Origin of the sequence: Tenacibaculum sp. TC6 (assembly GCF_050606265.1) — a bacterium.
Classification (GTDB): Bacteria; Bacteroidota; Bacteroidia; order Flavobacteriales; family Flavobacteriaceae; genus Polaribacter.
Genome location: NZ_JBOCUK010000013.1, coordinates 1 through 57671, shown reverse-complemented (window position 1 = coordinate 57671; position 57671 = coordinate 1). Strand labels below are relative to the sequence as shown.

General features: G+C 31.7%; 57 protein-coding genes (1 of these 57 running past the window's edge). 27 read left to right on the top strand and 30 right to left on the bottom strand.

The genetic code is table 11. From position 1 onward, the window contains the following. The 3 genes from ACQY1Q_RS09225 to ACQY1Q_RS09215 form a co-directional block, all read left to right on the top strand. Positions 1 to 233, top strand: partial view of a PhzF family phenazine biosynthesis protein gene (locus ACQY1Q_RS09225; RefSeq protein WP_431005020.1) — the 3' end only. It extends 655 nt beyond the left edge of the window; only the last 233 of its 888 coding nucleotides appear in the window; the start codon falls outside the window, past its left edge; it ends in the stop codon at positions 231 to 233. Positions 234 to 372: 139 nt separating this feature from the next. Further along, positions 373 to 1563 (top strand): enoyl-ACP reductase FabV, encoded by a 1191-nt coding sequence (fabV, locus tag ACQY1Q_RS09220; protein ID WP_431005019.1) that lies wholly within the window; start codon positions 373 to 375, stop codon positions 1561 to 1563. A gap of 72 nt (positions 1564 to 1635) precedes the next feature. Continuing rightward, the gene (locus ACQY1Q_RS09215; protein WP_431005018.1) at positions 1636 to 2187 is read left to right on the top strand and encodes an NADPH-dependent FMN reductase; all 552 of its coding nucleotides are present in this window, start codon (positions 1636 to 1638) and stop codon (positions 2185 to 2187) included. Between the two features lie 49 nt (positions 2188 to 2236). On the opposite strand, the gene ACQY1Q_RS09210 is transcribed toward ACQY1Q_RS09215, so the two are convergent. Continuing rightward, entirely contained in the window at positions 2237 to 3025 is a 789-nt protein-coding gene (locus ACQY1Q_RS09210; RefSeq protein WP_431005017.1) for a PhzF family phenazine biosynthesis protein, read from the bottom strand. A gap of 2 nt (positions 3026 to 3027) precedes the next feature. Beyond that, on the bottom strand, positions 3028 to 3513 hold the full coding sequence (locus ACQY1Q_RS09205) for a tetratricopeptide repeat protein (protein WP_431005016.1): 486 nt from the start codon (positions 3511 to 3513) through the stop codon (positions 3028 to 3030). 258 nt (positions 3514 to 3771) lie between these two features. On the opposite strand from ACQY1Q_RS09205, the gene ACQY1Q_RS09200 reads away from it, so the two are divergent. Further along, positions 3772 to 6960 carry a LodA/GoxA family CTQ-dependent oxidase gene (locus ACQY1Q_RS09200; RefSeq protein WP_431005015.1) on the top strand — a complete coding sequence of 1063 codons (3189 nt, stop codon included), beginning with the start codon at positions 3772 to 3774 and terminating at the stop codon, positions 6958 to 6960. 9 nt (positions 6961 to 6969) lie between these two features. Then, on the top strand, positions 6970 to 8124 hold the full coding sequence (locus ACQY1Q_RS09195; protein WP_431005014.1) for an NAD(P)/FAD-dependent oxidoreductase: 1155 nt from the start codon (positions 6970 to 6972) through the stop codon (positions 8122 to 8124). 122 nt (positions 8125 to 8246) lie between these two features. On the opposite strand, the gene ACQY1Q_RS09190 is transcribed toward ACQY1Q_RS09195, so the two are convergent. Then, a complete protein-coding gene (locus tag ACQY1Q_RS09190) occupies positions 8247 to 9743 on the bottom strand; it encodes a hypothetical protein (RefSeq protein WP_431005013.1) in 1497 nt (498 codons plus the stop codon). 226 nt (positions 9744 to 9969) lie between these two features. Here ACQY1Q_RS09190 and ACQY1Q_RS09185 point away from each other — a divergent pair, with 226 nt between their 5' ends. Genes ACQY1Q_RS09185 through ACQY1Q_RS09175 form a run of 3 tightly spaced genes read left to right on the top strand, consistent with a single transcriptional unit; the run spans position 9970 to position 11973 of the window. Continuing rightward, positions 9970 to 10443 (top strand): nucleoside deaminase, encoded by a 474-nt coding sequence (locus ACQY1Q_RS09185; protein WP_431005012.1) that lies wholly within the window; start codon positions 9970 to 9972, stop codon positions 10441 to 10443. A gap of 4 nt (positions 10444 to 10447) precedes the next feature. Then, positions 10448 to 11320, top strand: coding sequence for an aldose 1-epimerase family protein (locus ACQY1Q_RS09180; protein ID WP_431005011.1), 873 nt, complete (start codon positions 10448 to 10450; stop codon positions 11318 to 11320). 32 nt (positions 11321 to 11352) lie between these two features. Continuing rightward, a complete protein-coding gene (locus tag ACQY1Q_RS09175) occupies positions 11353 to 11973 on the top strand; it encodes a YdeI/OmpD-associated family protein (protein WP_431005010.1) in 621 nt (206 codons plus the stop codon). Between the two features lie 3 nt (positions 11974 to 11976). On the opposite strand, the gene ACQY1Q_RS09170 is transcribed toward ACQY1Q_RS09175, so the two are convergent. The 13 genes from ACQY1Q_RS09170 to ACQY1Q_RS09110 form a co-directional block, all read right to left on the bottom strand. Beyond that, complete coding sequence (locus ACQY1Q_RS09170) at positions 11977 to 13041, bottom strand: AMP-binding protein (protein WP_431005009.1); 1065 nt, start codon at positions 13039 to 13041, stop codon at positions 11977 to 11979. A 4-nt stretch (positions 13042 to 13045) separates the two neighbouring features. Then, positions 13046 to 14014: a lysostaphin resistance A-like protein gene (locus ACQY1Q_RS09165; RefSeq protein WP_431005008.1), complete on the bottom strand. Its 969-nt coding sequence runs from the start codon at positions 14012 to 14014 to the stop codon at positions 13046 to 13048. Positions 14015 to 14036: 22 nt separating this feature from the next. Beyond that, positions 14037 to 15071, bottom strand: a complete 1035-nt coding sequence (locus tag ACQY1Q_RS09160) for an o-succinylbenzoate synthase (RefSeq protein WP_431005007.1) — start codon at positions 15069 to 15071, stop codon at positions 14037 to 14039. After that, positions 15071 to 15586 (bottom strand): SRPBCC family protein, encoded by a 516-nt coding sequence (locus ACQY1Q_RS09155; protein WP_431005006.1) that lies wholly within the window; start codon positions 15584 to 15586, stop codon positions 15071 to 15073. Before ACQY1Q_RS09155 ends, ACQY1Q_RS09160 begins: the two co-directional genes overlap by 1 nt. 7 nt (positions 15587 to 15593) lie before the next feature. Then, complete coding sequence (locus tag ACQY1Q_RS09150; RefSeq protein ID WP_431005005.1) at positions 15594 to 16271, bottom strand: metal-dependent hydrolase; 678 nt, start codon at positions 16269 to 16271, stop codon at positions 15594 to 15596. 3 nt (positions 16272 to 16274) lie between these two features. Further along, complete coding sequence (locus ACQY1Q_RS09145; RefSeq protein ID WP_431005004.1) at positions 16275 to 17087, bottom strand: DUF4349 domain-containing protein; 813 nt, start codon at positions 17085 to 17087, stop codon at positions 16275 to 16277. A gap of 22 nt (positions 17088 to 17109) precedes the next feature. After that, on the bottom strand, positions 17110 to 18057 hold the full coding sequence (menA, locus tag ACQY1Q_RS09140) for a 1,4-dihydroxy-2-naphthoate octaprenyltransferase (protein WP_431005003.1): 948 nt from the start codon (positions 18055 to 18057) through the stop codon (positions 17110 to 17112). 87 nt (positions 18058 to 18144) lie between these two features. After that, positions 18145 to 18546: a hypothetical protein gene (locus ACQY1Q_RS09135; protein WP_431005002.1), complete on the bottom strand. Its 402-nt coding sequence runs from the start codon at positions 18544 to 18546 to the stop codon at positions 18145 to 18147. Between the two features lie 105 nt (positions 18547 to 18651). Next, complete coding sequence (locus ACQY1Q_RS09130) at positions 18652 to 19431, bottom strand: (Fe-S)-binding protein (RefSeq protein WP_431005001.1); 780 nt, start codon at positions 19429 to 19431, stop codon at positions 18652 to 18654. Between the two features lie 79 nt (positions 19432 to 19510). Beyond that, entirely contained in the window at positions 19511 to 20827 is a 1317-nt protein-coding gene (locus ACQY1Q_RS09125; protein WP_431005000.1) for a 4Fe-4S dicluster domain-containing protein, read from the bottom strand. Positions 20828 to 20843: 16 nt separating this feature from the next. Beyond that, positions 20844 to 21446, bottom strand: coding sequence for a carboxymuconolactone decarboxylase family protein (locus ACQY1Q_RS09120; protein WP_431004999.1), 603 nt, complete (start codon positions 21444 to 21446; stop codon positions 20844 to 20846). 1 nt (position 21447) lies between these two features. Then, entirely contained in the window at positions 21448 to 22404 is a 957-nt protein-coding gene (locus tag ACQY1Q_RS09115; RefSeq protein WP_431004998.1) for an MlaD family protein, read from the bottom strand. A 67-nt stretch (positions 22405 to 22471) separates the two neighbouring features. Next, positions 22472 to 23683 carry an N-acetylmuramoyl-L-alanine amidase family protein gene (locus ACQY1Q_RS09110; protein ID WP_431004997.1) on the bottom strand — a complete coding sequence of 404 codons (1212 nt, stop codon included), beginning with the start codon at positions 23681 to 23683 and terminating at the stop codon, positions 22472 to 22474. Between the two features lie 107 nt (positions 23684 to 23790). Between ACQY1Q_RS09110 and ACQY1Q_RS09105 the strand changes: the two genes are divergently transcribed. Further along, positions 23791 to 26496 carry a putative LPS assembly protein LptD gene (locus tag ACQY1Q_RS09105; protein WP_431004996.1) on the top strand — a complete coding sequence of 902 codons (2706 nt, stop codon included), beginning with the start codon at positions 23791 to 23793 and terminating at the stop codon, positions 26494 to 26496. Between the two features lie 30 nt (positions 26497 to 26526). After that, complete coding sequence (locus tag ACQY1Q_RS09100; protein ID WP_431004995.1) at positions 26527 to 26907, top strand: Rid family detoxifying hydrolase; 381 nt, start codon at positions 26527 to 26529, stop codon at positions 26905 to 26907. A 46-nt stretch (positions 26908 to 26953) separates the two neighbouring features. On the opposite strand, the gene ACQY1Q_RS09095 is transcribed toward ACQY1Q_RS09100, so the two are convergent. The 4 genes from ACQY1Q_RS09095 to pfkA form a co-directional block, all read right to left on the bottom strand. Continuing rightward, complete coding sequence (locus ACQY1Q_RS09095; protein ID WP_431004994.1) at positions 26954 to 27316, bottom strand: methylglyoxal synthase; 363 nt, start codon at positions 27314 to 27316, stop codon at positions 26954 to 26956. A 71-nt stretch (positions 27317 to 27387) separates the two neighbouring features. Continuing rightward, on the bottom strand, positions 27388 to 28380 hold the full coding sequence (gap, locus tag ACQY1Q_RS09090) for a type I glyceraldehyde-3-phosphate dehydrogenase (protein WP_431004993.1): 993 nt from the start codon (positions 28378 to 28380) through the stop codon (positions 27388 to 27390). A 151-nt stretch (positions 28381 to 28531) separates the two neighbouring features. Further along, the gene (gene gap / locus ACQY1Q_RS09085) at positions 28532 to 29566 is read right to left on the bottom strand and encodes a type I glyceraldehyde-3-phosphate dehydrogenase (RefSeq protein ID WP_431004992.1); all 1035 of its coding nucleotides are present in this window, start codon (positions 29564 to 29566) and stop codon (positions 28532 to 28534) included. 14 nt (positions 29567 to 29580) lie between these two features. Beyond that, on the bottom strand, positions 29581 to 30567 hold the full coding sequence (gene pfkA, locus ACQY1Q_RS09080) for a 6-phosphofructokinase (RefSeq protein WP_431004991.1): 987 nt from the start codon (positions 30565 to 30567) through the stop codon (positions 29581 to 29583). Between the two features lie 193 nt (positions 30568 to 30760). Between pfkA and ACQY1Q_RS09075 the strand changes: the two genes are divergently transcribed. Next, the gene (locus ACQY1Q_RS09075) at positions 30761 to 31453 is read left to right on the top strand and encodes a leucine-rich repeat domain-containing protein (protein ID WP_431004990.1); all 693 of its coding nucleotides are present in this window, start codon (positions 30761 to 30763) and stop codon (positions 31451 to 31453) included. Here ACQY1Q_RS09075 and ACQY1Q_RS09070 read toward each other — a convergent pair whose 3' ends face one another. Beyond that, complete coding sequence (locus ACQY1Q_RS09070; RefSeq protein WP_431004989.1) at positions 31454 to 32824, bottom strand: tetratricopeptide repeat protein; 1371 nt, start codon at positions 32822 to 32824, stop codon at positions 31454 to 31456. Between the two features lie 204 nt (positions 32825 to 33028). Here ACQY1Q_RS09070 and ACQY1Q_RS09065 point away from each other — a divergent pair, with 204 nt between their 5' ends. Both ACQY1Q_RS09065 and ACQY1Q_RS09060 read left to right on the top strand, forming a co-directional pair. Then, positions 33029 to 33370 carry a DUF2853 family protein gene (locus ACQY1Q_RS09065; RefSeq protein ID WP_431004988.1) on the top strand — a complete coding sequence of 114 codons (342 nt, stop codon included), beginning with the start codon at positions 33029 to 33031 and terminating at the stop codon, positions 33368 to 33370. An 87-nt stretch (positions 33371 to 33457) separates the two neighbouring features. Continuing rightward, positions 33458 to 34885, top strand: a complete 1428-nt coding sequence (locus ACQY1Q_RS09060; RefSeq protein ID WP_431004987.1) for an L-serine ammonia-lyase — start codon at positions 33458 to 33460, stop codon at positions 34883 to 34885. Between the two features lie 27 nt (positions 34886 to 34912). Here the strand turns inward: ACQY1Q_RS09060 and ACQY1Q_RS09055 are convergent, their stop codons facing one another. The 3 genes from ACQY1Q_RS09055 to ACQY1Q_RS09045 all read right to left on the bottom strand — a co-directional run bounded on the left by ACQY1Q_RS09055 (position 34913) and on the right by ACQY1Q_RS09045 (position 37213). Then, positions 34913 to 35545, bottom strand: a complete 633-nt coding sequence (locus ACQY1Q_RS09055; protein WP_431004986.1) for a SanA/YdcF family protein — start codon at positions 35543 to 35545, stop codon at positions 34913 to 34915. 13 nt (positions 35546 to 35558) lie between these two features. Further along, entirely contained in the window at positions 35559 to 36317 is a 759-nt protein-coding gene (yaaA, locus tag ACQY1Q_RS09050) for a peroxide stress protein YaaA (protein ID WP_431004985.1), read from the bottom strand. A gap of 110 nt (positions 36318 to 36427) precedes the next feature. Beyond that, the gene (locus ACQY1Q_RS09045) at positions 36428 to 37213 is read right to left on the bottom strand and encodes an MBL fold metallo-hydrolase (RefSeq protein WP_431004984.1); all 786 of its coding nucleotides are present in this window, start codon (positions 37211 to 37213) and stop codon (positions 36428 to 36430) included. Between the two features lie 81 nt (positions 37214 to 37294). On the opposite strand from ACQY1Q_RS09045, the gene ACQY1Q_RS09040 reads away from it, so the two are divergent. The 4 genes from ACQY1Q_RS09040 (at position 37295) to ACQY1Q_RS09025 (ending at position 40388) form a co-directional block, all read left to right on the top strand. After that, a complete protein-coding gene (locus ACQY1Q_RS09040; RefSeq protein WP_431004983.1) occupies positions 37295 to 38737 on the top strand; it encodes a TonB-dependent receptor in 1443 nt (480 codons plus the stop codon). A gap of 63 nt (positions 38738 to 38800) precedes the next feature. Beyond that, positions 38801 to 39346, top strand: coding sequence for an RNA polymerase sigma factor (locus tag ACQY1Q_RS09035; protein WP_431004982.1), 546 nt, complete (start codon positions 38801 to 38803; stop codon positions 39344 to 39346). 30 nt (positions 39347 to 39376) lie between these two features. Continuing rightward, on the top strand, positions 39377 to 39925 hold the full coding sequence (locus ACQY1Q_RS09030; protein WP_431004981.1) for a hypothetical protein: 549 nt from the start codon (positions 39377 to 39379) through the stop codon (positions 39923 to 39925). Between the two features lies 1 nt (position 39926). Beyond that, entirely contained in the window at positions 39927 to 40388 is a 462-nt protein-coding gene (locus ACQY1Q_RS09025) for a hypothetical protein (RefSeq protein WP_431004980.1), read from the top strand. Here the strand turns inward: ACQY1Q_RS09025 and ACQY1Q_RS09020 are convergent, their stop codons facing one another. Genes ACQY1Q_RS09020 through idi form a run of 3 tightly spaced genes read right to left on the bottom strand, consistent with a single transcriptional unit; the run spans position 40389 to position 42340 of the window. Continuing rightward, complete coding sequence (locus ACQY1Q_RS09020) at positions 40389 to 41375, bottom strand: type I phosphomannose isomerase catalytic subunit (protein ID WP_431004979.1); 987 nt, start codon at positions 41373 to 41375, stop codon at positions 40389 to 40391. It lies immediately after the preceding gene. 25 nt (positions 41376 to 41400) lie between these two features. Then, the gene (locus ACQY1Q_RS09015; RefSeq protein ID WP_431004978.1) at positions 41401 to 41814 is read right to left on the bottom strand and encodes a 6-pyruvoyl trahydropterin synthase family protein; all 414 of its coding nucleotides are present in this window, start codon (positions 41812 to 41814) and stop codon (positions 41401 to 41403) included. A gap of 4 nt (positions 41815 to 41818) precedes the next feature. Beyond that, positions 41819 to 42340 (bottom strand): isopentenyl-diphosphate Delta-isomerase, encoded by a 522-nt coding sequence (gene idi / locus ACQY1Q_RS09010; RefSeq protein WP_431004977.1) that lies wholly within the window; start codon positions 42338 to 42340, stop codon positions 41819 to 41821. Positions 42341 to 42529: 189 nt separating this feature from the next. Here idi and ACQY1Q_RS09005 point away from each other — a divergent pair, with 189 nt between their 5' ends. The 10 genes from ACQY1Q_RS09005 to ACQY1Q_RS08960 all read left to right on the top strand — a co-directional run bounded on the left by ACQY1Q_RS09005 (position 42530) and on the right by ACQY1Q_RS08960 (position 51932). Beyond that, a complete protein-coding gene (locus ACQY1Q_RS09005; RefSeq protein WP_431004976.1) occupies positions 42530 to 44116 on the top strand; it encodes a peptide chain release factor 3 in 1587 nt (528 codons plus the stop codon). Beyond that, positions 44106 to 45665, top strand: coding sequence for a hypothetical protein (locus ACQY1Q_RS09000; protein WP_431004975.1), 1560 nt, complete (start codon positions 44106 to 44108; stop codon positions 45663 to 45665). Before ACQY1Q_RS09005 ends, ACQY1Q_RS09000 begins: the two co-directional genes overlap by 11 nt. A 28-nt stretch (positions 45666 to 45693) precedes the next feature. Then, positions 45694 to 46623, top strand: coding sequence for a peptidylprolyl isomerase (locus tag ACQY1Q_RS08995; RefSeq protein ID WP_431004974.1), 930 nt, complete (start codon positions 45694 to 45696; stop codon positions 46621 to 46623). Positions 46624 to 46815: 192 nt separating this feature from the next. Then, positions 46816 to 47487, top strand: a complete 672-nt coding sequence (locus ACQY1Q_RS08990; RefSeq protein ID WP_431004973.1) for a TonB family protein — start codon at positions 46816 to 46818, stop codon at positions 47485 to 47487. A 61-nt stretch (positions 47488 to 47548) separates the two neighbouring features. Beyond that, positions 47549 to 48241, top strand: a complete 693-nt coding sequence (locus ACQY1Q_RS08985; RefSeq protein ID WP_431004972.1) for an energy transducer TonB — start codon at positions 47549 to 47551, stop codon at positions 48239 to 48241. Between the two features lie 328 nt (positions 48242 to 48569). Beyond that, complete coding sequence (locus tag ACQY1Q_RS08980; protein ID WP_431004971.1) at positions 48570 to 49694, top strand: energy transducer TonB; 1125 nt, start codon at positions 48570 to 48572, stop codon at positions 49692 to 49694. A gap of 140 nt (positions 49695 to 49834) precedes the next feature. Beyond that, the gene (gene kdsB / locus ACQY1Q_RS08975; protein WP_431004970.1) at positions 49835 to 50575 is read left to right on the top strand and encodes a 3-deoxy-manno-octulosonate cytidylyltransferase; all 741 of its coding nucleotides are present in this window, start codon (positions 49835 to 49837) and stop codon (positions 50573 to 50575) included. After that, positions 50568 to 51260 carry an HAD family hydrolase gene (locus tag ACQY1Q_RS08970; RefSeq protein ID WP_431004969.1) on the top strand — a complete coding sequence of 231 codons (693 nt, stop codon included), beginning with the start codon at positions 50568 to 50570 and terminating at the stop codon, positions 51258 to 51260. The genes kdsB and ACQY1Q_RS08970 overlap by 8 nt, the downstream gene beginning before the upstream one ends. A 93-nt stretch (positions 51261 to 51353) precedes the next feature. After that, the gene (locus ACQY1Q_RS08965; protein WP_431004968.1) at positions 51354 to 51620 is read left to right on the top strand and encodes a hypothetical protein; all 267 of its coding nucleotides are present in this window, start codon (positions 51354 to 51356) and stop codon (positions 51618 to 51620) included. 114 nt (positions 51621 to 51734) lie between these two features. Beyond that, entirely contained in the window at positions 51735 to 51932 is a 198-nt protein-coding gene (locus ACQY1Q_RS08960) for a hypothetical protein (RefSeq protein ID WP_431004967.1), read from the top strand. A gap of 78 nt (positions 51933 to 52010) precedes the next feature. Here the strand turns inward: ACQY1Q_RS08960 and ACQY1Q_RS08955 are convergent, their stop codons facing one another. The 3 genes from ACQY1Q_RS08955 to ACQY1Q_RS08945 all read right to left on the bottom strand — a co-directional run. Beyond that, entirely contained in the window at positions 52011 to 54155 is a 2145-nt protein-coding gene (locus ACQY1Q_RS08955; protein WP_431004966.1) for an OmpA family protein, read from the bottom strand. Between the two features lie 14 nt (positions 54156 to 54169). Then, positions 54170 to 55093, bottom strand: a complete 924-nt coding sequence (locus ACQY1Q_RS08950) for a PorP/SprF family type IX secretion system membrane protein (RefSeq protein WP_431004965.1) — start codon at positions 55091 to 55093, stop codon at positions 54170 to 54172. Positions 55094 to 55124: 31 nt separating this feature from the next. After that, the coding region (locus ACQY1Q_RS08945; protein WP_431004964.1) for a gliding motility-associated C-terminal domain-containing protein at positions 55125 to 57671 on the bottom strand (2547 nt) is incomplete at its 5' end.

Here is a 57671-nt window from a genome sequence, read left to right as displayed (position 1 = left end):
TTATAGAAGAGTCAGGAACCGGAATGGCTGCAGGACCACTCGCTTGTTATTTATACGATGTTTTAAATATAAAGAAAAGTAGGTTCAACATACAACAAGGTAAATTTATGAAACCACCTTCTAAAAGCCGTATTATAGTTGACTTACAAGTAGAAGATACTAAAATTACGAGTCTTATGGCCGGCGGTAAAGGAGTTTTAAAAGACCAATTATGTTTTGATATTACTCTTTAAAATCAATAGATTGTATTATATAATTCTTTACAAGTTTTCTATTCAATTTGTATTTACTAAATTGGGTGTTTAAACAAGACAATTCTAACTTAATAGTTATCATTGTTTTACATAAAAAAACTAAAAAAGATTATAAAAAATGATTATAGAACCACGAATGAGAGGGTTTATTTGTTTGACATCACACCCAACCGGATGTAAAAAAAACGTAATAAATCAAATTGAGTATACTAAAAATAAAGGAGCTATCACTGGTCCTAAAAATGTATTAGTTATCGGAGCCTCTACAGGGTTTGGACTTGCCTCAAGAATTGTGAGTGCTTTTGGAGCCAATGCTTCAACTATTGGCGTTTTCTTTGAAAAAGCGCCTTCTGAAGGAAAAACTGCCTCACCGGGATGGTATAACAGCGCAGCCTTTCAAAAAGAAGCGCTTAATGCCGGTTTGTATGCAAAAAGTATTAATGGAGATGCTTTTTCCGATGAAATTAAAACCAAAACCATTGAGGTAATAAAAAATGATTTAGGTAAAATTGACTTGGTTATTTATAGTTTGGCATCACCGGTTAGAACTGACCCTAAAACCGGAATAACTCACAGATCTGTATTAAAACCTATAGGGCAAACGTTTTCTAATAAAACCGTAGATTTTCATACAGGCAATGTTAGTACCATTACTATTGAGCCTTGTGCTGATTCAGAAATTGACAACACTGTAAAAGTAATGGGGGGCGAAGATTGGAAAATGTGGATGGAAGCTCTTTTAGAAGCCAATGTACTTTCTGAAAATGCCATGACTCTTGCTTATTCTTACATCGGTCCTCAAGTTACAGAAGCTGTTTATAGAAAAGGAACTATTGGTAAAGCTAAAGATCATCTTGAAGCTACAGCTTTTGACATAACTTCTCTACTTAAATCCATTAACGGAAAAGCTTATGTTTCTGTAAATAAAGCTTTAGTTACTCAGGCTAGCTCAGCAATTCCTGTTATTCCTTTATACATTTCTTTATTGTATAAAACCATGAAGGAAAAAGGAATACATGAAGGATGTATTGAACAAATAGATCGTTTATTCAGAGAACGTCTTTATACAAATGAGGCTATTTTGTTAGATGAAAAAGAGCGTATTAGAATAGATGATTGGGAAATGAGAGAAGATGTTCAAGATAAAATTACTCAATTATGGGCTCAGGCAGATACTGATACTCTTCCGAATATTGGTGATTTACCGGGATATAAATCTGACTTTTTAAACTTATTTGGTTTCGGTTTTGAAGGCATTAACTATTTAGAAGATGTAAATGAAAATATTCCTATTGAAGGATTAGTATAAATTACTTACTACGGATAAGTATTATAGTATTCTAGCTATATACTTATCCGTTATTTACCAATAAAAAAAGGAATGACCAAAATAAAAATAATCGGAATTTGCGGAAGTGCCAGCAAAAATTCCGGTAACCTTTCCATTTTACAATACATTGCCACATCTGAAAAATCAGAACTTGATATTGAAATTATTGAAGATTTAACTGAATTTCCTCATTTTAGAACTGAATTAACGGACGAAAACATTCCTGAAAAAATTATTGATTTTAGAAATAAAATTCTCAATGCAGACGGAGTCATCATCTCTACTCCGGAGTATGTATTTAGTATTCCTAGCGGGCTAAAAAACATGATTGAATGGTGTGTATCTACTACCGTATTTTCAGATAAACCAACCGGACTCATTACTGCTTCATCAAGTGGAAAAAAAGCTCATGAAGAGCTAAAATTAATTATGAATACGATACAGGCTCAATTTACAGAGAATACCACTCTATTAATTTCCGGAATTAAAGGTAAAGTTGCTAAAGACGGAGACATCATTGATGAAAAAACAAAAAAAGAACTAATTGAGTTTATTAGATCTTTTAAAGAAATAACCCAAAAAGACTGCCCCACATATGAATAACTAATCAATTGTGAAATTTGGTAATTACAAGTTATAATGCTAAAAGCAACTACTCTATCCATAAATTACCGACAGCATAGGTTTTAGCTTTTCCTCCAACAATTACTCTATCTTTTTTATTTTGACATTTTAACACCCCTGTTCTTTCAGAAACTTGTATGGCATCAAGATGGTTTTTATTTAATCTGGAACTCCAAAAAGGGATTAATGAACAATGAGAAGAACCGGTAACAGGATCTTCCAAAATAGAGGATTGAGGAGTAAAATATCTCGATACAAAATCACTGTTATTTCCTACAGAAGTAATAACTACGCCACCAGGATCAAGATTAATTTGATCAAAAGTTTGTCTATCTATTTTCACATTTCTTATTACCTCCTCAGAATCATAAACCAAAACATAATCTCTTGATTTAAATACTTCTTTAGGTTGTATATTTAATGATTGTTGAATTAGTAAAGGTAATTCTGAAGCAACGGGCATTCTGGATGGAAAATCCATAAAATAGAAATCATTTTGAATTGTGATAATTAAATCTCCACTCAATGTTTCAAATATTATCTCCTTACGAGGATCATTTAAAATTGAATGTAAACAATGAGCTGTTGCTAAGGTTGCATGGCCACATAAATCCATTTCTATTTCCGGAGTAAACCACCTTAAATGTATTTTCTCTCCTTTATCAACAAAAAAAGCGGTTTCTGCTACAGCATTTTCTTTAGCTATTTTTAAAAGAATTTCATCCGGCAACCAATTTTGTAACGGAACAACACAAGCCGGGTTACCTCCAAAAATTTTATCTGTAAAAGCATCTATCTGAAATAAGGGTAACTTCATAATTAATTAAATTTTTTATCTAGTTTATCTGCATAATATTCAATTGCTTTTCGATACTCTTGAACTCCTTTATCAGAACTCGTAGTCGCAACAACATGTAACAATAAATTCATTGCTTCTTTATGCTTATTTACATTGTACAATGCCATTGCTTTAAAAACTTTATACTCATTATTCAACGGAAATTCTTGAATAGCTTTGTCAAAAAGATGTATTGATTTTTCATATTCTCCTATACATCGATAAGTACTTCCCAATCCTAAGTAACAACCTATCAAATCTTCATCTTCTAAACCTAACTCAAGGGCTTTTTCATATTTCGGACGAGCTTCTGTTTCTCTTTCCATATTATCACAAAGCCAAGCATAATGATAATAAAGTTGCCCTTCATTCGGATATTCTTCTATCAATTCTTTTAATAACACTTCTGATTCTGCATAGCTTTTACTACTTCTTAATGCTATTGCTCTTGTTAATTTTTCTCTCATATTTCTTATTCGTTGGTTTTAAAATTCAAAATCATTTTTTAAATGATTCCACGTAACAGCTCACCAAAAAATATCTTTAATAGCTTTTCACAAAAATACACATAATAAAAGATCATAACATAATACACTTCTGTACTCAAAAACAAAACGTTTAAGGATACTGCTTTTAAAATCCTATTTTTTAAAGTATCTTTAAGCAACTGAGTATGAAATAGTACATACCTCTAAAAAATATCAACCAAAAACTAACCAAAAAAAATGACAAAACCTTTACACGAAAAGTCTGCCTCATGCTGGAACTGTGATGGAGACATTACCGTTGTTACACAACGTCTTAAAGAGATGTTTGTAGAAATGGGACAAAAAACCAGAATTGAAAACGGTCAACAACCAGCCGAAAGAGCTGTTTTTAGAAAACAACATGGTATTGCTTACGGAAAGTTTGTTATAAACAAAGACATTAACGAAAAGTTTAAAATCGGAATTTTTGCCGGTGACACTTACGAATGTGCCGTACGATTTTCAAGTGATACGACACCTACCTCCCCTGACTTACATTCAACTTTAGGTGTAGGCCTTAAGCTTTTTGGAGTTGAAGGACCTAAATTACTAGGAGAAGGTACTAATGCCGATTTTATTTTCCAAAATATCGATCGTTTTTTTGCTAGGGATGCTCAACAAATGTGCAGCTTTACAACTGCCGGAGTTATTGATAGAGATTACAATTCGTATATTGATAAACATCCGGAATTAGCCGCTATTTTACAAGCAATGACTAAAGAAGAAGCCAGCGTTTTAAGTGCTAGCTACTGGGCTATACTTCCATTTAAATTAGGGAATACCCAGATTGTAAAATATCGTTTGGTACCTGAAGATACTTATGAAGGAACTCCATTTGATGATAAAAATTACTTAGCTATTGACTTACAACAACGTTTATTAAAAAACGCAGCTACTTTCCGCTTTGAGATTCAGCTAAGAACTAATGATGCCACCATGCCTTTAGACAATGCTCAAGTGGTATGGAGTACAGAAGAAAGTCCATATATATGCATTGCCAAATTACATTTACCTCAACAAGATGTTTCTAGTATTGGTCAAGCAGGATTTGGAAGCAATTTAGCTTTCAATATATGGAGAACCCTTCCTGAACATGAGCCTTTAGGTTCTATTGCACAAGCTCGTAAAGTTGTGTATGCTGCTAGTGCAGAAGCCAGACACCAAGCAAACGGACAACAATTACAAGAGCCTAAAGAAATAAATCCCGGTTTTGTAGGGAATACAGACGAAAATAGCGACTGTATTGTTAAAGCGGGCATCTACCCTCCTATCGGGGTTATGAGAGTAGGTAATAGTAAAACAGACTATTTTATAGGTCCGTTAATAGACAATCCGGAACCTCAAGCTGATCCTTATGCCTACAGAGATAAAACAGGAGCTTTAAAAAGACAAGCAGCTCAATTCAGAATTTACGGCTTTAATGCTGCCGGTAAAGCTGTTAAAGAGTTAACTGCTGAAAATGCTTCTATTACCTGGCATTGTCATTTAGCAAATCAAAAATCGTCATGGTACCAGTTTAATATTGCTTTAGACATTCCGGAAGCTGCAGACACTCCGCCTTCTATGCTTCGTAATATTGATGTAAAAGACAGAAGTTCTTTATTAATAGACGGTGGTGCTAAGTCTGTTACAGGAGTTAATATTCATGAAGGACCATTTTTTGAAGGAGAATTTTTATCTAAAAAAGTGTATTTAGGTGAAATGCGTACCGATGAAAAAGGGCGTTTACTTATGTTAGGAGGTTTTGGTAAATCAGAAAATATTAATGGTGATATTGCTATTACTTTTGCTAATAATGAAGGTTGGCATGATGATATTTCCGACGGTCCGGTTACTGCCGAAGTTGAATACAACGGCACCAAACTGAAAGTAGATCCGGCTTGGGTAATTTGCGCTCCGCCTGATTATGCTCCTATGCAGAAGTCTGTACGTACTATGTGGGATTTAATGCGTGACGTAGCTGTAAAATCAGGAATGTTAGTGCGCCCAGCTCGCCCATCTTTTACGAAAGATATCTTACCAATTTTTCAAAGAATGACTGATTTACAATGGGTAAATGCCGGTTTTGCAGGAGCCTTTGGTTGGGGAGGTCAATTTAATTATACATCTGTAGAATGGATTAAAAGATTGGGAAATCCGTCACCTGCTTATATGGAAATGCGTAGAACGATTTCTAATAATTTTAGACGTTTTGATGTTTCCGGTGCCGAAGCTCCACAATTATGGCCTTGGTTGTATGGTGATGCTATTAGTATCCCTTCTACAGGATCTGTACGTCAACATGCTACCTTATCAGAACTTCAATTAGAGTTTTTAGATCAATGGGTAAAAGGTGATTTTGAAGCTGATTATGTGGATATGACAGGGTGCCCTCACACGCCAAAGACTCCAACCCTAGATGAGCTTCCCTTAGCAGAACAACCGGACATGCTTACTAAAGCTGCTATGGAATTTTGTTTGGCTGATGCTTTCCATCCGGGTTGCGAAATGACTTGGCCTATGCGTTCTTCAGGAATGTATATGGCTCCTTTCCGCATTAAACATGCTCCAAAAACTCCGCCTGCCAATACTGTATACTATGGTCCTATTATGAATAATGATGTATTACCATTAGCCAGAGGTCCCATTTTAGGAGGTCAGGTTGCCGGCGGAATTACTCGTTGGATGGCTATTCCTTGGCAAACAGATACTGCAAGTTGTAGAGATGGATACACCAGTGCATACGATCCGTATTTACCTACTTTCTGGCCGGCAAGAGTACCTAATAATGTGCTCAACGAAAAACGTTACCAACAAACTATGGATACTAACTTATCAGAAGAAACGAGAATTCAAGCTTTTAATTTCAGATCGGACTGGTTAGACAATTTACCTTTAGACGGTCAAGCACCTACCTATACCAATCAAATTAACAGTATGATTAAGTATTTTGATAAACTGGCGGTGGTTCAAAAACGTCCGGGGGTTCCTAATGATCCTAATTTCCCGAATGAAATGCAAGTAGGAATTACTCCTACTCCGGAACAAGAGGCTGCTTTATTAAAGGCTACCTTACATGATTTAGAACACGTTTTAAATAGAAATAAGAATGTACAGGAAAGTACACAAAAAGTACTGCATACTGCAGTTGAAAAATTATCACATGATAACTTATTAAATGAACAGTTTTTATTAGAAAGTGCTAAAGACGAATTGTTAACCTTAGTTGATAGTGAATTAATCAATGATTTTAAAGATACTAGTAATGTTACCAATACGATACATCTTATCGCTTCAAAATTACACACGATACAACAATCAAAATCTCACCAGGAAACTGCTCCTAAAAGAGTGGAAGTGGGTATTCCTGAAAAGATGACTCGTTTTTCAAGATACATGCCAAAATAATTTTTGGGTATGTTAAACAAACCAGTTCACATAACTGAGATACTTATTATAGGTGGCGGCATTGCAGGTTGCATTGCTGCCATTTCTTTAGCTGAACACTTTCAGGTAACGCTTATTGATAAATTAGAAGAACCTGTTGAGCGTGTTGGCGAGTCATTAGCTCCGGCTGCTCAACGTATCTTACGCCAATTACACCTTTTAGAAGATGAACCTGAATGGTTACAACAACAATTATTTCATCCTAATTTAGGTATGCAATCCTATTGGGGAAGTAATCAAGTTCATTTTGTAGATCATTTACGAAATCCTGACGGTTTTTCTCGTAGTTTAGACCGGCAAAAATTTGAGCGTTATTTAAGAAAAGTAGCAGAAAAAAGAGGGGTTTCTTGTATTTGGGGAGCAAAACTTCACAATAGCTCTTATACTAAAAATGGTTGGGAAGTTATTTTTAAATCTAACACCGTAAAAAACAGAAATACCTACTGCATCACAGCTTCTTTTGTTATCGATGCTACAGGAAGAAATAGCCATTTTACACGTACTTTAGGGATCACAAGAACGCATTATGATAAATTAGTGTCCTGCTGGATGAGCTTTCCTAATACAGAAGTTAATACCATGAGTACTATAGTTTCTGAGCAATTAGGTTGGTGGTATAGCGCCGTGGTTCCCGGTAACAAAAGAATACTTTCTTTTCAAACCGATGCAGATTTAGTTGCACGCAGTACATTTAAAACTACGGAAAACTTTTTAGAACTTATTAATACCAACACTATTATGCATCAATTAGTAAAAAAAACAGCTATTAATACCATTAATTTTCATGGTGCTGTAAGTGCTAATTCAACTCGTTTAAACCAAGTAGCTGGTAAACAATGGATTGCTTTAGGAGATGCTGCTATTAGTTTTGATCCTTTATCATCACAAGGAATGTTTAATGCTATGGCTTGTGCTGTGCAGGTAAAAGAGTTATTAATGAATTTTAATTTTATAAACACTCTTGATCCTTCTAAAATAGAAGATTTTAATCATGCCTATTCAGAGCAAATAGAAGCTGTTTGGAAACATTACCTAAAGCATAAAAATATTTTTTACAGCGTAGAAACTCGCTGGCAAGAGTCTCCTTTTTGGCTTAGAAGGCATCAATTCTCTAAAGTCATTTAACTACTATATAAATATAGCTAACCGCATATTTTTTTCATTAATAAACCTCCCTGCTTACTTGTTTTCAGCAGGGAGGTTTTTAGCTATATATCAATCTTATAACTATTTTCGTTTATGTCAACTTACTTTAATTTGTTTTTCATAAACTCTTCAACCTCTTGCTTAGCTTTTAAAAGCTCCACTTCATTAAATGTTTTTCCTTCCGATCTTTCTATATAAGCATTAAACGCATGACTTAAATATAACGGTGACGTAGGATTTCCTGTAGAAAAGTTTACGGTATTATGGCAACTAAAACAATTCGCTAAATTACCTGCATTAATTTCAGAAAGACTACTTTTAAATGTTTGTGTATATGTTTCCATAGTAACATTAGCACAGTTTACAGAACCTCTGGTATGTGCTCCCGGTTTTGAATCACTTAAAGAATCATTTAATTTAACCAACAATTCTGCTTGTTTTTTTGAATTTAATCCATCAGTATCTATCCAAAGAGATCCATTATAGAAATAATGATTCCAAACATCTTTTAAATTCTTTTTTACACAGTCGTTAATGTTTTGGATATTATCAAAATTTACAGATTCTTCCTGACTTGTTTTCATAAAATTTCCTGTACTGTCTCTTGGTACTCCAAACTTAAACAAGTCATATGCTCTGTATTTTTCCTTAGCACTTCCATTACTCCAAGTAATACCATCAATTCCTATAGTAGTTCCTTCAGCAAATAATAATTTATTGGTAGATGAACTTGCTTTATTTTCTTTCCAGTTATAATTAGGAGCTAATTCATCATGTTCAAAAGTAGCCCAAATAAATTCCGGGTGATTTTCTACCACTCCAACTACGTGCATTCCTAATAAGGCTACTTCTGTATTAGTATAATTTTTACCATCTCTACTAATTGCTGCAACCGTAGTATAATAATTAGCTATTTTATCTTCCGGTATGGCACTTTTAGCTACCCACGATACTTTTAGTTCTAATGAACCTACCGGGAAAGTAGCTAAGTTATTTTTTGCTAATGCACCGCTAGCTAAAGAATCTTTATATTTTTCTGCTGCTTTTTGCATTGTAGGGCTGATGTGTATTGAATAAAAAACAGTTTCTGACACATTGTTTTTATTATACGCAGGATTGGTTTTTAAAACCCCGCTTGATCCGGCTTGTAAAGTATCTGTTAATACTACCGCAGCACCTTCTTTTGGTTCAACTTTTTGTAAATGTGAAGTAACCTGATGCATTCTTTCAGGGTTTAAAAACAAAGGTAATTTTGTTTTAATTACAATAGGAGTTGGTTCTCCTTGAGTTATAATAGGAATTAATGTTACTTCTACTGTTGGCTTAGTTGCCCATAAAAATTTTTGCCATGACCATTGATGAAAAATAGCATTGGTGGTACTTATTGTGTCAAAAGGACTTCCTTTTCCTTCTGCCGGCGGTGGTGTTTTTGCATGAGGAAACCAATCACTCATACATAAACTGCTATCTACTTTAGCATTGTAAGCTACCGCTTCTTCTTTTTTTTCTGTTTCTTTTTCCTTCTTTTTACAAGAGTTTAAAGAAGCAACACCTATAATGAGTAAGGTGCTCATAATTAATCTAAAAGGTTTTTTCATGGTAAGTTAGTTTTGTTGATTCTTAAAAACAAAAATGAAAAATTTAACAATATAATTGTTAAAAAAATGTCATGAATATCAAAATTCAAGTTATAAAATCGTCCTTTTTCGTTTCAAGTGTAAACTCTAAATTTCACCTAGCTTAAAGTTGCTAGTATTTAAGGGATCCTTTTTAGAAAAAACAATTACTTTTGCAGGCTTTTTTTTATCTTTAAAAACAAAAAAAATGAATACACACGAAGAATTTATGAGTGAAGCTGTAAAGGCAGCTTTAAAAGGAATGCAAAACAATGAAGGAGGCCCGTTTGGGTGTATTGTTGTTAAAGACGGGATAATTGTTGGAAAAGGAAATAATAAAGTTACCTCTACCAATGATCCTACGGCTCATGCTGAAGTTACTGCCATTCGTGATGCTTGCAAAAATTTAGGTTCTTTTCAATTGGATGGTTGCATTGTCTATACTTCATGTGAACCTTGCCCTATGTGTTTAGGTGCAATTTACTGGGCTCGTCCTGATAAAGTGTACTACGGTAGTAACCAACAAGATGCTGCCAATATTGGTTTTGATGATGCTTTTATTTATAAAGAAATACCGCTTCCGTATGAAAAAAGAAGTATTCCTTTTGAACAATTGGGAAGAGAAATTGCCTTAGAGCCTTTTCAAAAGTGGACGGAAAAAGAAGACAAAATAGAATACTAAGCTTATGGTTATTTTAGAAAACGAATATATATCTACTCATATACAGCCTTTGGGTGCTGAGTTAACAAAAATATATTCAAAGCAAACAAATATTGACTATTTATGGAGTGGTGACGCTAGTTTTTGGAAGCGCCACGCTCCTATTTTATTTCCTATTGTTGGTAAGTTAATAAATAATACATATTTGGTAAATGAGCAGGAATATACGTTACCTCAACATGGTTTTGCCAGAGATTTAGTTTTTACCGTTACGCATCAAAATGCACATTCGGTAGTTTTTGAGCTGCAACATACTAAAGAAACATTAGCGGTGTATCCTTATAAATTTACCTTACAGATAAGTTATGAATTGAATAAAAATCAACTATTGGTTTCTTATACTGTAATTAATACTGATGATTCCTCTATTTATTTTTCAATAGGTGCGCATCCTGCTTTTAACTGTCCTTTAGTTACCAACACTAATTTTAATGATTACTATATTGAGTTTGAAGTTGATGAAAATCCGACACAACATTTCTTAAATCCTAAAACCGGATTTAGAACCTCTCAAACTAAAAAAGTATCTCTAGGTAAACAGATTCAACTTTCACATGATTTATTTGATAATGATGCCATGATGTTTGAAGGAATTCAATCTTCTACCGTTTCTTTAAAATCACACCAACATAATCATGGAATTCATATGCATATTCCTAACTGGAAATACTTAGCTTTTTGGACTCAAAAGGGACAAGCCCCTTTTATTTGTTTTGAACCTTGGATGGGAATTGCCGATCAAGAGGATACTAACCAAATATATGAAACAAAAACAGGCATACTAAAACTTGAGGTGGCTACTACTTATACAAATAAGTACATATTGGAGTTTTTTTAAGAGTTAGAAATATTTATTTGTATCTTACTCCTATGATTTCAGAAGTCGATTCTTACTTAAAAAATGGTTGCGGTCGTTGCTCCTACTTTGAAACACCTCAATGTAAAGTACATACTTGGACGCGTGAGTTAAAATTACTTAGAGACCTTGTTCTTAATTGTGGTTTAGAAGAAACTTTAAAATGGTCGCAACCTTGTTATACTTTTCAAGGAAAAAACGTAGTTATGGTAACTGCTTTTAAAGAATATGCTACTCTTTCTTTTTTTAAAGGAAGTTTATTAGACGATCCATATAAAATTTTAGTAGCTCCCGGAAAAAACTCTCAATCGGTACGACAATTACGCTTTACTAATCCTCAAAAAATTGTTGAATCAACTTCAATTTTAAAAGAGTATATTTTCAGTGCAATTGAAATAGAAAAACAAGGGTTAACTGTTGATTTTAAAAAGGAGCCTGAGTCTTTACCTAATGAATTAGTAGTTAAATTTAATGAACTTCCTGATTTTAAATTAGCTTTTGAGCAATTAACTCCGGGGCGTCAGCGAGGATATATTCTTTATTTTTCTCAACCCAAACAATCAAAAACCAGACTTAGCAGAATAGAAAAACATATTCCTTCCATTTTTGCGGGTAAGGGATTACATGACCGATAATTTTTAGTGTTTCTTAATTAATTTGAGTGTTTTTTGTCTTTGAATTTTCCCGGTTTCTGTTTCTATGAATTTTGGAACAAATAAGATTTCTTTTGGCTTTTCATAAGCACTTAATCGTGATAATCCTTTTATTTTCCTTGTTATTTCTGCCCTACTTTTATCTGATTCATTTCCTTCTATAACTACTATTAACTTTTCTCCTAAAATAGCATCTGAAACACCTGCTACGAAAAATCGGGTTGTTAGAATAGCTTCCAACTTTTCTTCAATCAACTCCGGATGTAATTTAACGCCTCCTGAATTAATTACATGATCAAAACGCCCTAACCATTCAAATTCTTTTTCTGAAATTAAATTAACAATATCGTTTGTGATTATTTTTTCTTCTGAAACCTTAGGAGCATTTATTACTAAGCAATTTCTGGAATCTTGTTCTATATAAACTTCCGGTAAGGTTGTATATAATGCTTGCTCTTTTTCTGACGCTTCAAAGTAATTGAGTTTTTTTACTGCTATATGTGTAATGGTTTCAGTCATGCCGTAAGTAGCATAAATATGTGTAGAAACTTGTTGAATTTTTTTTATCAAATCAAAAGCAACCACGCCACCTCCTACAATTAACTTTTTTACTTTATGTAACTCTCCTAAACTTGCTTGTAATTGCATGGGGACCATTGCTGAGAAATCGTATATTTTTTCAAGATTTTCAAGAGGATTTGAACTTGGTTCAACTATATCAATATGCCACCCTAATACTAAAGCTCTTACCAGCATCATTTTTCCTGCAATGTAGTTAGTAGACATACATACTAATGCGGTTGTATTTTCTTTTAAATTAAAAAAAACTCCGGTTGCCTTAGCCGAATTTTCCATATAGGCTTTTTTAAGCGATATAGGTTTCGGTTTTCCTGTAGATCCGGAAGTATGCACTATCACATAATCTTCTTTATTAAACCAATCTAAGAAGAATGTATACACTTCTTTTGAAAAAGTTTTAGTGTAATTTAACAGTTCCTCTACCGTTGAAAAAGATTGATTATTTAATCTAAAAGCTGGGTGAATATTCATTGTATTAAGATATACCTGTAATTTCTTCTACTGTATCTTCATGAATTGGTTTTGTAATGCTGCCCAACAGTTTTTCTTTCCAACTTTCCCATCCATATTTTTTTGAAAAAATAAATAACAACAATGGATATAAAACAAAAACAGGTAAAAACATTTCTATTCCTACAGAAGGTTCTGAAGTATCAACAAATAAGGCATCTGTTTGAAAAACTGTCCAATCTGTCGTTACAAAAAAGGCGGCAACAATATTATTAATTGCATGCAAACCTAAAGCTAATTCAGTTCCTTCATCCATTAAAGTTATGATGCCAAAAAAGAACCCGGTACCAATATAAAACACCATTGAAATAGCGCCTAATTTTTCTACCTCAGGGTTTGCGCCGTGTAATAAACCAAAAGCTACTGAGGTAATTACTAATGGAAACCATCGGTTTTTTACCAGAATTCCTAAACCTTGCATAAAATACCCTCGAAACAACAATTCTTCAAAGCTGGTTTGTATCGGTAAAAATAAAAAGGATATTACTAATAATGTAAAAAAAGGAACTGGTTTAAAATTCCATACATAACTTTCCGGTTCTATTAAAATTCCTGCTCCTATAACCAAAACAGAAATAAATCCCCACGAAATAAATCCAAACCAGAAACGTTTCCAATCTATATTTTTTCTACTGGTTACTACTGTTTTTACCGCTCGTTTATGCACAAATTTAACTCCCATGAACAAAAACAGCAATCCTATTGCAAACATAAGTATCATTAAAAATAAAAACAGGTTGCTATTAATTCCTAGTGTCATAAAGTTTTCTTCTGCTGCTCTTGCTAGCTCATCCATATCTTTTGAGTGCATTACAGCGGTAATTCCTAATGGAATAACCCCTAAAAGTTGCCAACCAAAGAAAACCATAAAACATACCAAGGCATATAAATACCATTCATTTTTTCCTTTATAAGCTTGCTGTATAAAATTCATATAATACTACTTTTAATCAAATTTATAATTTACCCCATTGTTTATTAAGAGCATATTCTAATTTCCCTTGAATTACTTGCAACGGACTTTCAATATTATTGGTAAATAAACTACCGGTTCCTAAACCTTGAGGTAAAGGATTGTTGAGTGTATACGTCCATTGTGCAATAGCATTTAACCCTATATTACTTTCTAAAGCACTGGTTATCCAGTTTCCTACGTTATAATTATTAGCTATCTCAATCCATTCATTACTTCCTTTATATCCTCCAACCAAACTTGGTTTTAGTATAATGTATTGTGGTTGAATGGTTGAAATACATTTTTGTTTTTCTTCTTTTTTAAAGACTCCTATCAATTCTTCATCCAACGCAATAGGTAAAGGTGTTTTTTCACACAATATAGCCATTTCTTGCCATTGCCCTTGTTTTATAGGTTGTTCTATAGAATGTAATTCTAATTCTGACAACCGTTGCAATTTATCCATAGCATTAATAGGTGAAAACGCTCCGTTGGCATCTACCCGTAATTCAATTTCTTTTGCTGAAAATTCATTCCTGATAGATTTCAGTAACTGTAATTCTGTTTCAAAGTCAATAGCTCCGATTTTCATTTTTATGGTTGAAAAGCCTTGTTGCAGTTTATCTTTTATTTGTTGCTGCATAAATACTTTATCTCCCATCCATATCAATCCGTTTATAGCTATTGGCGCCTGCTTTTGAGTAAATGCTGATGGGAATAATACAAACGTATCATTACTTTCTAATGATAAAAATGCTTGTTCTAATCCAAATTGAATAGAAGGAAACTCTAACAATTCTTGCAAAAGGGTTTCTAATCCTAAATGAATATGGCAACAAGCCCATTGTATTTTTTCTTCGTAGTCAGGTCTGTCATCTACACTTAATCCTCTAAACAATCCACACTCTCCTATACCTTGCTTTCCTTCTTTTTCCAGCATTAAAAACCAGGTTTCTTTTGTTTTTAAAACTCCTCTTGAAGTACCACTTGCTTGTTTAAATTCTAGATTGTATTGTTTATAAGTAGCTTTTATCATTAGTTTTTTTCAGCAAATTGTTTAAAATTAGTAAGATATTGTTGATCTTGTGCGGCTAATTTTCCTTTTACATACGGCAGCATACAGCCTAAAATAAAACTACTGCTTTTGCATTGAGTTATGAGCGTTATTGTTGTTTTTTGATTTTCAGATTCAAAGTGATAATCATCTGTTTTTAACATGCCTCCTCCTTTAAAAAACAACTTGATATTTTTATTAGGTTCGTAAGCCATTATTTTTTCTTCTAATATAATTTCTTGTCCTTGACTTTCAACTGCTACAGCATAAGTACTTCCTACTACACCTTCTTGTTTTTGTATTGACTTTACTGATTTTATTTCAGGAATCCATTTAGGCAAGTTTTCATCATTATTAAACAATGAAAATACTTCTTCTACAGGTTTATCAATAGTTACTTTTGACGTATAGTTTAATTCTTGAATAATTAATCCTGTCGCGAAAAACACTACTGATAAAGCTATAATAACTCCTAAAATAATTTTTACTGTTTTCATGTATTTTTTATAATGTAATTGATGTTCCTATTTCTAGCAGGATTAATTCTTTATTTGTATCTGAGAATAATTTTTTCGCTTCTTTTATATCTATTTCAATTGGGGGAAATGTATTAAAATGACATCCTATTACGGTATTACATTCAACAAAATCACTAGCTATTATAGCATCTTTAACTCCCATGGTAAAATTATCTCCTATTGGAAAAATTGAAGCTGTTAACCGGGTAGTCATTGGAATAAGTTTCATATCCATAGTAACAGCAGTATCTCCGGATATATATAATGACTTTTCACCTGCTGTTAGTACAAATCCACCTGGTTGGCCACCATAAGAACCATCAGCAAATGAAGATGTATGAACTGCGTTTACATATTTTGCAGAAAATGTATTGGTTTTAAAAGTTCCTCCATGATTTACAGGGTGTCCCTTAAAATTTTTAGCTCCGTAATACATTACTATTTCATAATTTGAAATAATGGTTGCTCCAGTTCTTGCTGCCAATACTTCTACATCTAACACATGATCTTGGTGTGCGTGGGTAAGTAATATGTAATCTGCTTTAAGAGTATTTAATTGTATATGCGATGCTTTAGGATTTCCTGTAATAAAAGGGTCTATTACTATATGTGTTCCGTTAACTTCAATACCAAAACAAGCATGACCGTAAAATGTAATTTTCATTGATTAGTTATTTGTTGTTGATTTTTTTTGCTTTTTCTTTTTGAACCAATAAAGAAGTAAGATAAGGAGTATTAAAAAAGGCCATATATTCACTAAAAAAACGGCTGCCATTTTTAAGTTTTCTACTCCATTTTTAAAACCGTTTCCTATATTACTCATAAAACTATCTTGGCTCGATAATTCTTTATAAATAGTTATATAAACGGTAGAAAAAGACACTTGATTTTGAAGGTATTTTAGTTTTCCTTCGGCTGCTTCAATTTCTTCTCTTATGGCGCTCAATTCTTTTTCTACCTCAAGTATTTCTTTAACGCTTTTTGCTTTTTTTAAAATTTCACGATATTTTTCTTCTAGTATTCTTTTATTTTTTAGTCTTGTTTCAACATCTAAATACTGCTCTGTAACATCGTTAACAGTTATTTTCTTTTGATCAAACTTTTCTACTCCATTTAAAATAGTATTCAAAAAGTTATCAAAATTATTTGCCGGTATTCGTATGGTTAAATAATTACTACTTCTGTAAGATGATGTTGCTTCCTCATCTGAAGAAATATATCCTTTAACATCAGTTACTGTTTTTAGTATTTTTTCTCTTGCTTTACTTAAATCTTCTACCTCAAATTCTAGGGTTCCGTTTTTTATTAATTTTCGTTCAGTTATACTTTTATCTGTATCTTCTTCTTCATTTAATACTGAAGAGTTTGCTTGATACGTTACCTCATCTGATATAGTTTCTGAACGGCCATACCCTAAAGAAGCTCGTTCTTTACATCCTATAAGAACTAATGCTAAAAATAACCTGATAATATATTTCATAATTTTCTCTTTTTGTTACAAGTTACAAAACTTGCCCTATTCCAAAAAGTATTGCAAATAAAAAGGTGCTTAACGCTACTTTTTTAAGCTCACCATCCAATAAGGCTTCCTCTTTATTTTTCATTACAAAAAGCAGGTGTTTTACTAAAGGAATGTATGCTATAATAAATAGAAATTGATACGGTGTTTTATAATGTATTACTGTATATAATAAAGCAAATAAGAAAGAGGCTCCTATTAAATAATAATGATAATATTTAGCAAACTCACTTCCTATTTTTACCACTAATGTATTTTTTCCGGATTTAGCATCATTTTCCCTATCTCTCATATTATTTAAGTTCAAGACAGCTGTACTTAACAAGCCTACGGTAAATGCCGGTAAAAAGACAGTAAATTCTAACTGTTTAGTATATAAAAAATAAGTTCCAACTACAGCTAACAACCCAAAAAACACAAACACGAATACATCTCCAAAGCCACTATAACCATAAGCGGATTTTCCTACTGTATATTTTATGGCTGCAACTATAGAGGCTATTCCTAAAATAAAGAATAGCACAGAATACATAAAATTATCTTTACCAAATGCTGTATAAATAAGAAACAATGCCACCAGTATGGTAAAAACGGCTGTAATGATCATAGCTCTCTTCATTTGAGCAGGTGTTATAGCCCCAGATGAAACCATACGTGCTTCTCCCGTTCTATTTTCATCTGTTCCTTTTATTCCATCCCCGTAATCATTAGCAAAGTTTGACAATACTTGAAAACCGATAGTTGTTATAATTGCCAACCAAAAAATGGGAGTTTCCAGTATATTATTCTTTCCTATACTTACCGCAATATTAAATTGTTCAGAAGTTATTTTAAAAAGAGAATCGTTTAACCCTAAGAATGCACCTACAATAATACCGGATACTGATAATGGTAATGTACGTAAACGTGCTGCTTTTATGTAGTTTTTCATTTAGATAATATAAAGTTTCAAAGATAAATATTTGTGCATAAAAAAAGGAAAGCAATGCTTTCCTTTTGTTGTAATATAATATTCGATTTATTTATTGATCATTACATCTAAATTTACTTTTTTTCCGGAAACATCTATTAAAAAATCTCTTTTTTCAACTAAGATGTTATTTCTTAGTATTTCTACAGTTATTGTATAGTTGTTAAAGGTTCCGGTTGTTTTATCTTCATAATCAAAACCTAAACTTGCCGCAAAATTAATTACCGCACTGTAAGCTTTATTATAAGGTAAACCTGTATCAACCGTATTATCAAACTTAAAAAAACCAGATTCAATAAAAACGGTTCTTATTTTAGCACTTTTATTAGCACTTGTACTGGTAACATTAAAGGTTATGGTTGAAATTGCTCCGTTTCCACTGAGCGAAAATTCTGTATCATTACATGATATTAATAATACAAAACACAGAAGGGTGTATACGTATTTCATATATAATAAATTAATTTGAATTATATTTTAACTCGCAAATTTAATACCATAAAAAAAGCGTACTGCCCAGGCAATACGCTTTTAAGAAAACTTTATGCTATTTTGTTAAAGATTATTAGCTTCTGCAATTAATTCAGCTATATCTTTTACTTCAATCTGATCTTCCTTTTCTTTAAATTTAACTCCATCTGTCATCATTGTATTACAATAAGGGCATCCGGTTGCTATAACTTGTGGATTTGTTTCCAGTGCATCTTCCGTTCTTAATACATTTATGTCTTTATTTCCTTTTTCAGGCTCTTTAAACATTTGAGCACCACCTGCTCCACAACATAATGCTGTTGATTTATGACGTTTCATTTCTGTCATTTTCACTCCTAAACGCCTAATTAAATCTCTTGGAGTTTCATATACATCATTAGCTCTACCTAAATAACAAGGATCATGATAGGTTACTCTTTTATTTTTTAAATTTTCACCTTCAATTGTTAAACGACCTTCTTTGATTAATTTGTTTATGTATTGTGTATGATGATATACTTCATAAGCACCACCCAAACCAGGGTACTCATTTTTTAAGGTATTAAATGAATGCGGATCACAAGTTACAATTGTTTTTACCTCATAAGTATTTAGCACTTCAATATTAGTCATAGCCTGCATTTGAAACAAAAATTCATTTCCTGCTCTTTTTGCAGCATCTCCTGTTGAACTTTCTTCGGTACCCAATACAGCAAAATCTACATTTGCTTGTTGTAATATTTTTACAAATGCTCTGGTTATTTTTTTTGCTCTATCGTCGTAACTTCCTGCAGCTCCTACCCAAAACAACACTTCCGGTTGTTTTCCTTGAGCCATCATATCTGCCATTGTTGGTACGTTCATAATTAATTTTATATTTTAAAATTATGAATTATGAGTTCTATAGCTCTTCACAATTCATAATTAGAATTAATAATTCTTTTTATTCGTCTTTCCAATTCAATCTGTCCATTTGACTATATTGCCAAGGAGCTCCGTTATTTTCTATATTGGTCATCATCATATTTAACTCTTGCGGAGCTGCTGATTCTTCCATTACTAAATAGCGACGCATTTCCATAATGATTGATAAAGGATCAATATTTACCGGACATTCCTGAACGCAGGCATTACAGGTAGTACAAGCCCATAATTCTTCTCTTGTAATGTAATCGTCTAATAACTGTTTTCCGTCCGGCACAAATGTTCCTTTGTTAGCATCTATATTTTTACCAACTTCTTCCAATCTGTCACGAGTTTTCATCATGATAGCTCTAGGAGATAATTCTTTCCCTGTTAAGTTAGCCGGACATGAAGAGGTACATCTTCCACATTCTGTACAAGTATAAGCATTCATTAACTGTACCCAGTTTAAATCCATTACATCTGAAGCTCCGAACTTTTCAGGTTCACTTTCATTTTCACTTTCTTCCGGCATTGCATAAGGATCTGCATCCGGATCCATCATCATTTTTACTTCATTGGTAACTGCAGCTACATTTGTAAACTGACCTTTAGGTTTTAAGTTTGCAAAAAATGTATTAGGGAACGCTAATAAAATATGTAAGTGTTTAGAGTAGTATAAATAGTTTAAGAAAATTAAAATTCCTACAATATGTAACCACCATGCTACTTTTTCAATCATATGAAGTTCTTCATGAGAGAAGTTGCTAAACCACGGAGCGATAAACTGTGAAATTACATTTCCGGCTCCTGAATTTTGAAAGGTTACGTCGGTGGCGTTCATAAGTAAGAACAACGACATTAAAACCATTTCAAAATATAAAATGATATTTCCATCATTTTTTGGCCATCCTTGCATTTCCTTGTTCCAAAAACGTTTTACTTTTTCAACATTTCTACGGAACCAAAATACAGTTACTGCAATAAAAACCATTATTGCTAATATTTCAAAAGTACCTATTAAGAAACCATACAATCCGTCACCAAGCGGTTTTTGAAAAACTCTGTGAGTTCCTAATAAACCATCAATAACTATCTCTAACATTTCTATATTGATAATTAAGAAACCTACATAAACGATAATATGTAAAGCTCCTGAAACCGGACGGCGTACCATTCTATATTGCCCTAAAGCAATTTTAGCCATATTTTTCCATCGTTCCGGCTTTCTGTCTGTTCTATCAATATCTTTTCCTAATTTTATATTTCTAATCAACTTTCGAACATTCATTACAAAATATCCTATACCTGCGACTAAAATAAAGGCAAAAAAGATGTTTGGCGTGTAATTTTCCATGTATTATTTGTTAGTTTTATTGATGATTCCAATTATCGTCTTCAGAACTATTAGGTGATAGTCCTAAAATATCTCCGCTGGTAGAAACTCCTAACCCTAAAACTGTTCGGTTAGCGTAATTAAAATAGCTTACTACTTGGTTTATTTCCAAAATTTCTCCATCTGTTATTCCGCTTTGCTGTAATTTTTCAACATCAGCCTTTACTATTTCAGAAGGGGTTAACGTTAATTTTTCAGCATATTTAAGTCCTTGAGAAAACTTTTCATCTAAAGCTATTTCAGGTTTATGGGTTTCTAAACCTTTTCTTATTTGATTTGCTTTTGTAGCATCTCCCAACAATCTTTGTAGACCTGTAAAATGATGTTCAACACAATATTCACAGTTATTTAATAGACTCACATAAACACCTATAGTTTCTAAATACCACTTTGGAAGTGTATTATTACTGTTATGTAGAACATTTTTATAAAGAGCCATATGCCCTACCATTGTATGAGGTCTAAGTCCATGAACCAACATTATATTATCTACATTATTATTGGGTCCGGTTACTTTTTGATATAATTTCTTAAGCTTTCCTTCAGCCTCATTAAAAGATATGATCTTTATCCAGCTCATACTACTGATTACTTACATTATTTTCATTGTTTTCTTCATTATATGGCTTGGCTTTTTTTCCAAATAAAGAAAAATGTACAAATCGTTTTGGGTTCAATTTCATTTCTCTTAATAGCTCTTCTAATTCTTTAGATGCATTGGTTAAATTGGTATACATCTTTTCATCTGTCATTAACTTTCCTAAAGTACCTTTTCCGCTCTTCATATCAGCTAATAAAGTATTTACATTAGTCAATGTAGTTTCCAGTTTTTTTACTGTATTTCCAAGGTTTGCTTTAGCTAACTCTTCAGAAACTTTAGAAAAATCATCCGTGATTTTTTTAGCATTTTGAACGGTTGCCTCAATATTACCTTTGCTATTGTTAAGCATTGAATTTACAGCTCCTAATGTTTTTCTAACATCAGAAACCGTATTTTCTAAGTTTAAAATACTTCTGTTTAAGCTTTTTCTTGACTTATCATCTAGTATTTGATTGAACCCAGACACTAAAGAATCAACTCCCACAATAGTATGCTCTAATTTTGGGGTTAATTTATCACTTAATGATGCTATTAAGTCAGACTCGACTTTTCCGGTTAGATAATCTCCTGATTTGGCTTCTTCTCCTTCATAACTAGGTACTATAGCTAAATTTTGACCTCCCATTAAACCTGCTGAGTATATTTTAGCTATACTATTTTTAGAAAATTTAAAGTTGTTTTCAACACTTAAGGTTACAATTAACTTTCCTTTTTTTTCAGGATTTGGGTTGAAATTAATCTCAGCAACTTTACCTACTTTAAGTCCATTTATAGTAACAACACTAGCTTCATTTAATCCACTAATATTATCATATTCTACGTAAAAATAACGTGTGCTTGGGTTAAAAAGATCTTGACCTTTTAAGAAGTTATAGCCCCATACAAATAACGCTATTACTATTACAGCTACTATTCCTGTTTTTAACTCTTTAGACATGCAAAAAAATTATTACAGGCGAAAATACTAATAATTTTTGGTAGTTTGCACCTAGAATAGGTCTAAATTAATTTGTTTTCAGAGCTTCTTTTAACGAAATTTTTATTCCGTTTTTAAATGCTACAACAAAAGCACCTGCATGCCCCGCTTCTCTCACTTTAGCTTGTATCCTTTTTATTTCTTGAAAATCAGAAGTTTTCCCGTAGTAATACTTATAATAGTCATCAATAAGTAATGATTCTACATTATCTAATCCTTTAAAATTAAAATTGCTTGTATCTAACTTCCTTTTAGATGCTGCTATTTGAACTCTAAACTCAACGGTATCAGATTTTTCTTGTGAAATTGTTTTTATTACTTCTGTTTCTTTCTTTTCAGGTTGTTTTTCAGCTACAACTTCTTTTACTTTAATAGGTTCTTCTTTTTTAACCTCTACAACTTTTTCCTCAACAGGTTTCGGTTGTTGTTTTTCTTCTTTTATTGCTTCAACAACTTCCCCTATTGTGTTCATTTTTAATCGATTTATATATTTTTGAACAGCACTAGAAATTGCTTTAGCCATTTTTATTTGTCCTGATTTTGTATTTAAGAAATTTCCCTCGGCTTTATTGGTTAAGAATCCTAATTCTACTAAAACACTGGGCATAATAGTTTCTCTTAATACTAAGAAATTATCTTGTTTTACCTTTCTATCAAATCTTCTTAAGTCAGAAAAATTACTTTGAATTAATCCAGCTATTAGTAAACTATTATCTAAATTTTCTTCTTGTAATAATGATAGTCCTATAAGTGATTCCGGCGAGTTAGGATCGTAATCATAATTTTGCTTATAATTATCTTCTAATAAAATTACCGCGTTTTCTCTTTTGGCTATTTCAAGGTTTTTATCATTTCCTCTTAATCCAAGAACAAAGGTTCCGGCCCCGTGGGCTCTGGACTGTGAATAGGAATCACAATGTATAGAAACAAATAAATCTGCCTTTTTATCATTGGCTATTTTAGCCCTGTTATGTAACTCTATAAAAACATCTTTTTTTCTGGTATATACGACTTCAACATCTTTAATTTTTGAAAGTTCATTTCCTACTTCCAAAGCTACACTTAAGGCTATTTTTTTTTCTTTATATCCATTTCCTAAGTTTCCAGGATCTTTACCTCCATGCCCTGCATCTAAGACTATTACATACTTTTTTTGTGCATTAACCGTTGTAAAACAGGAAAAAAAAGTGATTCCTATAAAAAAAACAAAAGTTAATCTTTTGGTAATATATTTGCTCAATTTTAAGATTTTCATCAATATTTTTTAAGTAATTTTGACGCTTAAAATTTGTTAACTCAAATAGTAAGCCATATTTTTAATTTAACACAAAAATAGTATTTATAGCATTGCGAACAAATCTAACCCACATACTTTTAGCATTCAGTCTTTTTTGTTTTCAATTAAGCTATTCACAAGATTCCGGTGAAAAAGGAGAATTACCCTCTAAACCTAAACCCGATAAACCTTTAAATATTTTAAAAGATTCTGTTTTTAACATAAAAAAGGAAAACACGATAAAACAACCTAAAGATTCAATTCCTACAGATTCTATAAAACCTAAAGAAGTAATCGATGGTATTATTACTCACGATGCGGAAGATTATACTATTCAAGATGCCAAAAACAAAACTATTACCTTATATAATAAAGCCAGAGTTACTTATACTGACTTAGATCTTAAAGCCGGTATTATAATTTTAGATTATAAAAATAATACGGTTTATGCCAAAGGAATTAAAGATAGTTTAGGCTATCAACAAAGACCTCAATTTAAACAAGGCGGACAGGAAAGCGAACAAGATTCTATTTTATTTAATTTCAAAACAAAAAAAGCGCTGATTTACGGAGTAAAAACAGTACAAAACGATATTATTACTTACGGAGAAAAAACAAAACGGGTAAACGACTCTACTATTTATATGCGTAAACTTCGTTTTACAACTTCCCAAAAAAAGATTCCGGATTATTATATTTCTACTAGCAAAGCTAAATTGGTTCCGGGAAAAAAAATTATTGTAGGTGGTAGTCATTTAGTACTAGCAGATGTTCCTACACCTTTATATTTACCTTTTGCATATTTTCCTTTAACTGACAAACGTTCTTCTGGTTTTATTATTCCATCTTGGGGAGATAGTAATAGTCAAGGATTCTTTTTACAAAACGGAGGGTATTATTTTGCATTGAGTGATTATTTTGACTTAACCGTTTTGGGAGATGTATATACAAATGGTAGCTGGGGGCTTAGAAGTGATTCTAATTATTATGTACGTTATAAATTTACCGGAAATTTTAGCATTCGATTTGAAAATATTATACAAGGAATACGAGGGCTTAGCGGTTATAGTAAATCATCTAATTTTAATATACGATGGAGTCATAGCCAAGATGCTAAATCCAGCCCGAACTCTCGATTCTCTGCTTCGGTAAACTTAGGTAGTAGTCAGTATTACAATCAATCGTTAAATGAGTTTAATAATTCACAAAGATTAACAAATACATTAAGTTCATCAATTTCGTATTATAAAAAGTTTGTAGGAACTCCTTTTAATATGAACGTTACGGCAACTCATCAACAAAATACCAACAATAATTCTATTACTATGACCTTACCGTCTTTACAGTTAAACATGGATAGAATTTTTCCTTTTGTTGGTAAAGGCGGAGTTAAGAAAAATCCTATTCAAAAAATGGGGCTTAACTACAGTATGAGTGGTCAATACAGTATTAATACTACAGATGCTGATTTTTTTAAGCCTAAAATGTTTAGAACTGCAAAAGCCGGTTTACAACATAATTTAAGTACCAGCACCAATCTTAAGGTTTTAAAATATTTCACATTATCTCCTTCGGTAAGTTATAAAGATGTTTGGTATTTTAAAAAGATTAACAAGCGATTTGATCCGACGGCAATAAACTCAAAGGGCAATCTTGGTGATATTATTAATGATACCATTAACGGATTTACTCGTTTTCACGAATATAATTTTGGAGCATCTTTGTCTACCAATATTTACGGTACTTATAACTTTAAAAAAGGTAGATTAAAAGCTATAAGACACACTATAAGACCTACTATTTCATATGGTTACCGTCCTAATTTTGCTGACGACTATAATCTACAAGTACAACAGAATCTTACAGATTCGAACAATCTATTAACCTATTCTCCTTTTGAAGGTGGTATTTATGGAACTCCCGGAAGTGGTATCTCTAATTCAATTGGTATCTCTGTAAACAATGTTTTAGAAGCTAAAGTAGCTCCTAAAGACCCAAATAGTGATGAAGAGGATAAAAAAGTAACCATATTAAACAACTTAAACTTTAGTACAAGTTATAATATTGCAGCTGATAGTTTACGTTGGAGCCCTGTTAGTGCCAGTGCTGGTACTCGATTATTTAAAGATAAATTAGCTTTAAATATGAGTGCTTCTTTAGATCCTTATCAGGTAAACAGTAAAGGGCAACGAATCAATGTTTTTAATCCAAATATTTTTAGACTTACCAATGTTGGTGTTACTGCTAATTATTCAATTTCAAGCAAAGATTTTGAAAAAAAGGAGGATAAAGATAATAAAGAAGATAACGGTAACGGAGCACAAAACACCCCAGATGTTTTTGGGCAAAACATATCTCCTACCAACAATCTTGGAAATCCGTTAGATAATAATACTAACGATAATTCCTCAAAAACTAAAGTAACTAACTTATACAAGGCTAAAATTCCTTGGGACTTAAACTTAGTCTATGCCATGAATTATTCTAACGACGGAATTACAAGCGGTATTAATAATAATTCTTTAATGTTTAGTGGTAATGTAGAATTATCGCCGAAATGGAAAGTAGGTTTTTCTTCAGGATATGACATTAAAAACAACGCTTTTACATTTACCCGATTAAATTTTTCAAGAGATTTAGACAGTTGGCGCTTTAACTTTAACTGGACTCCTTTTGGAAGAAATTCTGCTTATTATTTCTTTATTGGCGTAAAATCATCTGTAATGAGCGATCTTAAATGGGATAAAAATAAACCGCCAGACAGAGTACTTTTCTAATACTAAACACAAACAACATATCTATATATTATGAAAAAAATTATCACAACTCAAAAAGCACCACAACCTATTGGGCCATACAATCAAGCTGTTTTAAGTGGAAATACGCTATATACATCAGGGCAAATAGCTATTAACCCTGAAACCGGAGATTTAGTATTAGACTCTATTGAAGCTGAAACTAAACAGGTAATGGAAAACATGAAAGAAGTTTTAACTGCTGCCGATATGACTTTTGAAAATGTTGTGAAAACATCTATATTTATTTCAGACATGCACAACTTTGCTAAAATTAACGAAGTTTACGGACAGTATTTTAATGAAGATACAGCTCCTGCAAGAGAAACGGTTGAAGTAGCAAATCTACCAAAATTTGTAAATGTTGAAATTAGCATGATCGCTATTAAATAAAAACTTAAAAACTCAGCATGTAGCTGAGTTTTTTTATATTCTATATTTAAATAGCTTTAATTAAAAGTTCTGCTGTTGACGGATTGGTTGCTAACGGCACATTATGAACGTCACACAAACGTAATAACATCGTAATATCCGGTTCATGCGGATGTTTTTCATGTGGGTCTCTAAAAAAGATAACCATTTTACATTTTCCTTCCGCTACTCTACTTGCTATTTGTGCATCTCCACCATAGGGACCTGATAAAAAACGTTCTACTTCAAATCCTGCTTCTTGTGCTCTGGTTCCGGTTGTTCCGGTAGAAATTAACTGAATACTCTTTTGTTTTAAAACATCTTTATGGGTGTTTAAAAATTCTACCATTCTTTTCTTTTTTCCATCATGTGCTATAATTGCTATCTCCATATCGAAACTGTTTATCTTAAATAAAAAATCCCGCAAAAGCGGGAAAATATTTATGTGTTTTTTATGCTTTTTTATAATGAAGCTGAATATACTAATAAATCTACAATTTTAGTAGCATATCCAAACTCGTTGTCATACCACGAAATAACTTTAAAAAAGTTTTCATTCAACTCTAAACAAGCATCTGCATCAATCACCGAAGTTCTTGGCTCAGATACAAAATCTTGAGAAACTACTTCATCTTCTGTATAACCAATAATTCCTTTATACTCTCCTTCAGAAGCTTCTTTTAACGTTGATAATATTTCTTGTAAAGAAGTTGATTTTTCCGTTCTAAACGTTAAATCTACTAATGAAACATCAGGTACCGGTACTCTAACTGCCATTCCAGTTAATTTACCTTTAAGATCCGGAATTACCTCTGTTACCGCTTTTGCTGCTCCTGTACTTGTAGGTATAATATTGTTAACTACCGTTCTACCTCTACGCCATTTTTTGTTAGGACCATCTACTACATTTTGAGTAGACGTTGCTGCGTGAACTGTAGTCATTAATCCTTCTTTTAAACCAAAATGATCATGAATAACTTTAGTTAAAGGAGCTAAACAGTTAGTAGTACAAGAAGCATTTGAGAATACAACTTCATCAGCTGTTAATTCTTTGTGATTTACTCCCATTACGTACATTTTAGCATCTTTAGATGGTGCTGATATCACAACTTTTTTTGCACCTCCTTTTAAATGTAATGATGCTTTATCTTTATCTGTAAAGAAACCGGTTGACTCGATTACATAGTCAACATTTACTTCATCCCATTTTAAATTTTCAGGATTTCTCTCAGCAGTTACACGAATAATTTGTCCGTTTACTACTAAATTTCCGTCTTTTACCTCAACAGTTCCGTTAAAACGACCATGTACCGAGTCATATTTCAACAAATACGCTAAATAATCTACATCTAATAAATCATTAATCGCTACTATTTGTATATTATCTCTCTGTATGGCTGAACGGAAAGCAATTCTTCCGATTCTTCCAAAACCATTGATTCCAATTTTTATCATTTCTTTTTATTTTATTTTTTGCCTTAAAATAAGGCTAACAACAAACTTTCACCCCTATTATTTGGGTAGTACAAATATAAACTATATAAATACAAAAAAACTGATAGGAATTAAATTCCTATCAGTTTTTAACAAAAGAATTATATATGTTTTACAATGATTCCGAATATGCTGTTACATTAGCATTTTTTAATGATGCTGAGTATTCCGCCAAATCAACCAGTTTAGTTGCATATCCCATTTCGTTATCATACCATGAAACAACTTTAACAAAGTTATCTGATAGAGCTATACCTGCATTTGCATCAAAAATAGAAGTACGAATATCTCCTACAAAGTCTTGTGATACTACTAATTCTTCAGTATACCCCAATACCCCTTTCATTTCTCCTTCTGACGCTTCTTTCATTACTCTTTTAATTTCTTCATACGATGCTTTATTTTTTAATCTAACTGTTAAATCAACTACTGAAACATCCATAGTAGGTACTCTAAACGCCATTCCTGTTAATTTTCCGTTTAATTCAGGAATTACTTTTCCTACTGCCTTTGCCGCACCTGTTGATGAAGGAATTATGTTATGTAATGCTGCTCTTCCTCCTCTCCAATCTTTTAAAGAAGGTCCATCTACAGTTCTTTGCGTTGCAGTTGTAGCATGAACAGTAGTCATTAACCCTTCTTCTATTCCAAAATTATCATGTAATACTTTTGCTATTGGCGATAAACAGTTTGTAGTACAAGAAGCATTTGAAAAAATTGTATCGGTTTCTTTTAATTCTTTATTATTTACTCCCATAACAAACATAGGAGCATCCGGTGACGGAGCTGAAATTACTACTTTTTTAGCTCCTCCGTTAATATGAAGCTGCGCTTTATCTTTTGCTGTAAAAAAACCTGTACACTCAAGTACATAATCAGCACCTACTTCATCCCATTTTAAATCTTCAGGATTACGTTCAGCAGTAACTCTTACTTCATTTCCGTTCACAATTAACTTGTTATCAATCACCTCTACAGTTCCTTCAAATTCTCCATGTACAGAATCGTATTTTAACATATAAGCTAAATAATTCACATCTTCTAATAAATCATTAATAGCTACAACTTGTACATTTGAACGTTTCACTGCAGATCTGAATGCTAATCTACCAATTCTACCAAATCCGTTAATCCCTATTTTAATCATAATATATTTAAGTTTTAAGTAGTCATAATATCAGAAACTCGTAAGAGCTCCATATCTATTTCTTGAATTCCTTTTATTGCTTTTTCTAAATCAGTTGCCACCACTTGGTTATCTTGTAATCCAACCATTAAATTAGATTGGCCATCTATTAATAATTCAACTGCTTTTACACCTAATCTACTAGCTAACACTCTGTCAAAACATGTTGGAGAGCCACCTCTTTGCATATGCCCTAGAACAGATACCCTCACTTCATATTCCGGTAAATTTTCTTCAACATAATTTGCTAGTTCATATACAGTTTTACCAGATTTATCTCCTTCAGCCACCACCACAATACTAGACGATTTTCCGGATCTTTTACTTTTTTTAAGTGATTCCAGCATTCTATCTAATCCTAGGTTTTCTTCCGGAATTAAAATTTCTTCTGCTCCTGCACCAACTCCTGCGTTTAAAGCTATAAAACCAGCATCTCTTCCCATTACCTCAACAAAAAACAGTCTGTTATGAGACGAGGCGGTATCACGTATTTTATCTATAGCCTCCATAGCTGTATTTAAAGCTGTGTCATATCCTAATGTGTGTGAAGTTCCATAAATATCATTATCAATTGTTCCCGGAATTCCAACAACGGGAAAACCATACTCTTCATTAAAAACAACACCTCCGGTAAAAGAACCATCACCTCCAATTACTACTAAACCGTCAATTTCATGTTCTTTCAAGTTTTCGTAGGCTTTTTGTCTTCCTTCTTTTGTCATGAACTCTTTCGATCTGGCAGATTTTAAAATCGTACCTCCTTTATGAATAATATTATTCACACTACGAGCTGTCATAGTAACAAAATCTCCTTCAATCATTCCTTGGTACCCTCGGTATATCCCTATACATTCTGTTCTATAATATGCACAAGTTCTTACTACCGATCGTATTGCTGCGTTCATTCCCGGAGCGTCTCCTCCTGAGGTCATTACTGCTATTTTTTTTATTCTTTTTGCCATAATTTCTGTGTCAAATCTACTTATTTTTTACATTGATTTTTCTAAAAAAAACGAAATCGTTTTCGGTAAAACCCCTTATAAACACTATACTTACAAAGCATTTTTATCTTAAAAAAATTAAAAAGTTAGGTTATTATATTTATTTGATTTACTATTTTTGATACGTTATTTTCACCTTATTAATCTATTTCTAATGAAATTATTTTTTACACTTTTTTTCTCTTTTTCTAATTTCCTTTTATTTTCTCAAGAACCTGTAATTTTTACCTCTATTGATGAAGCTTTAAAAAAACCAGAAAAAGTTTTTTATTTAGATATTTCTCACCAAAATTTGTCTGTAATACCTCCTCAAGTTACCACTTTAAAAAATCTAAAAATATTAAAGCTTAACAATAATAATATTTCTTTTATAGATAGTTCTTTCTTTCAGCTAGAAAAACTAGAAATATTAAACTTATCTAACAATAATTTAACATCTGTTCCTGATAAAATTAATCAGTTAGTGAATTTAAAAAAGTTAAAGTTAAATGCGAATAAATTAAAAAGAATCAATCCGGCTATTTTACGCTTACCTGCTTTAACGTTTTTATATATGGAGCATAATAACATTGAAAAATTACCTGAAGACATCAATGTTTTTAAAACTTTAGAAAAATTATATCTAAAAAACAATGCTATATGGTTATTACCGGATTCATTTAGCAGACTAAAAAGTTTAGTTTTTGTTGATTTTTCAGCAAATAACTTATCTCAAATCTCAAACGGTTTAGATGCCAGAGGCCTTAGAAGCTTAGAAAAAATTATACTGAAAGGTAATCCTTTATCGGTGTACGAAAAAGGACTTATTAAGTATAAAGTTCCTAAAAATTGTAAAATTATTTGGTAGTTATTTAACCACTTTTTTAAACTGGGTTATAATTTCTTTTACTCTGCTATTTTGAAATACTGTAGGAAAAAGTTCTTTAATTATGAAATGATATTCATAATCTATAGCCAGTGCGTTTTTAAGATGAGTTAGCCCGTATTCCTCTTTATCTAACACCATAAACAAACCACATAAGCGGTATTCTATTTCTGCAAATTCTCTATATATTTTTTTAGCTTTAATCATAACGGTTAAAGCTTCATTAAACTCACCCAAAAACAATAAAATATCTGCTAATGCTACATAGATTTCAATCTCGTTATCATCTAAATCAATACATTTATAAAAAGCCTTAACAGCCTCTTCATAAAAATTGAGTTTTAAATTTATGTCTCCATATTTTCTCCAATACATTGGATTTTCTTCATCTATTTGTAAAGCTTTATTGATATAATATAAGGCTTTTGGAAAGTTCTTATTACTATAACAAGCATTGGTTAACAACATCCATCCTCTATCTAAAAGCGGATCTTCATGAACTGCTTTTTTATAAAAATGAATAGCTGTAGATAAATTATCTAAGTTTTGATAACACTCTCCTATACGAATGTATGCATACGCAGTAGGATCATCCAATTCTAATGTAATTAAGTAATTATCAATAGCTTCTTGATAACGCTCTAACTGTTCTAAAGTTTTTGCTTTTTCTAAATATCCGCCTATAAACGTATCATCAATAATTACAGCAAAATCAAAAGATTGTAATGCTTCTTCATACATACCTATTTCATAATACTGACGTCCTAATTGATGCCAAGCGACTTCACTGTACGGATTTTTATCTAAATATGTATTTAAAAACTTTATAGCATCTTCATTGTTTTGCTCCATGTCATAACAGTAAACAATATTGTATAAAGATGAATAATCTTCATAATCTACTTCTATACATTTAGCAAAATTTAAACGAGCATTTTCAAAATCATCCAAGTACAGATATTCCATTCCGATCATTGACCAAATATCTTCCGGGTCTTCAATAAAATCTAATGATGATTTTAGCACATCAATGGCTTCTTTATGTTTTTTCTTTTTCGATAAAATAGTTGCTTTTTGAATAAAAACCTCATCGTTATGCGGTTCTACAGCTTCTACTTCAGAAAGTAGCTTAACTGCCATTTTCAACTCATCATCAAAGATGAGTAATTCAATTCGCATCAGTTTTAATTGAATAGAAGTCGGGTGCTGCTCAAGCCCTAACTTAACAGCTTTCTTAGCTAAAGAATGTTTACCTATGTTTAAATAATGCTCGATAATTTCCTCAAACTCTGTAGCATCAAAAAAATAAACATCATTTGTCTTTAGCATTGATTCAAATTTTGATACAGGCATAGGCTTTAGATTTGAATTATATTTAAATTTACAACAACAATGATGCCTAATGACATTAATTAACTTTTGTTGTTAACAAAGTAATTAACAATTATAGGCAGTTGTAATATAAATATAATCAAATTTGAAACAACAAATTATTTTTCTATATTTGAGAGGATTAAAAAATTCAAACAAGAAAAAATAATTTTTAAACAAAAAATCATGAGTAAATTTGACGAAAAAGTAGGATTGTATAAAAAGTTTATGGATGATAAAAAAATCCCTGTAAACGTTGATTTATTAAGTGCTGTAACAAAAGGATTAGGTCCTTCTATTTATAAAAAAGACGCTGAAACAGTATCTGGTACTGATGCTAAAGAATTAGAAACTGTAAAAAAGAACTTCTTAATTAAAAAATTAGGTTTAGCTGACGGACCTGCTTTAGACAAAGCTATTGATGAAGTAATGGAAAAAATAGGCAGATCTGAAAGAAATAAATATAGAGCTGTAGTTTACTATATGTTAACTGAAAAGCTTGGCAAAAAATCTGTTTACGGAATGTAATCAAATTTCTTTTTAAAATTTAAGTCCTGCATTAATAACTTAATGCAGGATTTTCTATTTTAGCCCACAACAAACAACACCATTTATATGTCGCAATTTATTAGTGTTTTTGACATGCTAAAAATTGGGGTAGGCCCATCAAGTTCACATACATTAGGACCTTGGAGAGCTGCTCAACAATGGATTCAAAAACTAAAAGAAAATCATCTTATTGAAGATATTTTCACTGTAAAAATTGACCTTTACGGGTCGTTATCCTTAACAGGAAAAGGGCATGCTACAGATTTAGCTGTTTTATTGGGATTGAGCGGAACTGATCCGGAATATATTCCTATTGAAGATATTGAAAAAATTATCGCCAACATAAAACAAACCAACACCCTGCATTTTAATAATGAACGTGTGCTGGATTTTTCTATTGATCAGGTAATATTTAATAAAGATTTCCTTCCTTTTCATTCTAACGGATTAACTTTCAGAGCTTTTTCTAAAGACTCAACCGAAATTTCAGCTGAAACCTATTATTCAATCGGTGGTGGTTTTGTTATTCAGGAAGAAATTGAAACAACTCCTTCTATTGAAATCAATAAAAAGAACTTTCCTTTTCCAATAAACAGAGCAACTGAGCTGGAAAACTATTGTGTAACTAAGGAAAAGAATATTTCTGAAATTGTAATTGAAAACGAATTAGTTTTAAAAGAAGAGCATGAAATAGATGCTGAGTTACTTCGTATATGGAATACAATGCTTGAATGCATGTATATAGGATGCCATACAGAAGGAACATTACCTGGCGGATTAAATGTAAAAAGAAGAGCTTTTGAAACACATAAAAAGCTTATAAAAGATGCTGCTTATAGTAATAAAGAAGAGTGGATTACAGCTATAAGAAGTACAGAAGTTAAATTCAGAGAAATTTTAAAATGGGTTAGTTGTTTTGCTTTGGCTGTAAATGAAGTGAATGCTTCATTAGGAAGAGTGGTTACCGCTCCTACTAATGGAAGTGCCGGAGTAATTCCTGCTGTACTAATGTACTATTTGGTTATAGAAAACCATGAGGGTAACTTTGAACACATTAAAAAGTTTTTACTTGTCGCCGGAGAAATAGGAAGTATTTTTAAGAAAAATGCAACTATCTCTGCTGCTATGGGAGGCTGTCAGGCAGAAATTGGTGTTTCATCAGCAATGGCTGCAGCGGCGTTAACAGAACTTTTAGGAGGTACACCTTCACAATGTTTAGTAGCTGCAGAAATAGCAATGGAACATCACTTAGGATTAACTTGTGATCCTATTGGCGGACTTGTACAGGTTCCTTGTATTGAACGTAATACGATGGGAGCTATTAAGGCTATTAATGCCGCTGAATTAGCTTTAGAAACAAACCCTAAGGAGTCTTTAGTTCCACTTGATAAGGTTATTGATACTATGTGGGAAACTGCTAAAGATATGAATAGAAATTATAAAGAAACCTCAGAAGGTGGTTTAGCTGTTACTGTTAGGTTGGCTGACTGTTAAAAAAAAGAAGCATCTTATAAGATGCTTCTACTCTATTATTATTTTTTCTCCTAAAAACTTAGGTTGTGTTTTAAACAGTATATCTATAAACAGTTTAACTCTTGCCAAATACTCTCTAAGAGTAACTTTAATACCATAATTACCGTAAACATCTTTGGCATTAAACCCCATGGCTTTAATACCATTTTGTTCGGCTAAATAAATAGCACGTTCATTATGAAACTTTTGAGATATAATTAATACAGCATCTTGCCCAAATACTTCTTTAACTCTCACCACAGAGTCTAACGTTCTAAAACCCGCATAGTCTAAATAAATTTTCTCTTCCGGAATTCCTTTTGCTATTAAGTCTTTTTTAAACTCGGTAGGCTCATCATAGGCTTTTGTTCCATTATCTCCGCTTATGATTAAAAATGCTACTTTATGCTCTTTAAATAGTTTTTCAGCTGCCTCAACTCTGTAGGTATAATATAAATTAACCTGACCATTTTTTAAATATTTAGCAGTCCCTAATACAAGTCCTACTTTATATTCAGGTACTTTTTTTATTTCAGAAAAAGTTTTATTCACCGCATTTTTAGTTACTATATAATTACACAAATAAATAGTAATCATCAGCAATGCAATGGTTAATAAAACCCATTTTAATTTCTTTTTCATTTTAAAAAGCTATTTATCTTGTAAAAACTAACTCATTTTTAGCAGACATTGTTTCTGAAAATGCATACCCATCAACATTAAATCCTTTTAATTCATCTAATGTTTCAATTCCATTATCAACTATGTAACGTACCATTAACCCTCTAGCTTTTTTAGCATAAGTCATGATTGTTTTATACTGTCCATTTTTAAAATCTTTAAAAACAGGAGTTATCATTGGCACCTTTAATGCTTTTTCCGGTACCGCTTTAAAATATTCTGAACTGGCAAGGTTTATTAATAACTCATCATCCTTTAACTCTTCATTTAATGATTCAGCTAATAATGTTCCCCAAAATTTATATAAATTATCAGCCCTTCCTACTTTCAATTTGGTTCCCATTTCTAAACGATATGGCTGAATTAAATCCAGAGGCTTTAATATTCCATACAATCCTGATAAAATCCTTAATTTATCTTGAACTACCGTTATTTTTTCTTCTGAAAGCGTTGTGATATCTAGCCCTCTAAAAACTTCTCCGGTAAAAGCAAAAACTGCTTGTTTAGCATTATCTAAAGTAAATGGTGGATTCCATTCCTGATTTCTTTCATAATTTAAATCTGCTAAATCAGCTGAAATACTCATCAATTCAGAAAGCTTATTTTTTGAGATGGTTTTTAATTTCTTATTTAATTTTTCAGAATGTTCCAAAAAACGAGGTTGTGTATATTCTTTTGTTGAAGCTGTTGTATCAAAATCCAACGATTTTGCAGGTGATATAATTATTTTCATATATGTTTTATTATGCTATTTAGTGCTATAAAAGTATTAATCTTACTCAAAAAACTAATCCACTTCTACTTATTTTATCTTATGCTGATATTAAAAAAATCTATGAATATTTATTCACTCACCAGATGTAAACCGTCATAAGCTAAGAATACATTTTCAGGTAATTCTTTTTCAACTTCTTCATGAAAACCTAACAATTCACTAATATGAGTCAAATATGTTTTTTTAGGTTGTACTTTTTCTACAAACTGTAACGCTTCTTCAATATTAAAATGAGTAGCGTGAGGTTCTTTACGTAACCCTGTAACAACCAATATATCTAAGTTTTTCAGTTTATTTATTTCTGTCTCAGTAATTGTTTTTATATCTGTTACGTAAGCAAAGTCATTAAAACGAAAGCCTAAAACAGGTAAATTTCCATGCATTACTTCAACAGGAACAACGTTTACTCCTTGTAAATCAAATGATGTTTTATGAGAAATAAGTATAGGAGCTACACTTGGCGCACTTGGATATCTATTTTCTGTTTCAAAAACATATTCATATCTTTTTTTCAGAGCTTGTAAAACTCTTTCCGTAACATAAATAGGCACTTCCCCTATTTGAAAGCTATAAGGGCGAATATCATCAAACCCGGCAATATGATCCGAATGCTCATGTGTAAACAATATTCCATTAATCTTCTGAACATTTTCTCGAATCATTTGTTGACGAAAATCAGGGCCACAATCTATAACGTAGGTAACCTCATCCCAAGAAATCATAATGGACGATCTTAATCTTTTATCTTTTAAATCATTTGAAAACGCTACCGGATGTGTACTTGATATCATAGGCACTCCTGTAGAGGTACCTGTTCCTAAAAAAGTTATTTTTAATTGTTTTTTTTTTCTCATGCTTCACACAAAAATACAATAAAAATTGACTGATAGTTTCTATTTTCAGTACATTTGTTGCGCGTAACAAAAAAGAACAAAATGGCAATTACGTTAAAAGGAGATCAGAAGATTAACCCAGTACTAACTATTAAAACGAAAGCTTTAAAAATTAACCTTAACGCCCATATTTACGGTACGTTTGCCGAGATTGGTGCGGGTCAGGAAACAGTTCGTAATTTTTTTAGGGCCGGTGGTGCTTCAGGTACTATTGCAAAAGCAATGAGTGCTTACGATAAAGATTTCTCAGATGCTATTTATGGCGAAGAAAAGGATGGTAGGTATGTAACTGAGCCTCGATTAAAAAAGATGCTTAAGCATGAAATGGATTTAATTGAAGAGCGTCTTGATCGTCAAAAGCATCCGGATAAGCTATTCTTTAGTTACGCAAACACTGTGGCAACTATAAACTTTACTAAAAAGTTTAAAGGTCATGGTTGGGTCGGAATCCGTTTTCAATTGGATCCGTTAGAAGATTATAATGAAATAATTCTTCACTTACGCTTTAAAGAAACAGATGCCAGACAGCAACAAGAAACTTTAGGAATTTTAGGTGTAAACCTAATTTATGGAGCTTTTTATTTAAACGATAATCCTAAAGAGCTTTTAAAATCTTTTTACGACAATATAGATAAAGATCGACTGGAAATTGACATGATTAATTTCTCAGGCCCGCGTTTTATGTATGTTGACAACCGTTTAATGAGCTTACAATTAGTTAAAAATGGTATGACCAATGCCGTTATGTTTGGTCCTGATGGAAATAACCTATTGCCTGCTCAAGTATTATACAGACGTAACATTTTAGCGTTAAGAGGTAGTTACAGACCTGTTACTAAAGTTAACATGGATATGTTTGAAAAATCAAAAGAGCTTTTCTTAAATGAAAAAAAGGTAGATCCTAGTAAAACTCAAATTATCTTCGAAATTACACTTAGTAACCTTAAAGCTGAAGGAGAAATCAACGAACGCGACTTCCTTGATAGAGCCGAATTATTATGTTCTTTAGGGCAAAATGTAATGATTACCAACTACCAAGAATACTTTAAACTTGTTGAATACTTTAGTGAATTTACAAGAGAACGTATGGCGTTAGCAATGGGAGTTAATAATTTAATTCAAATTTTTGACGAAAAGTATTACCGAGATTTAAGTGGTGGTATTTTAGAAGCTTTTGGAAAACTTTTCTATCGCGATTTAAAAATCTATTTATATCCTTATAAAGAAGAAAATACAGGTGAATACTTAACAAGTGAAAATCTTAAAGTACACCCTCGTATTAAAGAGTTATACAAGTTTTTCAAGTTAAACGGACGTCTTATTGATTTAAAAGATTTTAACCCCGAGGTGCTTCATATTTTTTCTCGCACAGTACTTCAAATGATTAAAAACGGCGAAGAAGGTTGGGAAGAAATGTTACCTAAAGGAGTTTCTGAAACCATTAAAGAAAAACGTCTTTTTGGTTATACCAATAGAAGAATGTAACTTTTTTTCGTTTACATTAAACCTTTTCATAATTTTAAAGTCTAACAACTAAATTAGAACTAGTTGACAGACGAATTAATATTAATTAATCAGCTACAAAATGCTACTACAAAAGAAGTAGCATTTAAAACTCTAGTATCTCAGTATAAAGAACGTTTATATTGGCATATTAGAAAAATAGTGCTTTTTCATGATGATGCTGACGATGTACTTCAAAATACCTTTATAAAAGTATTCAAGAACATTGATTCCTTTAAAGGAGATAGTAAAATCTATTCTTGGATGTATCGAATAGCAACTAATGAAGCCATTAGCTTTATTAATAAAAAAGCGAAAGAAATTAATATTGATATTTCAGATTACCAACAACAAATAACTTCTAATTTGGATAGTGATTACTGGTTTGATGGTAATCAAATTCAATTACTTTTACAAAAAGCCATAACCACTCTCCCTCAACAACAACAGTTGGTTTTTAACATGAAATATTTTGATGAATTAAAGTATGAAGAAATTTCTGAAATACTGCAGGTTAGCGTAGGAAGCCTTAAAGCATCTTATCATCACGCTGTTAAAAAGATAGAAACTTATATAAAAAACAACAATTAAACCTTTTCATAAAAAAAGAGTCTTATAGTTATGAATGATGATATAAAAAATAGCATTAACTACCTTAACAATAAAACGAATAAAAAAAGCGGGTTTATTGTTCCGGAAAACTATTTTGAGGAACTTGAAAATAAAGTTTTTCAAGAAGAAAATATACTTAATGCTGCTAAAAACATTCCTTTTAAAACTCCAGAAAACTATTTCGATGCTTTTGAGGCTACTCTTTTAGATAAATTAAGTATTGAAAAGAATACTACTAAAGTTATCCCTCTTTATAAAAGAGTAGTACGCCTTATTCCTACAGCTGTTGCTGCTTCAGTATTACTTTTTATTGGATATACTTTTTTTAACAACAGCTCAGGAATTATCAATTTTGATAATATTACTACCTCAGATATTGAAAAATGGTACGAAAATGGCTATATAAATACTGATAGTGATGAATTTATTTCAGCTATTAATACAACAGATATTAATTTTGAAAACGAAACAATAAATTCCATAAACCTTGATGGTGATACTGTGGAAGAATATTTAAATACATTTGAAGATAATACAATTATAAATGAAATTCAATAAGATGAAAAAACACACCCTGCTATTAACTTTTACTTTCATTTTCTTGAGTTCTTTTTTAAATGCTCAAACAAAAAAAGACTACCAAGATAAAGTTCGTGCTTACAAAGCTGCTTACATTACTGAAAAACTAAGTTTATCAGAAAGTGAAGCGCAAAAATTTTGGCCTATCTATAATGACTATAGTGAACAAATGGTAAAACTTCATAGAGAAGAGCGTTTTAAGATTAAAAAACGCATTTCTGAAGTAGGCGGTATTGATAAGCTGACTGAACATGAAGCCAAAGAAATTTTACAGAAAATAACGTTAATTGATCAAAATAGAACAGAACTTAAAACTTCTTTTTTTACTAAAATTTCTAAGTTCTTGTCCTATAAAAAAATATTAACCTTAGAAGTTGCCGAACATGAATTTAACAGAAAACTAATTAAAAAGTTACGCGGACCTAAAAAGTTTGATCATTAATTAATTTTCAGGTATATAAACTTCCAATAACTCAGACTTAGTGTCTGAGTTTATTTTAAATTCTTTTACATCTGCTGGTACTAATAAGGTTTCTCCCATTTTAAGAATTTCCGTAGAATTATTACTGCTAAACGTTACACTTCCTTCTACACACATGTAAATTATAAAGCTATCTATATCAGCATAATTAACATCTACTTCTCCATTAACAGGTAAAACTTTAGTTGTAAAGTATGGACAAGTAACAACTTCTGTTGATTTATTTTGAGTTTTGTTATAGTTTGTATAATAAACTTCTTTTGCCTGATAATCTATAGCGTCAAGTGCCAACTCTGTATGTAATTCTCTGTAATTTCCTTCGTCATCCTGTCTATCCCAATCGTAAATACGGTACGTAATATCTGAGGTTTGTTGTATTTCTGCCAATAAAACTCCGGCTCCAATTGCATGTACTCTACCCGTTGGTATAAAATAAATATCGCCTTTTTCTACTTCATCAACATTTAAAATATCTATAAGACTTTTAGAGTTTAAATGCGTTAAATACTCATCTTTAGTCGTGTTTTTCTTGAATCCTACTATTAAATTCGCCTCTTCATCAGCTTGCATAACATACCACATCTCTGTTTTACCAAAAGAATTATGCCTTTCTTTTGCTAAATCATCATGAGGATGTAATTGAATACTTAATGCTTCTTTAGCATCAATAAACTTTATGAGCAACGGAAATTTTTCCTTAAACTTATCGTACACACTCTTCCCTACTAAACTCTCTTTGTAAATTGAAATTAGCTCTTTTAAATCTTTTCCTTTTAATTGTCCGTTGGCAACAACAGAAGTATCACCTTCAACATCTGAAATTTCCCAACTTTCACCTATATTTTTTTGGTTTGATTCCTTATGCAATAGGGAAATTAATTTATTACCTCCCCATATTTTTTCTTTTAAAATTGGGGTAAATTTTAAAAAATCCTGATTAATTTTCATATTATTTTTATTATTTGCTCTGAAACTAAGATCCGGAATAGGTTACAAAGTTTCTAGGGGTTTCATATAGAGTAATTGTCAAATCATATTCTTTTTCAATTACTTTTCTTAATTTATCATACGTAACAACCGCTATATTTTCTACTGAAGGATTTAATTTTTCAAACTCTTCTACTTCTAGATTAAGGTTTTTATGATCAAAAGCATCTTCTATTTCTGTTTTAATCAAATCTTTTAAAATACCTAAATCATAAACATATCCGGTTTCTGCATCTACTTCTCCGGTTAAAGACACTATTAATTCATAATTATGTCCATGATAATTAGGGTTACTACATTTTCCAAAAACTTCAAAATTTTTATCATCAGTCCACTTAGGGTTAAATAACCTATGTGCAGCATTGAAATGTGCTTTTCTATGTACAGTCACTCTTGGCATAACTCTAAATAAATTTTGAGATTTTATCGTATGATTCTTTAAATATAATTTTAAACCATTCCGTATAAATTTCCGGACGATTTTCTATATCTGATTTTACTTCATTTAAAGGCATCCATTTATAAGCTTCTACTTCTTCCGAATTAACGTCAGGGTCTTCCTCATATTTTCCAACCATAACATGATCTAATTCATGCTCTGTAAGTCCATTATCAAACGGAGCTTTATAAATAAAGCTAAAAACTTCTTCTAAGTCACAACTAAAGCCCATTTCTTCTTGTAACCTTCTTTTTCCGGCTTCAATATTAGTTTCACCTTCACGCTGATGTGAACAACACGTATTAGTCCATAACAAAGGAGAATGATATTTTTCTTTCGCTCTCTGTTGTAATAACAAATCACCTTTATGGTTAAAAACAAAAACTGAAAAAGCTCTGTGTAATAATGCTTTTTCATGAGCTTCAATTTTTTCCATTACCCCTATCGGGTTATCTTGTTCATCAACTAAAATTACGTGTTCTCTCATGGATTTATTTTACAAAAAACAAACTTACAAAATAGAATTTAGAGTAAAGTCCTCTAAAAATTAATTAATATTCTTTTAATACCTAATAATTGAGGCAAAATCTTCTTGAATACTTAATTACAGAAAATAAAAATTCGGTATTGTTCATACTCTTTTAAAAGACTAACTTTGCGTCCTTAAATTTTATAGATGAGTTTTTTAGAAGAAATACAGAAAAGACGTACGTTTGGTATTATATCTCACCCGGATGCCGGTAAAACTACTTTAACTGAAAAGTTATTATTATTTGGAGGAGCTATTCAAGAAGCAGGGGCTGTAAAAAACAATAAGATAAAAAAAGGAGCTACTTCTGACTTTATGGAAATTGAACGTCAGAGAGGTATTTCGGTAGCAACCTCTGTATTAGCCTTTATATATAAAGATAAAAAGATTAATATTCTTGATACTCCCGGACATAAAGATTTTGCTGAAGATACATTTAGAACCTTAACTGCTGTTGATAGTGTTATTGTTGTAATTGACGTTGCTAAAGGGGTTGAGGAACAAACTGAAAAACTGGTTGAAGTATGTAGAATGCGTAAAATACCTATGATAGTTTTTATTAATAAATTAGATCGTGAAGGTAAAGACGCTTTTGATTTATTAGATGAAGTTGAACAAAAATTAGGTTTAAAAGTCACTCCTTTAAGTTTTCCTATTGGTATGGGATATGACTTTAAAGGTATATATAATATATGGGAGAAAAAATTAAATATTTTTTCTGGAGATAATAAACAAACTATTTCTAAAGGAGTTGAGTTTGATAATATTGATACTGCTGAATTAGATAAACTTATTGGTGAAAAATCTGCCAATACTTTACGTGAAGAACTGGAATTGGTATATGAAGTATACCCTACTTTTGATCAACAAGCTTACATATCAGGTGACTTACAGCCTGTATTCTTTGGTTCTGCCTTAAATAACTTTGGAGTAAAGGAATTACTAGATTGTTTTATTGATATAGCACCTAACCCTCAACCTAAAATGTCTGATACTCGTTTGGTTGATTCAAAAGAAGATAAATTAACCGGGTTTGTATTTAAGATTCATGCTAATATGGATCCTAAACATAGAGATCGTTTAGCTTTTATAAAAATTGTATCTGGTACGTTTAAAAGAAATACGCCTTACCTTCATGTTAGACATGGTAAAAAGGTTAAGTTCTCAAGTCCGAACGCCTTTTTTGCAGAGAAAAAAGAAATTGTAGAAGAGTCTTATCCGGGTGATATTGTTGGACTTCATGATACCGGTAACTTTAAAATTGGTGATACTTTAACGGAAGGTGAAAATTTAAACTTTAAAGGTATTCCTAGTTTCTCTCCGGAACATTTCCGTTACGTAAATAACGCCGATCCGTTAAAAGCAAAACAATTACACAAAGGTTTAGACCAATTAATGGATGAAGGGGTAGCTCAGCTATTTACTTTAGAAATGAATGGTAGAAAAATTATAGGAACAGTTGGGGCTCTTCAATATGAAGTTATACAATATCGTTTAGAACATGAGTATGGAGCTAAGTGTTCTTATGAAAACATTGCTGTACATAAAGCGTGTTGGGTAGAACCTGAAGATGAAAAAAATGAAGAGTTTAAAGAATTTAAAAGAGTAAAGCAACGTTATTTAGCTAAAGACAAACAAGGACAGTTAGTTTTCTTAGCAGATTCGGCATTTACCATACAAATGACACAAAGTAAATACCCTACAGTTAAATTACATTTTACCAGTGAATTTTAATAAACACTATACAATCTCAATTCTCTTTTCCCTTTTTTCTTTTCTGATATACAGTCAAGAGCGTTTAGTTACTTTAGAAGGAAAAGAATTACAGAATAAAGTTCGTTTAAACTTTATCCCTGTTAAAATGCCAACCGATAAATTCCCTGATTTAAAACCAACCATGGGAATGATGGGGTTACATTACCAAATCCCTCTAAACGATTGGTTGTATGGAGGTGCAGCTATGTATGCTGCAGTAACAGGTGACCAAGGAGGATTATTTACTTTAGGTGTTGAATTAGGGGTTAATAAACAACTATATAAAAATTTATACATCGACGCTAATTTCCATTTTGGAGGTGGCGGTGGTTATCGTTATTTAGTTAATGACGGAGGTTTTATGAATCCTAATATTGGTTTACAATATAAACATAAAAACTATTCTTTTGGAGTTCAGTACAGTCATGTTAATTTCTATTCCGGTGAAATTAAAAGTAATTCTGTTTCCTTTTTTATAGAAATACCTAGTCTTTTAAGATTTGCTGATTATGATAAAGTTCATCAGAATTTTACAAACACGAATCTTTCTTCTGATAGCTTCTGGAAAAAGCCAGCAACCAAAAATGTACAACAACTACGTTTCGACTTTTTTAAACCTTTTGGAAATTCCAAAAAAGATAACGGTTCTCCTCTACATGAAACCTTATATGTTTTAGGATTTGAATATCAAAAATACATAAGTGATAATACCTTTATATTTGCTCATACAGATGCCATATATAAAGGGCTAAGAGCCGGATTTATGGATTTATTTTTTGGTGCCGGTTATCATCCATATCAATCAAAGTATATTAATCTATTTACAAAATTAGGTTTAGGTGCAGCCGGCGGACGTATTGCTCCGGAAGGAGGTTTAATGATATATCCATCTGCAGGAATCGATTTAAAATTATCAAATCATTTTTCTCTTAGTGGTCATGGAGGATACTATAGAGCAATTGCCGGAGATCTAGAAGCATACACTTTTGGATTTGGCTTAAAATATCTTGGTTTAAACGGAGGTACTGAAGTTACAGGAGAAAACATCAATTCTTATTCAACAAAAGGAGTTACGTTAAGCATGGAAAATCAATCGTATTTTGATGTTGTCAAAACGGATGATCCTGACGGAATACTTTCTGTTGATTTGCAATTATTAGCTCTTCAATTTAACTACGATCTTACTAAAAACTTCTATTTAATAGGAGAAGCCGGCTTTGCTTATGGAGGAAGATCAGGCGGTTATGCTCACGGATTGGCTGGAATAGGATTTAAAACAAATACATTTTTTAATAACCGATTAAACGCTTTTGTAGATTTAATGGGAGGAGCTGCCGGAGGTGCCGGTGTTGATACAGGTGAAGGAATTGTAATAAGACCTACAGCAGGTATTAATTATACAATAGCACCAAATTTTTCAATAACGGCTTCAGGAGGAAAATTATATGCTCCTTTTGGAAATGTTAATTCAACAAACATAAACGTAGGATTTAACTTTAGCTTTGCTAGTTTATCCGCTTTAAAATAGTATAAAAACAGATTTTAAAATTTAAAAGATGAATAACGGAATTTATGCAAAATTCACTACTCCAAAAGGAGAAATTTTAGTGAACTTAGAATATCAAAAAACACCCGGAACTGTTGGTAACTTTGTTGCTTTAGCAGAAGGTAATTTAGAAAACTCAGCAAAACCACAAGGAACTCCTTATTATAACGGATTAAAATTTCACCGTGTAATTCCTGATTTTATGATCCAAGGAGGATGTCCTTTAGGAACAGGTACAGGAAGTCCGGGATATAAATTTGATGATGAAATTCATCCTGATTTAAAACACGATGTACCAGGAAAACTTTCTATGGCTAATGCTGGTCCGGGAACTAATGGTTCTCAATTTTTTATTACTCATGTTCCTACTCCTTGGTTAGATGGTAAGCATACTGTTTTTGGAAGTGTTGTTGAAGGGCAAGAAGTTGTAGATGCTGTTGAGCAAGAAGATGAAATGCAAGTAGAAATAATTCGTGTGGGTGATGAAGCTCAAAACTGGAATGCTGTTGAGGCTTTCAGAACCTTTGAAGGTGAACGTGAAAAACGTGAAGCTGCTGAAAAAGCTCGTCAAAAAGAAATTATGGATCAAATTGCTGCCGGTTATGATGAAACGCCTAGTGGATTACGTTATACAATTTTACAAAAAGGAGATGGTAAAAAGGCAAGCAAAGGGGCGACGGTTTCTGTACACTATAAAGGTCAATTATTAGACGGAACCGTTTTTGATTCTTCATATAAAAGAAAACAACCTATCGATTTTGCTTTAGGTGTAGGCCAAGTAATTTCCGGATGGGATGAAGGAATTCAATTATTACAAGTAGGAGATAAAGCTCGTTTAGTAATTCCTGCTCACTTAGCTTACGGAGAAAGAGGTGCAGGCGGAGTAATTCCTCCAAACGCTACATTAATTTTTGATGTTGAATTAATGAACGTAAAATAATAAAATACTGAATGTCAATCACCAAATAAAAAAGAGCCTTTTTAGGCTCTTTTTTATTTTATAAACCTCTTTACTTTTAGTTAACGTTCATAACATTAAAAAGAACATTAGTTAATAGATTTATGATATTATATTAAGGGCTTACAGAGAAAAAAAAAAGATTTTTGTTAGGTAGTTAAACCCCACTAAATAATGAAAACAATTACTGTATTTATATTCGCTCTTTGTCTCACTTTAAACTCTTTTGGTCAAGAAACGTGTAATGCTCCTAAAGAAGATATTATTGATCCTAATAGCCTATCAATTAGTAAATGTGAAGTACAAGCTGAAATAAAAGTTCCTTCAAGGAAAATTATAAAAAACACTCCTACCTCAAGAAAACGAATAACAAACCGATTTAAAACAAATCCTCAAGATATTAATTCAAACTTAAGCTTGAGTACTGATTTAAAAACCACCTTAACTACAAACTCAAAAATTAATCATAATAGTAATAAACTGAAAGTAAAAACTATTTTGTTTGATTTAGTTGATGAAGTTCCTTTATTTTCAACTTGCTCTGATAAAAATAAAACAGAAAATAGTAAATGTTTTAGAAATAAAATTCAAACTCATTTTACAAACAACTTTAACCCGGAAGCCATAGCTGAAGATGAAATTTCAGGGAAAGTAATTATAAAGTTTGATATTTCTATTGAAGGTAAAGTTGAAAACATTGAAGTTTTAAGCTCAAAAAAGAGTGAAAATTTAAATAATGAAGTTAATAATGTATTCTCTAAACTACCTAATATTAATCCAGGTAAAGTAAATAGTTTACCCGTAAATGTTACCTACGTTTTCCCTATTAACTTAACATTAGAATAACATAAAAAATGATAAAATTTGTAAATTAGCGCTCCTTAAAATAACCCTTTAAATTTCTGTAATGAGACACCCCCTATCACTAACAGTCGCTTTTTTATTTTTTTTTTTTACTGCTTATACTCAAGAAACGTGTACTACTGAAGAAATTGTTGATGCCAACTCAATTACTAAATGTACAATAAAAGATGTTGAAGAAACTTTAAATAAGTTAGAAGAAAAACAAGTAAGAACAAGAATAAAAAGAAAAAAGGTTGCTAAAAGCTCTTCTTTAACATCTAAAAAAATAAAAAATATTGATGCATCTATCGAAGCCAATGAAGATTATGAAGATGCTGAAGAAACTATCAACCAAGTAAAAGAAGCAACAGACAAACTTGCTCCTCTAAAAAAAATTCCTTTTTACCTTGTAGATCAAATTCCTTTGTTTGATAAATGTGAAAACACACCTCTATTAAAGCAAACTGAATGTTTTGAAAAACAAATGGCAAGGCATATAACAAATAATTTTACGTATCCAAAAGAAGCTTTAAGTAAAAAAATAGAAGGTAAAATACTGATACAATTCACCATTGATAAAGAAGGTAATGTTATTGATATAAAGAAAAAAGGACCTGAAAACACTGAGATTTTAGAAGAAGAAGCAGAAAAATTAATTTCCAGGCTTCCTAAATTTATCCCTGGGACCCATAATGGTGAAAAAGTGCTGGTTAAATATGCTCTTCCTATCATATTTAAACTTCCAAAAAACATTTAACAGCAATTTTATTAAAGTTATTAACTATTATAAAAATGCTAAAAAGCCTTAATTCATCAAGGATTATAGGAACTTTTTTAACACCACAAAAACATAACCACCTAATTATCAGAAAAAAAAGTTGTTCAGTTTGTAACTTTTTATATACATTTGCGTCTAATAAAATGAAGGAACGTTTTAAAACGTTGATTTTAATTGATTATTATATTAGGATGATTATTTTTTTCTAATTCAGTTAAAATAACCATTATTTTTTTTTGATTTTAAAATTAGTTTTATTACGTTTACAATGTTAATCAAATTATTAACCCCTAAATTAAGCAAGATTATGATGAGATTCCCCTTGTTAGTTTTAGCCATGTTATTTACAACTTTAATAACGGCTCAAGAACAGTGTGCTACTCCAGATGAGAGTATTGCGGATCCTAACAGTATCACTAAGTGTGCTGTAGAAGAGGTGAAAGATGTTGATGGTACTGCTAAAAAGCAAGTTTCAATAGAAGTTTCTACTAGAAGACGTGTAGTGCGTAAAAATAAAGCAGCTGTATCTTTAGGTACAACAGGTAATTCTCATCAAGTTGCCGATGTAAAAAAGACTACACTACTTGTTGGTAAATTAGAATTAGAAGATTCAGGTGAAATCTTAGAAAAAATTCCATTTAACTTAGTAGAAGAAATTCCATTATTTTCTAAATGTGAAAATGAGCCTCTAATTAAACAAGCTAAGTGTTTTGATGAGCAAATGTCAAAATACATTGTACAAAATTTCAAATATCCGCAAGAAGCAATCGACAAAGGTATTGAGGGAAGAGTATTAGCTCAATTTACTATTAATGAATTAGGTGATGTAGAAGATATCAGATTACGCGGGCCTCAAGGTGGAGAATTACTTGAGAGCGAAGCTGAAAGATTAATATCTGAATTACCAAAATTTGTTCCTGGTAAACACAACGGTAAAGTTGTAAAAGTAAAATACGGAATTCCTATTACTTTCAAAGTTCCTGGATCTAATAAGAAATCGAGTACTTCTTCAGCACCAAAAAGAACTGTTAGAACTACTGTTCCATCAGTAAAAGAAGAAGTTATTACAAATGCAATCAAATTTAACAAAGTTCAATCTATTCCTCAATTTAAAGCATGTTCAAGTGCTTCTGATGTAGAAAAGCTAAACTGTTTTAATGAGAGAATGATTAGCCATATTCAAAGAAACTTCCACTACCCTTCTGCTGCTGCAAAAGACAATATAGAAGGAAAAGTTTGGGTTACTTTCATTATCAACAAACAAGGTAAAGTTAGAAATGTAAAAATGAGAGGTCCTAAAGGTGGTGAATTATTAGAATTAGAAGCTAAGAGAATGGTATCTAAATTACCTGACTTTATTCCTGGTAAGCAAGATGGTAAAGCTGCTGATGTTGAATATACCTTACCTATCAACTTTAGATTAAACGATTAACATATATAATCATAAAGCAAAAAGCCTGAACTTTGTTCAGGCTTTTTTTATTTTACGTTCTCACTTCACTATAACATATTAATACCAATTACTGAATAAACAGTATCTTTGGTACGTTTTTATTAAATACTTATTAGCTTATGAAAATTATAGCAATGATTCCTGCTAGATATAATGCTACTCGGTTCCCCGGAAAATTAATGAAAGATTTGGCAGGAAAACCTGTAATAGTTAGAACTTATGAGGCTGCTGTTAATTCAAATCTTTTCGAAGAGGTTTATGTTGTTACTGATTCTCAAATAATACAAAACGTTATTCAAGATAATAACGGTAAAGTTATAATGAGTAAAAAAGAACATGATTGCGGATCAGATAGAATAGCAGAAGCGGTTGAAAATATTGAAGCTGATATTGTAATTAATGTTCAGGGTGATGAACCATTCATTGATACTATTTCTTTAAAAAAATTAATACAAACATTTAAAGATGATTCAACAAATACAGTAGATTTAGCGTCTTTAAAGGTGGCAATGCATGATGAATTAGAAATTAATAATCCTAATAACGTAAAGGTGATTACTGATTCTTTTGGCTTTGCTTTATACTTTTCCAGAAGTGTTATACCGTATAAAAGAGATCTTGATTATTCTACTACTTATTATAAACATAAAGGTGTTTATGCCTTTAGAAAATCTGCTTTATTAGATTTCTATAATACTCCTATGACTCCACTTGAAAAATCAGAAAAAATTGAATGTATTAGGTATCTTGAAGTAGGGAAAAAAATTAAGATGATTGAAACTGATATTGAAAGTATTGGTATTGATACTCCTGAAGATTTAGAAAAAGCTATTTTATTTTTACAAAAAGAACATGAATAAAAATACAATTAAAGTAATTGCTTTTGATGCAGATGATACTTTGTGGGTAAATGAAACTTATTTTAGAGAAGCAGAAAATGAGTTTGCTTCCTTATTATCAAACTATGAAACCGAAAATAAGATTCATCAAGAGTTATTTAAAAAAGAAATTAAAAACCTTGCTATTTACGGCTATGGAATTAAAGGTTTTGTTTTATCAATGATTGAATGTGCCTTAGAAATTTCAAATAACCAAGTACATCAAACTATTATAACAGATATTTTAAATATTGGCAAAAGAATGCTTGATAAACCAGTTATTATATTAGATGGTGTAATTTCAGTTCTTGAGGCTTTAAAAGGAAACTATAAATTAATTGTTGCTACCAAAGGTGATTTATTGGATCAAGAAAAAAAGTTAGAAAAATCCGGGCTTATAAAATATTTTCATCATATAGAAGTTATGAGTGAAAAAAAGGAGTGCGATTATAAAAAGTTAATAACTCATTTAGACATAAAAGCTCATGAGTTTTTAATGATTGGAAATTCATTAAAATCAGATGTGCTACCTTTAATAAACATAGGCGCTTCTGCAATTCATATTCCTTTTCATACTACTTGGCAATATGAAGAAGTAAAACAAGACCTTCCTAATTCTAGTTATAAAACTATAAGTAAAATTCAGGAGGTATTAAACTTCCTATAATACTTAGACTTACTATTTTAAGTAAACACTAATTTTAATCTTTTGTTTTCTTTTTCAAAAGAAAAACAACTAAATTTGCACAAATTTATAATTATGGCAAGTATAAAAAACTTAAAGAAAGATATTAATTATACCTTAGGTGATATTATTGAAGAATGTTATGTATGGGAATTATTAAACCCTAAAGAAGATGCCTCTAAATCTGAAGCTATCATTAATGAAGCCATTACTACATTTGATGAGTTGTTAGATAAGGTACATGCTAAAGATATTGAAAATAAGAAAAGCCACTACAAAGCTATTAGCCAAGAACTTGAAAGTAAAGCTAAAAGCTTAATTGAAAAAGTGAATAACTTATAAACTACTAAAACCGATTTTTAAAAAATCGGTTTTTTTTTGCTGAACTTTAACATTATATACACGTTTTTTTTTTGTAAATTACCATTGAAATTTTATAACTTAAATCCCCTAAATATGGCAAGAGCTATGTACGATTACACTAAAACTATACTTAAAAAAGTTAGTTTTAACTCTGAATTATTTTGTAAGGAATTAGAGAAAGCCTTAACTAGGTTACTTCCGCACGAAATAAAGGAATTAACGATTTGGCTTAGAGAATTCACTGCCAATAAGCCTGAGCTTTACGTTTGTATGGCTTTAGTTAAGAAATAAAAAATAAAATAAAAACTAAAAAAAATGCCGAATATTAAAAATATTCGGCGTTTTTTGTATTGTTATGTGAGTAGAATATTAATTCTTTTTCAATTCTTTTAATTCATCATCACAGTTCTTTTCTATAGTACACTTATTATTTTTACTATTTGTCTTATTATCTTGTTTAAAGTTATTTCTCAAAAACAACAAATAGCTATTTCTTTGACTTAGTCTTTTTCTAACTTTAATTTTTTCAGCTTGTTGCTTTACTTTTATAAATTCACTTCCTCTTACAATATAAAAATAAGATCTTCTGTTAACCTGATGTTCTTCTTCAGTACATTTATTTTGATTAGCATTGTTACAGTTATTTAACAATTTCTCTTCTCCATAACCTATGGCGCTCTCAATTCTACTTTTATCTATTCCCCTAGAAATTATGTAATCTCGAGTGGCTTTGGCTCTAGCATCTGATAATTTTTTATTGTAGGCATCATTTCCTCTGCTATCTGTATGAGATTCGATTTTTATAACAATTTCCGGGTGATTCTTCATAACTGTTATAATATTCTCTAACTCATATTCAGCATCATCTCTAATAATGGATTGATTAAAATCAAAATAAATCGGATTAATTACTATTTGATCTCCAATAATTAGTGGTGTTAATTTTAGGTTTACCTTTATTATATCGTCAGTTTTACCTTTAGTTTCAATAGTTGTTTGATCTGATCTATGGTCAAATTTACTTGCAGCTATTATAAACTTCAAATCACAGGGAACTTTACTAAAACTATATTTTCCATAACTATCTGAAATAGTTTCTTCAATAATTTCACCATTCTCATTAATTAGCTTTAATACTGCATCAGGTATTTCCTCTCCTTGTTTAGTATCGACTATAGTTCCGGATATTTGTTTTTGACATATGTCTTGATAAATGTAAAAACTATAGATATCATCATCTCCTTTCCCTTTTTCTCTATTTGAAGAGAAAAAACCTTTTTTACCTTCCTCGTCTATAAAAAAAGCAAAATCATCTCTATTACTGTTAAAAGGAGTTCCTAAATTAGTTACTTTTGAGTATATAGAATCGTTTACCATTTTTGTTTGAAAAATATCAAGTAAGCCTAAACCTAAGTGCCCGTCAGAAGAAAAATAAAGGGTATTATCATTACCTATAAAAGGAAATCTTTCATTATCTGAAGTATTAATTTGTTCTCCAAGGTTCATTGGTTCTCCATACTCTCCATTCTCTTTTATTTCAACTTTATAGATATCAGAGCCTCCATAACCTCCAGGTTTGTTAGATACAAAATATAATGTTTTTTCATCTGGACTTAATGCCGGGTGGCCAACTGAATATTCATCACTATTAAAAGGTAATTCTTTAACATTTACCCATACTCCATTGATAAAAGATGCTTTATAAATTTTAAGATTTACAGATCTTTTTTTATCCTTATTTACTCTTTTTCCATCAAAGTTATTTCTGGTAAAATAAATGGTTTTACCATCTTTAGTAAATATCGGTTTTCCTTCATGATATTCAGTAGTAATTGGATAGGGTAAGATTTGTTTATCATACAATACTAATACTGTATCTTTTACATTTTCTTCAAGATATTCTATACTTTCTTTGGCTTTGTATATATTTAAAAATGGTTGATTATTCCATTTATAAATTCTTTGCTTTTTATCATCTTCTTTAGGAGCTGAAGAGGAAAAATAAGCATTACCATCTAAAATAAAACCTCCATAATCAGAAAACGGTGTATTTATTGCCAAATTTCTAACTCCAATTCTTTTTCCTTCTGTATTAGAATAGTCTAATAGATAATCAACGTTTTTTAATTCAACTTCTCTATTATTTTTTCCATCCTTTTTAGATAATTCTAAAAATATAGAATCTGATTTTTTGTAATTTCCATTACTTCTTAGTACTTGTGCATACCTAAAGAGATATTTATCAGAAACCTCATTTTTGTACTTTTTTACTAATAAACTATACCATGTTAAAGCTTCTTCTATGTTTGCATTATTGTAATAGGAGTCGGCCAAACGGCTTAATACGTGCTTTGTACTATCTCCTTTAGTAACAACTAACGCTTTATATAATTCTGCAGATTGAACATAAGAAAACTCATCAAAATATCTGTCAGCTACTCTCCTGCTTTGAGCTTTTACATTAACAAACCCTATAATTGTGCATATTAATAATATCCCCCTTCGTAATTTCATTAATTTTTGTGTTTTTAGAAGAATCTTGGTGATCTATATTTTAATTCTTTAAATATTTCATATCTAAGCATGATTTCATGAGTTCCTGAATTAGTCACATTATAATTAGATGTGGTTAAGTCATAAGCGTATCCAATTAATAGTGAATCAGTTGCTTGAAACCCTAATAATGCACTTATTGAATCATCCCATCTCCATGCTAATCCTGCTCTGAATTTTTCATTAAATAAGAAGTTTGCTGAAATATCAAGAGACAACGGAGCTCCTGAAACTCCTTTTAATAACATTGCCGGTTTAAATTTGATGTTTTCGTTTAAATCAAATACATACCCTGTTATTAAAAAGAAATGCATTCTTTCAATAGCTGTTTGTGTAACGTTATCTAATTTCTGATCATAGTGTTCTGTTCTTAAAAAGTTAGGTACAGACAAACCTATATACCATTGATATTCGTGGTAGTATATTCCTGCTCCTACCGTTGGTAGAAACTTTCCATTTATATTATTTTGAAATAGTGTTTCATCTTCAATAGTTTTTCCCTTTGTCCAATCGATATTTAATACACGACCTCCCAACCTTAAACCGAAAGCTAAGTTTCCTTCATCTCCTGTTTCAATGGTATATGATAAGTTTGCATCAAAATAAATCTCATGTGACGGACCTATTTTATCGTTCACTAAATTTAAACCTAATCCCAATCCTGAATAACCTATAGGTGAATCGTAACTAAGGTTTTGAGTGTCTGGTGCGCCTTCAAAACCTACCCATTGCGTTCTCCCTAAAGCGGTAATAACTGCATGGCCTCTTGATCCAGCATAAGCTGGGTTTACACTCATTGTATTAAACATATATTGAGTAAACTGAGGGTCTTGTTGTGCGTAGGTATTTGTTATTAAACAAATACCTAGCAAACAAATTAATCTTGAAAATAATCTCATTTTTTCTATTTCTTAATAATTCCGGTTATTCTTATCTATTAATATATACCCAACCTTTTCTAACAGGCTGTCCGTTTCCTAAGTCTAATATATAGAAATATGTTCCTACCGGTAACTTACTATCAGCATTTATATTTACTCTTCCTTCAGATATTCCTCTAAATATAACATCTTTGTTGTTATATCCTCTTTTCTTGAATACTGTATTACCCCATCTGTTGAAAATTTCAATAGAGTTGTTCGGGAAGTTCTCAATACAATCGATTCTTAAATAATCGTTTACTCCATCGCCATTAGGACTAAACTCATTATAAACAACTACACAAGTATCTAAATCGATCCAATCTCCAAATCCGTCTAATCCATCTTCGCTATCTGGAATTCCATCACCATCACTATCTGTTCCACTATCTGATGCTACTCCGTTTCCTCCACTATTCGGATCTGTAGGGTCTGTATCATTAACATCTGTATTTCCTGCATCGCCAAAATTATCAATGTCTTGATCTACTTCATCTAAAATACCATCTCCATCTGTATCAGGGCCATCAATTAATCCATTACCATCTAAATCCTCATTTCCTCCTTCAATAACGTCATTTACTCCATCATCGTCACTATCAAGATCTAAGTAGTTTGGAATGCCATCACTGTCACTGTCTGTATTATCTGGTTCTCCACCTGCTCCTTCTCCAAAAACAGTATCATCAGCATCTGCACCACTTAAAATACCATCGCCATCTGCATCGGTACCGTCTACCATTCCATCATTATTAGCATCTACATTACCATCTTCTATGACATCATTGATTCCATCATTATCACTATCTAAATCTAAATAGTTTGGAACTCCATCGCCGTCTGTGTCAGGATCCTCATCTGTATCTACTGCTGCATCTGCCATTCCATCTCCATCAGTATCTGAATATCCTGTATCATTTGAATCGATAACTCCGTCTCCGTTTGTATCTAATGCTCCATTACCTCCTTCATCTACATCTAAAATTCCATCATTATCACTATCTAAATCTAAGTAGTTAGGAATACCATCTCCATCAGTATCTTCAGTTCCTTCAACCGAATCTGGAATACCATCATTATCACTATCTACATCTAAATAGTTTGGAACTCCATCGCCATCACTATCAACATTATCTGAATCACCTCCGGTTCCTTCTCCAAAAACAGTATCATCTCCATCTACACTATCCAAAATACCGTCACCATCAGCATCAGTTCCATCTACCATTCCATCATTGTTAGCATCTACGTTACCATCTTCTATGACATCATTGATTCCGTCATTATCACTATCTAGATCTTTATAATCTGGAACTCCATCTCCATCCGTATCTGGTTCTTCATCTGTATCTACAGCCGCATCTGCCATTCCATCTCCATTGGTATCTGAATATCCTGTATCATTTGCATCAATGACTCCATCTCCATTGGTATCTAATGCTCCGTTACCTCCTTCGTCTACATCTAAAATTCCATCATTATCACTATCTAAATCTAAATAGTCTGGAACTCCATCGCCATCAGTATCTCCTGTTCCTTCTACTACATCCGGAATACCATCATTATCATCATCTACATCTAAATAATCTGGAACACCATCACCATCAGTATCAAGACCACTATCTCCAAATCCATCTAATCCATCTTCGCTATCTGCGATTCCATCCCCATCACTATCTGTTCCACTATCTGATGCAACTCCATTACCTCCACTATTCGGATCTGTAGGATCAGTATCATTAACATCTGTATTTCCAGCATCACCAAAATTATTGATGTCTTGATCCACTTCATCTAAAATACCATCTCCATCTGTATCAGGGCCATCAATTAATCCATTACCATCTAAATCCTCATTTCCTCCTTCAATAACGTCATTTACTCCATCATCGTCACTATCAAGATCTAAGTAATTAGGAACACCATCACCATCAGTATCTGTGTTATCAGGTTCTCCTCCATTTCCTTCTCCAAAAATAGTATCATCTGCATCTGCTCCACTTAAAATACCATCGCCATCTGCATCAGTTCCATCTACCATTCCATCATTATTAGCATCTACATTGTCATCTTCTATAACATCGTTTATTCCATCATTATCACTGTCTAGATCTAAATAATCTGGAACACTATCTCCATCAGTATCCGGTGCATCTACCACACCATCTGCCATTCCATCTCCATTTGCATCTAAGAATCCTGTATCATTTGAATCAATAACTCCGTCTCCGTTAGTATCTAATGCGCCATTACCTCCTTCATCTACATCTAGAATTCCATCATTATCGCTATCTAAATCTAAATAATCCGGAATACCATCACCATCAGTATCCCCTGTTCCTTCTACCACATCTGAAATACCATCATTATCATCGTCTACATCTATTGAATCTATAATGCCATCTCCATCTGTATCTATTCCAATCACTAATTCATCTGTCGTGATATCTGAACTTGTGTTACCCGCTGCATCGGTTGCTTCTACTGTTACATCATACGTTCCTTCCGGGATTTCATTTCCGGTTGGAATGGTTAATGTCCAAGTACCATCGCCATT

Bases quoted from the DNA above. Each gene is read 5' to 3' on its own strand.
- fabV (WP_431005019.1), top strand. From the start codon at position 373: ATGATTATAGAACCACGAATGAGAGGGTTTATTTGTTTGACATCACAC.
- ACQY1Q_RS09215 (WP_431005018.1), top strand. From the start codon at position 1,636: ATGACCAAAATAAAAATAATCGGAATTTGCGGAAGTGCCAGCAAAAAT.
- ACQY1Q_RS09210 (WP_431005017.1), bottom strand. From the start codon at position 3,025: ATGAAGTTACCCTTATTTCAGATAGATGCTTTTACAGATAAAATTTTT.
- ACQY1Q_RS09205 (WP_431005016.1), bottom strand. From the start codon at position 3,513: ATGAGAGAAAAATTAACAAGAGCAATAGCATTAAGAAGTAGTAAAAGC.
- ACQY1Q_RS09200 (WP_431005015.1), top strand. From the start codon at position 3,772: ATGACAAAACCTTTACACGAAAAGTCTGCCTCATGCTGGAACTGTGAT.
- ACQY1Q_RS09195 (WP_431005014.1), top strand. From the start codon at position 6,970: ATGTTAAACAAACCAGTTCACATAACTGAGATACTTATTATAGGTGGC.
- ACQY1Q_RS09190 (WP_431005013.1), bottom strand. From the start codon at position 9,743: ATGAAAAAACCTTTTAGATTAATTATGAGCACCTTACTCATTATAGGT.
- ACQY1Q_RS09185 (WP_431005012.1), top strand. From the start codon at position 9,970: ATGAATACACACGAAGAATTTATGAGTGAAGCTGTAAAGGCAGCTTTA.
- ACQY1Q_RS09180 (WP_431005011.1), top strand. From the start codon at position 10,448: ATGGTTATTTTAGAAAACGAATATATATCTACTCATATACAGCCTTTG.
- ACQY1Q_RS09175 (WP_431005010.1), top strand. From the start codon at position 11,353: ATGATTTCAGAAGTCGATTCTTACTTAAAAAATGGTTGCGGTCGTTGC.
- ACQY1Q_RS09170 (WP_431005009.1), bottom strand. From the start codon at position 13,041: ATGAATATTCACCCAGCTTTTAGATTAAATAATCAATCTTTTTCAACG.
- ACQY1Q_RS09165 (WP_431005008.1), bottom strand. From the start codon at position 14,014: ATGAATTTTATACAGCAAGCTTATAAAGGAAAAAATGAATGGTATTTA.
- ACQY1Q_RS09160 (WP_431005007.1), bottom strand. From the start codon at position 15,071: ATGATAAAAGCTACTTATAAACAATACAATCTAGAATTTAAACAAGCA.
- ACQY1Q_RS09155 (WP_431005006.1), bottom strand. From the start codon at position 15,586: ATGAAAACAGTAAAAATTATTTTAGGAGTTATTATAGCTTTATCAGTA.
- ACQY1Q_RS09150 (WP_431005005.1), bottom strand. From the start codon at position 16,271: ATGAAAATTACATTTTACGGTCATGCTTGTTTTGGTATTGAAGTTAAC.
- ACQY1Q_RS09145 (WP_431005004.1), bottom strand. From the start codon at position 17,087: ATGAAATATATTATCAGGTTATTTTTAGCATTAGTTCTTATAGGATGT.
- menA (WP_431005003.1), bottom strand. From the start codon at position 18,057: ATGAAAAACTACATAAAAGCAGCACGTTTACGTACATTACCATTATCA.
- ACQY1Q_RS09135 (WP_431005002.1), bottom strand. From the start codon at position 18,546: ATGAAATACGTATACACCCTTCTGTGTTTTGTATTATTAATATCATGT.
- ACQY1Q_RS09130 (WP_431005001.1), bottom strand. From the start codon at position 19,431: ATGAACGTACCAACAATGGCAGATATGATGGCTCAAGGAAAACAACCG.
- ACQY1Q_RS09125 (WP_431005000.1), bottom strand. From the start codon at position 20,827: ATGGAAAATTACACGCCAAACATCTTTTTTGCCTTTATTTTAGTCGCA.
- ACQY1Q_RS09120 (WP_431004999.1), bottom strand. From the start codon at position 21,446: ATGAGCTGGATAAAGATCATATCTTTTAATGAGGCTGAAGGAAAGCTT.
- ACQY1Q_RS09115 (WP_431004998.1), bottom strand. From the start codon at position 22,404: ATGTCTAAAGAGTTAAAAACAGGAATAGTAGCTGTAATAGTAATAGCG.
- ACQY1Q_RS09100 (WP_431004995.1), top strand. From the start codon at position 26,527: ATGAAAAAAATTATCACAACTCAAAAAGCACCACAACCTATTGGGCCA.
- ACQY1Q_RS09095 (WP_431004994.1), bottom strand. From the start codon at position 27,316: ATGGAGATAGCAATTATAGCACATGATGGAAAAAAGAAAAGAATGGTA.
- gap (WP_431004993.1), bottom strand. From the start codon at position 28,380: ATGATAAAAATTGGAATCAATGGTTTTGGAAGAATCGGAAGAATTGCT.
- gap (WP_431004992.1), bottom strand. From the start codon at position 29,566: ATGATTAAAATAGGGATTAACGGATTTGGTAGAATTGGTAGATTAGCA.
- pfkA (WP_431004991.1), bottom strand. From the start codon at position 30,567: ATGGCAAAAAGAATAAAAAAAATAGCAGTAATGACCTCAGGAGGAGAC.
- ACQY1Q_RS09075 (WP_431004990.1), top strand. From the start codon at position 30,761: ATGAAATTATTTTTTACACTTTTTTTCTCTTTTTCTAATTTCCTTTTA.
- ACQY1Q_RS09070 (WP_431004989.1), bottom strand. From the start codon at position 32,824: ATGCCTGTATCAAAATTTGAATCAATGCTAAAGACAAATGATGTTTAT.
- ACQY1Q_RS09065 (WP_431004988.1), top strand. From the start codon at position 33,029: ATGAGTAAATTTGACGAAAAAGTAGGATTGTATAAAAAGTTTATGGAT.
- ACQY1Q_RS09060 (WP_431004987.1), top strand. From the start codon at position 33,458: ATGTCGCAATTTATTAGTGTTTTTGACATGCTAAAAATTGGGGTAGGC.
- ACQY1Q_RS09055 (WP_431004986.1), bottom strand. From the start codon at position 35,545: ATGAAAAAGAAATTAAAATGGGTTTTATTAACCATTGCATTGCTGATG.
- yaaA (WP_431004985.1), bottom strand. From the start codon at position 36,317: ATGAAAATAATTATATCACCTGCAAAATCGTTGGATTTTGATACAACA.
- ACQY1Q_RS09045 (WP_431004984.1), bottom strand. From the start codon at position 37,213: ATGAGAAAAAAAAAACAATTAAAAATAACTTTTTTAGGAACAGGTACC.
- ACQY1Q_RS09040 (WP_431004983.1), top strand. From the start codon at position 37,295: ATGGCAATTACGTTAAAAGGAGATCAGAAGATTAACCCAGTACTAACT.
- ACQY1Q_RS09030 (WP_431004981.1), top strand. From the start codon at position 39,377: ATGAATGATGATATAAAAAATAGCATTAACTACCTTAACAATAAAACG.
- ACQY1Q_RS09025 (WP_431004980.1), top strand. From the start codon at position 39,927: ATGAAAAAACACACCCTGCTATTAACTTTTACTTTCATTTTCTTGAGT.
- ACQY1Q_RS09020 (WP_431004979.1), bottom strand. From the start codon at position 41,375: ATGAAAATTAATCAGGATTTTTTAAAATTTACCCCAATTTTAAAAGAA.
- ACQY1Q_RS09015 (WP_431004978.1), bottom strand. From the start codon at position 41,814: ATGCCAAGAGTGACTGTACATAGAAAAGCACATTTCAATGCTGCACAT.
- idi (WP_431004977.1), bottom strand. From the start codon at position 42,340: ATGAGAGAACACGTAATTTTAGTTGATGAACAAGATAACCCGATAGGG.
- ACQY1Q_RS09005 (WP_431004976.1), top strand. From the start codon at position 42,530: ATGAGTTTTTTAGAAGAAATACAGAAAAGACGTACGTTTGGTATTATA.
- ACQY1Q_RS08995 (WP_431004974.1), top strand. From the start codon at position 45,694: ATGAATAACGGAATTTATGCAAAATTCACTACTCCAAAAGGAGAAATT.
- ACQY1Q_RS08990 (WP_431004973.1), top strand. From the start codon at position 46,816: ATGAAAACAATTACTGTATTTATATTCGCTCTTTGTCTCACTTTAAAC.
- ACQY1Q_RS08985 (WP_431004972.1), top strand. From the start codon at position 47,549: ATGAGACACCCCCTATCACTAACAGTCGCTTTTTTATTTTTTTTTTTT.
- ACQY1Q_RS08980 (WP_431004971.1), top strand. From the start codon at position 48,570: ATGATGAGATTCCCCTTGTTAGTTTTAGCCATGTTATTTACAACTTTA.
- kdsB (WP_431004970.1), top strand. From the start codon at position 49,835: ATGAAAATTATAGCAATGATTCCTGCTAGATATAATGCTACTCGGTTC.
- ACQY1Q_RS08970 (WP_431004969.1), top strand. From the start codon at position 50,568: ATGAATAAAAATACAATTAAAGTAATTGCTTTTGATGCAGATGATACT.
- ACQY1Q_RS08965 (WP_431004968.1), top strand. From the start codon at position 51,354: ATGGCAAGTATAAAAAACTTAAAGAAAGATATTAATTATACCTTAGGT.
- ACQY1Q_RS08960 (WP_431004967.1), top strand. From the start codon at position 51,735: ATGGCAAGAGCTATGTACGATTACACTAAAACTATACTTAAAAAAGTT.
- ACQY1Q_RS08955 (WP_431004966.1), bottom strand. From the start codon at position 54,155: ATGAAATTACGAAGGGGGATATTATTAATATGCACAATTATAGGGTTT.
- ACQY1Q_RS08950 (WP_431004965.1), bottom strand. From the start codon at position 55,093: ATGAGATTATTTTCAAGATTAATTTGTTTGCTAGGTATTTGTTTAATA.